Raw genomic sequence first — 57,671 nt, forward strand, 5'->3', positions numbered from 1 at the left:
CGAAGTCAAAAGACGGTAAAACGCCCGAAGACGCGTGATACCGCTGCCTCTAATGGCTTGAAACTTAAAAGGGCGCATCCAACCGGTGCGCCCTTTGTCCTTTGTTATCCTGAACGGAAATATCGAACCGCTTCGTCGCGTTCAAACAGATACAACAGAAGACGCAACGCATCGCCGCGCGCCTTCTGCAGGTCGGGGTCGCGATCGACGATCAGGCGGGCATCATCGCGCGCAATCGCCAGCAAATCACCATGCAGCTCAAGATTGGCCAGCCGGTATTCCTGAAGGCCGCTTTGGCGCGTGCCAAGAACCTCGCCTGCACCGCGGAGTTTCAGGTCTTCTTCGGCGATGATGAACCCGTCCTCGGTTTCACGCATAATCTTGAGGCGCGCCTTGGAAACCTGTCCAAGCGGGCTACCATACAGCAGCAAACAGGTCGATGCCGCATCCCCACGGCCAATCCGCCCGCGAAGCTGATGAAGCTGGGCAAGGCCAAAGCGTTCAGCATGTTCAATCACCATGATCGTTGCTTCGGGCACATTCACGCCGACCTCGATTACCGTGGTGGCGACAAGGATGGACGTATCGCCATGGGCGAACTTTTCCATCACTTCATCCTTTTCCTTGCCTTTCATCTTGCCATGGACAAGGCCGACATGATCCTGACCAAACAGCTCGGACAGCACCCGGTACCGTTCATCGGCAGCTTGCAGGTCCAGAACCTCGGAATCCTCGACCAGTGGACACACCCAGTAAATCTTGGTGCCGCTGCGCATCGCACGTCCAATACCGGAAATGACATCATCCACCTTGTCGCTCGGCAAAACGCGGGTATCAACCGGCTTGCGCCCCGGTGGTTTTTCATCCAGCCTGGAAACTTCCATATCGCCAAAGGCGGTCAGGGTCAGCGTACGTGGAATAGGTGTCGCCGTCATGACCAACACATCAACCGCCTGACCTTTGCCAGCCAGCATAAGGCGTTGGTGCACGCCAAAGCGATGCTGTTCATCGACAACCGCGAAGGCAAGATCGTGGAACATCACGTCATCCTGAAACAAGGCGTGCGTTCCGACCGCAATCTGGACTTCGCCATTGGCAAAGCCTTCAAGCGCAGCCTTGCGTGACTTGCCCTTATCGCGGCCTGTCAGAATGGCGCATTTGATGCCGATTTTCTCCAGAAGCGGCGAAATCGTTTCAAAATGCTGGCGCGCCAGAATTTCAGTCGGCGCCATGAGGGCGGCCTGACGTCCACATTCAACCGCATTCAGCATTGCCATCAAGGCGACCACGGTCTTGCCTGATCCAACGTCGCCTTGCAGCAGGCGGAGCATGCGGCCTTCGCTTGCCATATCGTCATAGATATCGCCAAGTGCGCGTTGCTGCGCACCGGTCATGGCAAAGGGCAGGTGATCACCAAGTGCTGCACGCAGGCGTCCATCACCCTTGGTCACACGCCCGCCAAGCTTGCGCATCTTTGCCCGGATCAATGTCAGGGCCAGTTGATTGGCCAGCAATTCGTCATAGGCAAGCCGCTTGCGGGCTGCATGATCGGGTGACAGGTCGGTTTCGTCCTGCGGATTGTGGATGGTATAGAGTGCGGTTTTCAAATCGGGCCATTTGTGGCGCGCGACCAGTGCCGGGTCATGCCATTCGGGCAAATCAGGAAGCGTTTCAAGTGCACCGCGCACCGCCTTGGTCAGTGTCTTGCCCGTAACACCGGCCGACATCGGATAGATCGGCTCGACCGTCTGGATTTCAGCACGTTCTGCCTCTGTACCAATCCGGTCGGGATGGGTGATCTGATATTCCCCGCGATAATGATCGATCTTGCCCGAAACAATCCGTTTTTCACCAACTGGCAAAACGTCGTTGAGGTATTTGGCCCGCGCATTGAAAAACGCCAGAACAATCGTACCGCTTTGCGTTTTACAGATCACCCGATAGGGGCGGCGACGATTGGGTGCGGGCTCGTGGCGTTCGACCCAGACATCCATGGTGACGACCGACCCGTCGATGGTGTCCGAAAGGTCGGGCGAAAACCGGCGATCAATAATGCCCGATGGCAAATGCCAAAGCAGATCTGCGACATGTTCCCCGCCAATCAGGCGCGCTACCAACGGCTTTAAGCGCGGACCGATACCGGCCAGCGTGTCGATTTCAGCAAAAAGCGGGAACAGAATTTCCGGGCGCATGTCGGTTTTCGTTGAAACTTTCGATGAGAACGTTAATAGAACAATTGTGTTTATGGCACGGGTATACAACAAAACTATCCCGCCACAACCATCAAGTCATCATTTGATACAAAATGACCCGATCACGGCATGGACCCGTAGGAGATTTTGCCGTACAAACCATGCCACAGAACAGGCTGCAGTGGCCGCCCGCGAGGCGCTGCACAGGAAGTCAGGAGATCGAAGAATGACCGACACCGTATCGGACCTTGAAATGCGCCGTAAAAAGCTGCTGTTCCGTGGAAGCCACCGTGGCACCAAGGAGAACGATATCCTGATGGGGCGTTTCATGGACAAGCATCTGGCGTCCCTGACGGCAGAACAACTTGATAGATTTGAAATCCTGATCAACGAAGTACCGGATGCCGATTTCTTCAAATGGGCAACCGGCAAGGAAGCGGCACCTGCACAGTATGACACGGATGTCCTGCGCATGATCCGGGACCTGAGCAACGCCTGACAAGACATTGAACAAACTCAAAGAAATCATATCGACCAATGGTCGCAAACGGGTAGGCGGTGTGCCGGAAGGCGCAGACGCCCTGATCCTGCGTGAACTGCTTGATAGTGCGGGCAAGAACAAGACCGTTCTTCACGTCGCACGCGATGACAAGCGCATGGCCCAACTGGCCGAAGCATTGCAATTCTTCGCCGGTGAAATCGAAGTCCTGACGCTGCCGGCGTGGGATTGCCTGCCTTATGACCGTGTTTCACCGATTTCGGAAGTCACCGCACGGCGCGTCGAAACGCTGACAACCCTTGCCGACAGCAAGGAATCCGCAGCTGGCAACGGCCGCATCGTCCTGACAACCGCCGCCGCGGTAATGCAGCGTGTCCCGACCGTCGATGTCATGCGCAAGGGAAAGCTGGCGTTCAAGGCTGGTAGTGAATACGACCGCGCCGAGCTGACCGCCTATTTCGAGCGCATGGGCTATAACCGCGCAGAACAGGTGATGGAACCGGGCGACTACGCCGTCCGTGGTGATATTGTTGATATCTTTGCCCCGGGCATGAAGGAACCGGTTCGGCTTGATTTCTTTGGTGACGAGATCGAAAGCATCCGTCGCTTTGATGTCGAAACCCAGCGCACCGTCGGCAAGGTTAAGGAAATTTCCCTGTTACCCGTCGGCGAGGTCTATCTAGACCCGGATAGCATTTCGCGGTTCCGAAGCAGCTACCGCGAGCTGTTTGGCGCGGTATCGCAGACCGATCCGCTCTATGAATCGATTTCCAATGGCCTGAAATATGGCGGGATGGAACATTGGCTGCCGCTGTTTCATGACGGGTTGGATACGATATTCGCCTATGTGCCCGAAACCATCATCAGCCTTGATTATCAGTACGGCGAGGTCATCGAAAACCGCCTTGAGATGATCGATGATTATTATCAGGCACGTCTCAATATCAAGGGCGGCGGGCTATCAGGCGACAATGTCTATAAACCGGTGCCGCCAGAACGGCTGTATCTTGACCAGGCAGAGTTTGACCGCATGCTGTCAGACCGTCCGGTCTTGGAGTTCTCGCCCTATTACGATGATGAAAATCCCGAACGCGGCATTTACGATCTTGGCGCACGGGCAGGGCGTGATTTTGGTGATGTGCGTGCGCGTGCGGACGTCAATCTGTATGACGAACTGCGTGATTTCATAACCACACAGCGCGGCAAGGAAAATCAGGTTGTTATCGCGGCCTATTCCGATGGATCGCGTGATCGCATCGTGTCATTGCTGCGTGAACATGGCGTGGGCAAAGTCGTTACCTGCGAATGCTGGGAAGACGTTACTGACGATCTGACCTTTGAGCATGTCGGCGTCGTCATTCTTGATATCGAACGTGGTTTCCGGCGCAAAGGCCTTTGGTTTGTTACCGAACAGGATATCCTCGGCGACCGCATGAGCCGCCCGGGTGGACGCCGTCGCAAGGCAGACAACTTCCTGCGCGAAGCGTCCGAGATTTCCGAAGGCGACCTTGTTGTCCACCTTGAACACGGTATCGGACGTTACCTGGGCCTGAAAACCGTGACGGCAGGTGGCGCTCCGCATGACTGTCTTGAACTTGAATATGACGGCGGCGACAAACTCTTTGTGCCGGTCGAAAATATCGAGGTCCTGTCGCGATATGGTTCGGACGAGGGCATCTCGATCCTTGATAAGCTGGGCGGTGTTGCCTGGCAGGCCCGTAAGGCCAAGCTGCGCGAACGCATCCATGACATGGCAGGCAAGCTGATCAAGGTTGCCGCCGAACGTCATCTGCGCAAGGGCGCCATGCTTCAGGCACCTGAAGGCGCCTATGACGAATTCTGCGCCGGCTTCCCGTTTGCCGAGACCGAGGATCAGGCACGCGCGATCCGCGATACCCTTGATGACCTGTCGGCTGGCAAGCCGATGGATCGTCTTGTCTGCGGCGATGTTGGCTTTGGCAAGACAGAAGTCGCCATGCGTGCGGCCTTTGCTGCCGTGATGTCGGGCAAACAGGTGGCTGTGGTGGCGCCGACGACCCTTTTGTGTCGTCAGCATTACCTGAATTTCAAGGAACGCTTTGAAGGCCTGCCAGTGCGGGTGGAACAGCTGTCGCGCCTTGTCACCGGCAAGAACGCCAAACTGGTCAAGGAGAACCTAGAAAGCGGCCATGTCGATATCGTCTGTGGCACCCATGCGCTTTTGGGGACGGGTGTGCATTTCAAGGACCTTGGCCTTCTGATCGTTGACGAGGAACAGCATTTCGGCGTCAAGCACAAGGAACGCCTCAAGGAACTGAAATCCGATGTACATGTCCTGACCCTGACCGCCACACCGATCCCGCGCACCTTGCAACTGGCCCTGACCGGGGTGAAGGAACTTTCGATCATTGCCACACCGCCGGTAGACCGTTTGGCGGTGCGCACCTATATCACCCCTTATGACCCGGTTGTCGTGCGCGAGGCCATCTTGCGCGAACGCCACCGTGGCGGTCAGATTTTCTATGTTTGCCCACGGGTCAATGAACTCGACCGGGTAGCCAAGGAACTTCAAAACCTTGTGCCGGAAATCAAGTTTGACGTGGCGCACGGCCAGATGGGTGCGCGTGACCTTGAACAGGTCATGACCGATTTCACCGACCGCAAGTTTGACCTGTTACTCGCGACCAACATTATTGAGTCGGGCATTGATGTTCCGAACGCCAACACGATGATCATTCACCGATCTGATATGTTCGGCTTGGCGCAGCTTTATCAGTTGCGTGGTCGTATTGGTCGCTCCAAGCAGCGTGCCTATGCCTATCTGACCTTGCCCAATGGCAAGAAACTGACGGCAACAGCACTCAAGCGTCTCGAAGTCATGCAGACACTTGACAGTTTGGGTGCCGGGTTCAATCTGGCGAGCCACGATCTTGATATTCGCGGGGCAGGGAACCTGCTTGGTGAAGAGCAATCCGGCCATATCAAGGAAGTCGGGATCGAGCTTTATCAGCAGATGATCGAAGAAGCCGTGGCAGAAGCCAAGGGCGAGATCGATGCATCCGAAGAGGCAAGCTTCGTTCCGCAGATCAATATCGGTATGCCGGTTCTGATCCCGGATCGTTATGTGCCGGATCTTGGTGTGCGGCTTGGTCTTTATCGCCGTATTTCTGAACTGCGATCGCGTGAAGAGGTCGACCAGTTTGCCGCCGAAATGATTGACCGGTTTGGCAAATTGCCCAAGGAAGTCGAAAACCTTCTGGATGTGGTGACCATCAAACAATGGTGTCGGGTTGCCAATATCGAGAAGCTTGATGCGGGCCCGAAAGGGGCACTCATCACGCTACGAAACAACGAGTTTCCGAACCCGGCCGGTTTGATCGGCTTTATCCAGCAACAGGTTGGCGTCGCCCGCCTGCGCCCGGATCACAAGATCGTCTATTCCGCTGGCTGGGATGGCCCAACTGACCGGCTTGAAGGCCTCAAACGATTGATGAAACGGCTTTCGGATATTGCAGGAAACGCATAAAGAAAAGGCGGGTAAAAGATTGTTATCCCGCCTTTTTAATTCTCAATGGGCTCTTGTTTAGACCGGAATTTCTTCCTGTCGCGCTAGTCGGATCATACGTTGAAGGATATCGGGTTCCTGTGCGCCGGACAGGGCATGGCGGCTGTTAAACAGGAAGCACGGTACACCGGTCACGCCCATCTGATGCGCGACCCGGTTTTCCTGACTGACAAATTCCCGGTCCATATCGCCGGCAAGATATTCAAGAATTTCGTTTCTGTCTTCGCCATGGCGAACTGCAATATCGGCCAGGAGTTCATGATTGCCGATATCCTGACCTTGAAGAAAATAGGCCACAAACAGATCTTCGACCAAATCATTACCAACCGCTGGCCGTTCTGCACACACCTTGTAGATCAGGCGATGAGAGTCCGTTGAATCCGGCGTTACGTTGATCAGATCAAACCTGAAAGGGATACCGACCGCAGCCCCGGCATCCTCGATCGCCTTGTAAACCCGTTCGGCACTTTCGCTTCCGCCGAACTTTGCGGATAGATAAAGTTTGCGGTCAATGCCGCCGCTCGGCATATCCGGGTTAAGCAGGAAAGGGCGCCAATGAATGATCAGGTTATCAAGCTTTTCGCGTGACAACGCTTTTTCAAGGCGCTTCTTGCCGATATAGCACCACGGACAAATCGTATCGACAATCGCCTCGATCCTGATCGGCGAATTTGATGCTTCACTTTGTCCGAACTGCCAATTCATTCCACTTTATCCATTCAAGAAAGACGTTCCCGTCGCCAGCGGCGCAATCCCAAGATGGTCGGCAACCGTTTGCCCGATATCGGCAAAGGTTTCGCGCATCCCGAACGGCCCGGGGGCAATTGCCGGTCCAAAGGCAAGGATCGGGACAAATTCGCGTGTATGGTCATTGCCGCGCCAGGTCGGGTCACACCCGTGATCGGCCGTAATGATCACCAGATCACCGGGCTTTAACGCGGCGCGCAGTTCCGGAATTCGTTGATCAAATTCCTCAAGCGCGTTTGCATACCCGGCGACATCACGACGGTGACCGAATTCCATGTCGAAGTCCACCAGGTTGGTGAACACAATGCTGTTATCCGGGGCTTCGTCGATTTCTTTCATCATGGCATCAAACAGCGCCATGTTCCCCGACGCCTTGACCTTTTTGGCAATCCCACGGTGGGCATAGATATCGGCGATTTTACCAACCGAAATCACCGTGCCACCCGATTTGCTGAACAGATCAAGCAGGGTTGGTTTATGAGGCGGAACGGCAAGATCACGACGGTTTGACGTCCGCTTGAAATCAGCAGGCGTTTCACCAACAAACGGGCGGGCGATCACACGGCCGATATTGTATGGTTCAACCAGTTTGAAGGCGATTTCACAGACTTCATACAGGCGTTCCAGACCAAAATGTTCCTCGTGGGCGGCAATCTGAAACACGCTGTCGGCCGAGGTATAACAAATCGGCTTGCCGGTTTTGATATGCTCTTCACCAAGCTCTGCGATGATGGTCGTGCCCGATGCATGGCAGTTGCCAAGAATGCCTGGCAATTTGGCCTGTTCAATCAGGGCGTCGGTCAGTTCCGCCGGGAAGGTCGGGACGGTCAGGGGAAAATAACCCCAATCAAAATCCACCGGCACACCGGCAATTTCCCAATGGCCGCTTGGCGTATCCTTGCCGCGTGATAGTTCCTTGGCATGGCCGAATGCGCCGATCATTGCACCGCCATGATCAAGCCCGGGTGGGACACGACCAGTCGCATCCTTGGCGGCCTCGCCAAGACCGAGTGCGACCATGTTCGGCACATTCAGTGGGCCACTGCGCTTGTCGCTATCGGCAAGACCTTTGGCGCATTGTTCTGCGATGTGGCCAAGGGTATCAGAACCCTGATCACCGAATTTTGCCGCGTCTGGTGCCGAACCGATCCCGAAGCTATCCGCCACGATAATGATGGCACGTGCCATTGATGTCTTCCTTCAAACCTTATCCGGGCAATGCGATGCCCAGCAGATAGTCATAAATTCTAGTAGTTGCCAGTCGCAGCCGGTGCATCACCCGGTTTCGTGCCACAGGTTTCAAGCAACGCGGTCAAAACGCCACTTGCCCCGAAACGGAAGGTTTCCGGCTTTGCCCAGCCTTCGCCCATGATGTGATCGGCAATCGCAAGATAAAGGGCGGCGTCCTCGGTGGACTTAACTCCGCCCGATGCCTTGAAGCCGGCATCAATACCATCCTCGTCGCGGGCATCGCGAATGGCCGTAAGCATTGCAACCGCGGCTTCGGGCGTTGCGCCGGCAGACACCTTGCCGGTCGATGTCTTGACGAAATTCGCACCATGCTTGATGGCAAGCCGTGCGGCGTCGTAAAGCTTGCCAAGGTCGTCAAACTCGCCGCTTTCAAGGATCACCTTCATGGTGGTCATCGTTCCGCAGGCCGTGCGCGTGGCATCGACAACGTCCGTTGCGGTCGCGACATCGCCCTCAAGAAACGCTTTGTAGGGGAAGACAAGATCGATCTCGTCTGCGCCCTTGGAAACGCAATTTGCGGTCTCGTCGGCGACACGCTGGGCATTGGTGCCGCCTTCGGGGAAGTTCACCACGGTTGCGGTTTTCACACCTGACTGGCCCAGTGCCCGCCACGAGGTTTCAATAAACGGGGCATAGACGCAAACAGCTGCTGTGTTTCCCTCAGGCGTTTGCGCGCGTTTGCACAGGGCTTCGATGACCTGTTCATTGTCATCATCATTCAGGCTGGTCAAATCCAGAACAGAAATCGCACGGCGTGCCGTCTCGGCATCTGGCACGGCCTTGTTCTTGGCTACTGAAATGACTTCTGAAACAGTTTTCGGATCGAACATCAAACATTCCTTGCAACGCGCACTGCGCGGTTCGTCAATATCGGCAAAATCGGTGACCATCTGGCCCGAATGAGAAAGACGGATCAACGAGGGCCTGAAGGGTATCCAACCTTCATTCGGCAATCAATCGATCCGTCTCAAAATACAGTTTCAACCAGAACGCAGAAACGTCAAAGGCGCGCTATTTCGACAGCAGAAGCTGACCTTCACGTCCCTCAAGCGGTTTCTCACCCGCGACCGAGCACAGATATCCGCCCGGAACGACAAGCCGAATACCAATACGGGAATACAGCACCCCGTCGGTTCGGCTGGTGAACGGGGTTTTCTCGCCGGTTTCACAATCAAGAACATAGCCCAGCTCCTGACCGGCTTTGACTTTTGCGCCAGCCTCAACCGCGAAAACAACCATGCCACCATGTGACGCCATTACGCGATCCACACCGGCAAGCGGGGTAGCATCACATTTGGCGTCCGGCAGCTGTCCTGGGTCGCCGGCAATCAGACCACGGCGCTGCAGGAACTTGAACAGATTGGCGGCGTCTGCGATTGCGTACTCATCATAGACATCGCGATCACCGCGCAGCTCGATCGTGGTGGCCAGTGTCGCCATCGGGATCGGGAATTTGTCGCCATAGGCACGGCGAAGTTCGACCCAAGGGCGGCTGAATGCCTCGTCAAACGGGTTGTCGCCACTGATTTCTGCGATCAGGCTGCATTCTGATCCAATCTGTGCCGAAAGATCCGCGGCATCCGGCCAATTATGGTCGCTGATGTAAAGATGCATCGGCGCTTCCCAGTCGCAATGCAGATCCATGACGTAATCAGCATCAATCGCAAGCTCCGCCAAGGTCAGACGCAAATCCTGCAGATCTGTCAGTGGGCTGACACCCTTGCGGTGTTCCTTGATAAGGCGGCGCAACTCGGTCCGGATCAATGCGACGTTGGCCTCCGCAACCTGGCCAAGTTTGCCGGCAACAGCATCAATAAGTGCTGCACTCAGATCCGGATAGTGACGGTTAAAGTTCTGACCACTGCGCATTTCAAACCGGCCAAGAGGCTTCATATCAACATACTGGGTAAAACCGATCGGATTGGCGAAGGGAACAACAACGATTTCACCGGTGATGTCGCCCTTGGCGTCGGCTTCCTTCAGAAGTGCCTCAAGATGGTGCAGCGTAATGACGCCGGGCAATTCATCAGCATGCAAGGCAGCCTGAAAATAGGCCTTTGGACCTTGGCCCGGTTTGCCAAAGCGCCGCACGGTCAAAGCGCGTGAGGTGCCCATTTGCGGGCGGACGAGTTCAATGCGTTCTTCTTGCATTTCGATATCCTGAAAGGTGGTGGCGTGGGGCAAATCAACCCGGCCGGATCAAGGCACCTTCGACGCCATGCCGACAGGTACCTGCCTCCGAATACCGGGTTTGATCGGGTATTTGTTTAGGCCGAGGTTGCTGCTTTTGCTCTGCCTGTTTTGGGTTCGTTGCGCTGCTCACTGCGACGCAGATAGCGTTCGATCCCCTTGAAACCAAAAGTCAGCGAGTAAACGATAATCAAATAGATCACACCGGCCGATATGAACGCCTCATAGGGAAGGGCGGTACGCGCAACGATTTTACGCGCAGCACCGGTCAATTCCATCATGGTCACAGTCGATGCCAGCGACGTCGCCTTGAGGGTAAAGATCACATCGTTGGTGTAGGCAGGCCAGATCATCTGCCACATGCGGGGAAAGATAATGCGCCGATAGGTAATCCACGGCGACATGCCGCATGCACGGGCGGCTTCGAGTTCACCATTGGGCACGTTCTGGATGCCACCGCGCATGATTTCGGCAACATAGGCCGCCGTGTTCAGAACGAAGGTCAGCAGACAATACCAATACGGGTCGCGCAGATAAGTCCAGGTCCAGTGATCCTGAATGCCGTCGATGTTGGCAATCAGCTGCCCGACGCCATAATACATCATGAACAACTGCCCGATCAGCGGCGTTCCACGGAACACATAGATGAAGGCAAAGGGCAGGGCCTGTATCCAGACCTTTTTCGAAACACGCGCCACAGCCAACGGAATGGCCAAAAGCGTGCCAAGCGTCACCGAAATCACCAGCAGCTCGATGGTCAGCAAAAAGCCGCGCCATAACCAGGTGTCGTATTTGCCAAGAACGTATATGAAATCTTCAAACATCTGCTACGCCCTCGCCACACCGCGGGCAGCCCGCTTTTCAAGATAGTTGAAGACCAGCAGCGAAACCGTTGTAAATGAAAGGAACATAAGCATCGCCACCAGATAGAAAGTGAACGGTGCCTTCTCTGTTCCGGCGCCAATGGCGGCCTTTCGCATGATTTCCTCGACACCGACAACCGAAATAAGCGCGGTGTCCTTGATCAGGACCTGAAACAGGTTGTTAAGCCCGGGCAGGGCGAAACGCCAAAGTTGCGGTAGCTTGATGCGCATGAAAATCTGCATCGGCGTCATGCCGCACGCTGTCGCGGCCTCGATCTGACCAATGGGGATCGATTGCATGGCTGCACGGAAAACTTCGGATGCGAATGCGCCCTGAACCAGGGCCAAGGCAGCAACACCTGACCAGAATGCAGGGATATCCACGCGGGTTTCCTCGCCGGAAATCGCTTCGGCAAGGCTTTGGACAGCGATGGTGCCGCCGAAATAAATCAACAAAATAACAAGCAGCTCGGGAATGCCGCGAATAAGAACGGTATAGCTTTCCCCGATCACACGTAGCGTGCGATAGCGCGACAGCTTTGCTGAGGCGCCCAATAAACCAATAACAATCATGAATGGCAAAACGGTTAGGCAAAGCTGAACTGTGACCAGTCCCCCTTCAAGCATCTGCCAGCCGCGACCGTATAAATCAAGCATGGTATCTCCAGCTTTCCTTGATGCTGAACGTGCTTTTCACCCCTGATTAAAAGCAACAACCAACAATAAGGGAGGGGCGGCGAACAATTCGCCGCCCCGGATAGATCAGGCAGATCAATTCGGATGCAGATCGATCGCCGGGAAGTATTTCTTGTTCAGTTCTTCGTAAGAACCGTTTTCAAGCATTTCAGCCAGGGCTTTGTTGAAGATTTCCTTCAGGTCCTGGTCTTCCTTGCGAATACCGATACCGGCACCTTCGCCGAACCATTCGCTCGGTGCGAACTGGTTGGATACGAAGCCGTAACCGTTGCCTTCTTCGGAGCTTACCCAAGCGTCAAGCGTGCCCGAGTCAGCAAGGGTCGCGTCGACACGGCCTGCGGTCAGGTCAAGCAGGGCTTCGTCCTGGGTGCCGTACATGCGGATTTCGATACCCGGGAAGTTGTCTTCAAGGAAGTTTGCGTGCGTGGTCGAACGCTGAACACCGATCACCATGCCATCAAGCGCGTCTTCAATGACTTCGCCGTCTTTGTACGCGGTGATGCTCATGCCGTCCTTACCAACGAACACTGCCGGAGTGTTGCTATAATAGTCGGAGAAATCGATGGAACGCTTGCGTTCTTCGGTGATCGACATCTGAGCGATGATCGCGTCATATTTCTTGGCCAAAAGACCCGGGATCATGCCGTCCCAGTCCTGAGCAACGATTTCGCATTCGATCTTTGCGGTTTCGCAAAGCTTGTTGGCGAAATCAACGTCGAAACCGATGAGGTTGCCATTGTCGTCCATCATGTTGAACGGAGGGTAGGCACCCTCGGTCGCGATAACGACTTTTTCCCAGGCAGCACTTGCTGCCGAAGCACTCAGTGCAATGCCAATTGCTGCGGCAGATGCAACCTTGATCCAGTTTTTCATTCATAGTCTCCCTTGTTGATTGGAATGGCGCGCAACGACGTGCTCCCATTCTCGCGGCCAGAGCCAACCAGGCCCTGGTCTGCCCAAATCAGAAATCGCGCTGAAGAAACTGCTTCATGCGTTCCGATTTTGGATTCTCGAATACTTCGGTCGGATTGCCGAATTCCTCAACCCGTCCCTGATGCAAATACATCACATGACTTGATACACCGCGCGCAAAGCCCATCTCGTGGGTCACGACAAGCATCGTGCGGCCTTCTTCGGCAAGATCGGTCATTACCCTGAGAACTTCACCGACGAGTTCCGGATCAAGTGCCGATGTCGGCTCGTCAAACAGCAAGACGTCAGGTGAAATCGCAAGCGCGCGCGCAATGGCTGCACGTTGTTGCTGGCCGCCAGAGACATGACCGGGATAATAATCCCGACGTTCATACATCCCGACCTTTTGCAGCAACGCGTCTGCGTTTTCGATTGCTTCTTTTCTCGGAACTCCAAGCACGTGGATAGGTGCTTCGATGACATTCTCGAGAATGGTCAGGTGGCTCCAAAGATTGAAGCTTTGAAAAACCATCGCAAGCTTGGTACGAATACGCTGAAGCTGCTTCTTATCGGCTGCTTCCTGTGAGCCATCCTTGAGCCTCTTCATGCGGATCAGTTCACCTTTGACGTGAACAGCGCCAGCATTGGGCGTTTCAAGCAGGTTGATACATCTCAGAAACGTACTTTTGCCCGAACCGGACGAGCCAATAATCGAAATCACGTCCCCGGTATTGGCCGTAAGATCAATTCCTTTAAGAACTTCATGGTCCCCAAAGCTTTTGAACATCCCTTCGACCTGTAGGGCGGGTATGTCTTTGCTCATAACGAGTTTAAATTATCCCTGTTGAGAGTCTTCATTCTTCGTTCGTCTTAGCATCCCAAATCGGATGCTCCCCCACAAGACACGCCAAAGCGCCTCTCATTCCGTCAATAATTGCCTGTCCAACGAGAGCATTTCCACTGATATTTTGCAGTTTTATGAAGAAAACTGCGGTTTCAGACGGTTACACATCACCATTAACGACCGCATTGCACAAATCGTGCAGCAGTAAGGGATTTTACGCAATAAAAAACTACATGGATTTTAGGGAGAAGATGCACCCAAGACGGAATCCGGCCGGTGGTTGGCAAAGACCACGGTCTCAAACCATGCAAACCAGTGACCGTTTATAACCTAGTCGTTGTCGCGCACAGATTTCAGGAAGCCGATAACTTCTTCCCTGAGACGCTGGGCGAGTTTTCGCAATTCCTGGGAAGACGAGAGGAGCGAGTTGGCTTCCTCACTTACCATGTTGGCGGTATCAGAGACGGCCGACACATTTTGCGAGACTTCCTGTGTGCCCGATGCTGCACGTTGAACGCTGTCTGCAATCTCTTGTGTCGCAGCCCCTTGCTGCTCAACCGCGGCTGCAATGGCATTGCAGAATTCGTTGATCCGCTCGATGGTTCCGGAAATAGACCTGATCTCCGACACCGAACGGTTCGACGACCCCTGAATACCATCTACCTGAACCTGAATATCGCCAGTAGCCTTGTCCGTCTGATTGGCAAGCGATTTTACCTCACCGGCAACGACGGCAAAGCCCTTGCCAGCATCACCTGCACGAGCTGCTTCGATGGTTGCGTTTAGCGCCAGAAGGTTTGTTTGCCCGGCAATATCTTGAATGAGACCAACGACTTTGCCGATCCGCTCAGCGGCCTCGGCAAGCTCCGTGACTGTTGCAGAAGTACTGTTGACACCAGAAACTGCCTCGGTCGCAACTTCGATTGATTGCGTAACCTGTGCACCAATTTCGCGAATGGCAGCCGAAAGCTCTTCGGTTGCGGACGCCACGGCCTGCACGTTTTCTGTTGTTATGTTTGCAGCACTCGAAACAGCAGCCGCACGGGCCGTCGATTCCTCTGCATTGGCAGATAACTGAGTTGCGACCGACTGCGTTTTTTCGGCCGCGTCAGCCACTGTTTCCACTATGGAAAGAACACTCTTCTCAAAATTGTCCGCCATTTGTTCCATGGCGCGCCTGCGCGCCTCAGCCGCGTGTCTCGTCGCGGCCTCGTTCTCGCTCGCCAGACGGTCCACTTCTGCAGCGTTGTTTTTAAACACCAGAACAGCTGCGGCCATTGCGCCAATTTCGTCCTTGAGTTCCGTTCCCGGAACATCGACATCCCTCTGACCATTGGCGAGGCGGGTCATGGCCGACGTCATACTCATAACCGGCCGCGAAACCCAAATACGTACCAGCAGCCCCATCAGGCCCATTATGGCCAGAATGGCGATGATCGCGGTAATAATCGCGGTATATCGAAACTCGGTAAGCGACGCATATGCGGCATCGCGATCAAGTGCAAAGCCGAGATACCAGTTCACAGAAGGCAAGCCATTGACGCGGAAAAAGGTGAACAACTGATCGCCTGTGCCATCAATGATGTTCTCCATGCCTTCCTTTACCGTTGGTGTGTCGTCAGGAAACACTTCAGGCAGGGGTTTAAGGGTGAATTCCGCACCCGGGTGGATCAGCACCGTTCCCTGATCATTAACCAGAAAGCCATATCCGATCCCGCCCAAATCGATGCTGCGAACCAGATCACCAAGAATACCAATATCGATATCGCCGCCAACAACGCCAAGAAGATCTGATCCATCAAAAACAGGTGTGGTTGCCGTAACAATGAGCTGACCGGTGGATGCATCGGTGTAGGGTTCGGTAAGCGTACTGTCACCGACAGAAACTGCATCTGCATACCATGGGCGTTGGCGCGGGTCGTAGTCGGGCGGCAGATCATCGGGTGGATACATTGTCATCACACCATCAGCACTGCCGAAATAGGAATAGATAAATGACTCGGCAAATGCCTCACCGCTTGCGACTTCAGAGACATTGGCGGGGGAACTGTCACGGGCAATATTGTTAGCAAGGCTCTCAACCAACAGGCGCCGGCCATCAAGCCAGTTTGAAATGCCGGCAGTGGCCAACGAACCACTCTCGGTCAATTTAGCCACAAGCGCATTCTGGATGTATGTTCGTTGCTGATAGTCAAAATAAAGGATGAATGCCGTGAACGTCGCTACAACGATCATTGCCGCAGCAAGCAATATCCGGCTACCAATATTGAGCGACATGCAGCAATCCTCCGGAAGAAGTACATTACATTAAACAAATGTGGTTGCGTAACGCGATTACAAGCACTTGGCGCCGCGAACATTCAGGCTTTTGAAAAGCTGATACATCAGAACGTCTTCTCATTGCGGGATGCAACTAAAGTAGCACCCGACAAGAGATCGACATCACTATGAAATCTCTTTGTTTTCGGTATTGATTAATAACCACATTGCTATCAACTTTGAGTTTCCCCATATGAGGAAATGACTTGTAGCGAACTCTCACAAAATACCGATAAACGGAGGAAATTAATGAAACGCGCATTATTTGCAGGGATGGCGGTCGCGTTCGCGTTCGGGAGCACTGCTGCCGTTGCTCAGGATCGTTCTGACTGGCCGGAAAGCTTTACCGTCGGCACAGCTTCACAGGGCGGGACCTATTTCGCGTATGGTTCTGGCTGGGCGAACCTTGTCGCGGAAGAACTCGGCATCTCGGGTGGCGGTGAAGTCACCGGCGGCCCGATGCAGAACATGGCACTTGTCCATACCGGCGAAGCCGCCTTTGGTATGACAACGATGGGTCCGGCAGCGGAATCACTCGCAGGTACCAACCCGATTGCACCGGGTCTTCAGATGACCAATGCCTGTGCAATGTTCCCGATGTATCAGACACCGTTCTCGATCACGGCTCTCTCTTCTTCGGGAATTACCTCGGTTGCGGAAATTCCGGCGGGTGCCAAAATCGGCTTTGGTCCGGCAGGTTCAACCTCGGATACATATTTCCCGCGTATGCTAGAAGAACTCGGTGTTGACTTCGAACGTCGTAATGGCGGCTGGGCCGACCTTGGTGGCCAGCTGCAGGATGGCCTGCTTGACGTTATTGCGTTTGCCGCAGGTGTTCCGGTTCCGGCTGTCAGCCAGCTTGAAGTCCAGACTGACGTGAATATCATCGAATTCACCGAAGCTGAACAGAAACAGATCATGGATGCCTTCCCGGTATCCGAGTTCGACATCGCAGCCGACACCTACACCACACTGACGGAACCGGCGCGTTCGGTTTCGATGTGGAACTTCGCGATCGCCAACTGCGAGCTTCCGGAAAGCTTTGTTTACGCCGCCACCGACGTTGTGATGTCTGACAACGAGCGGATGGTATCAATCCACCGTGCGGCCCGTTCGACTGTTGCGGCAAACTGGGACAAGAACAAGGTCATGAAGTGGCACCCGGGTGCTGCCAAGTGGTTCAATGAGAATGGTGCATCCATTCCGGCAGACATGATCCACTAATTTTTGTCTGTTAAACATCTTGAAGGCGGACTGTCCGGGCGGACGGTCCGCCATCTTTCAATTATCAGCTTGCCTGTGGCCAAAAACAAACTTGCGTGAGAGCGGGGGAACAGATGACAAACAAAAGCCAGGTGGAAGACGAACACCTTATTGCCGATGGTGTTGACGAAGAGCCGGTCGAACATAATCGACGTCTTTTCGAAGGCACTGGCCTGACCTTTATCACGATTTCCGCTGCAATCTATGCAGCCTTCCACATGCTTGCACTGAATGGTGTTTCGCTCTCGGGTATGACGGGCGGGATTGTTAATTTGCCATTTCTTCCTGACTTTCCGCTTGAGACATGGAACTTCCGTATCGTTCACGTTGCGGGCGCACTTGCGCTTGGTTTTCTATGGTACTCGGCCAACAGTTTTAATGACAGCCCGGGCACAGGCACACCGCTTTTGGGGTATCTGTCATATGTTCTTCTCGTGCCGGCATTCATGGCCACCGGTATGGCGTTTAGCTTCGCGCTCGACATCCAGAACGGCGTGATGTGGAACGGCATTGATGCGACAATCAAGTTTAATGAAACTTGGCTTTTCGGAACACCGCTTCTGGTGGCGACGGTCGGCGGTATTGTTTTGTCTTGGTTCCACAAAACATCGCGCGAAAAATATTCGGCCCCCGACTTTGTGCTCTGCGTCTGTGCCTTCGCAGTCGCTGTTTATCTGATCACGATTTATGGCACATTGATGCGCAACTCGACGGGGACACCCTTTGCGCCAATCGGGATTTCAATCGCTGCTGTTGCTGGCACATTGCTGATCATGGAATTGACCCGAAGGGTTGCCGGTTTGGCACTGGTGGTCATCGCGACCATCTTCCTGATATACGTTTTCGTTGGTGAATTCCTGCCAGGGTTCCTGCAGTCGCCATCTGTTACATGGCAGCGTTTCTTTAGCCAAGTTTACACTGACGCAGGGATCCTCGGCCCGACGACGGCCGTTTCGTCGACCTACATCATTCTCTTCATCATTTTTGCAGCCTTCCTGCAGGCGTCCAAGGTTGGCGACTATTTCGTGAACTTTGCCTTCTCGGTCGCAGGTCGTGCCCGTGGTGGCCCGGCAAAGGTTGCGATCTTTGCATCCGGTTTGATGGGCATGATTAATGGTACGTCTGCCGGGAACGTTGTGGCGACCGGTTCGCTCACCATTCCGCTGATGAAAAAGGTCGGCTATCACAAAAAGACCGCTGGCGCGATTGAGGCTGCAGCCTCAACCGGTGGTCAGATCATGCCGCCGATTATGGGGGCAGGTGCCTTCATCATGGCCGAGATCACTGGCATTCCATATACCGAGATCGCGATTGCAGCCGTCATTCCGGCCATCCTTTACTTCGTATCGATCTATTTCATGGTCGATTTTGAGGCCGCGAAACTTGGTATGCGCGGCATGCGCGAAGATGAATTGCCGCGCTTTGATGTAATGATCAAAAAGGTATTCCTGTTCCTTCCGATCGTCATTCTGATCATTGCACTGTTCCTAGGCTATTCCGTGATCAGGGCAGGGACCCTTGCCACCGTTGCGGCTGTCGTTGTCAGTTGGTTAACGCCAAATCGCGTGGGGGCACGGTCAGTGGCCAAGGCCTTTGAGCTGGCAGGTGGCATGTCGATCCAGATCATCGCGGTCTGTGCCTGCGCAGGTATCATCGTCGGTGTGATTGCACTTACCGGGGTTGGTGCACGCTTCTCCAATCTGCTGCTGGGTTTGGCCGAAGCCTCCCAGCTTCTGGCACTGGTCTTTGCCATGCTGATTGCCATTTTGCTTGGTATGGGAATGCCGACAACGGCGGCCTATGCGGTTGCCGCATCTGTGGTGGCGCCAGGCCTGATTGAGCTTGGAATTGAACCACTTACGGCACACTTCTTCGTGTTTTACTTTGCTGTGGTTTCGGCGATCACACCGCCGGTGGCGCTGGCATCCTATGCTGCGGCCGGGATATCGGGGGCCAACCCGATGGAAACATCGGTTGCGTCATTCAAGATCGGTATTGCCGCCTTCATCGTACCGTTCATGTTCTTCTATAACTCTGCCGTCCTCATGGACGGAACCTATCTTCAGATAGGTCAGGCGCTGATTACGGCCGTTGTGGGCGTATTCCTTCTATCGTCTGGCGTTCAGGGCTGGTTCCTTGGCCGTTCGGCGGTTTGGTTCTTGCGCGTTCTGCTCGTTATCGCAGCGTTGTTCATGATCTCCGGCGGTCTGATTACGGATCTGATCGGGGTGGGGATGGCAATCGGGACGCTCTTCATCCAGCGAATTTTGAAGCCGAAACCAGGAACGACATTCCGGACTGGCGGGGCTGACTAAGCCCTACGACGCAAATACATATAAAAAGAAAAAGCGCACCACATTTGGTGCGCTTTTTCGCTTTTGGTTGAACTCGTATTCAGTTGCCTAGTCAACAACCTTCTTTACGAACTCCGATTTCAGCCCCATCTGACCGATCCCCGGGATTTTGCAATCGATATCGTGATCACCGTCAACAAGGCGAATGCCCTTAACCTTGGTCCCGACTTTAACAACAGCTGACGAACCTTTGACCTTAAGGTCCTTGATTACTGAAACCGTATCGCCATCGGCAAGTGGGGTGCCATTGGAATCGCGAACAACATTTGCATCCGCCTGACCTGTCGCAAGCGACCATTCATGGGCGCATTCAGGACAGATCAACAAGTCACCGTCTTCGTAGGTGTAGGGGGATTCACATTTGGGGCAGGGTGGCAGTTCGCTCATATCAGTGACCTTTCGACGATTATGACGTCCTGACAGATACGGCTTGGCAGCACGCAGAGAACATCACCGTGCGATTACTGTACTGGCTTTTGCACTGTCTTGGAGTAAGTGGCGGAGAGGGTGGGATTCGAACCCACGGTACCCGTAAAGGCACGGCGGTTTTCAAGACCGCTGCATTCAACCGCTCTGCCACCTCTCCGCAAAACTGGTTGGAGCGTTTCGCTCTGGGCGCTTTCAATAAATTGGGGAGAATGACCTGTCAATAGGGCAATCCAATATTGCAGCGAAAGCTGGTGATTTATCCTGATTTCAGTATGGTAATGGAAGCCAACAAACCAATTCTTTTTGGAATTCTCTAACGTGTTCTACTTCCTGTCCAAAACGGTAAGCATCCTGAGCGACGCTGTATTCATGCACGGTTTCCTCCTCACGGTTTTGTTGGGGTTCATGCTCCTCAAAAGAACACGCAAATTTGCAGTTGTTGGATTGATTATTGTGAGCGGAGCCTCGTTGCTAATCACGGTTATCCCGGTTGGAGATATGCTCTCACATCCTCTTGAAACCCGGTTCGAGAAACCAAAACTCTCACAGATCGAGTTTGCTGGAACCGTCACATTGGCTGGGAGCCTTGACCCAGACAGTTACCTTGAGCGCGGCGAAATGAACGTAGGGCAGTCCGCAGACCGGATATTCGCGATGCTGCGGGTTGCCGGCTTGTATCCTGACAAACCTGTCTTGTTTACTGGTGGGGATGGCAATCTGACAGAACGTGGATTTAGCGAAGCATTCGTCCTTGAAAACTGGTTGGACGAATCGGGCCTCAAGACGTCGAACATGTATTTTGAAAAAAAATCTCGGAACACGCACGAGAACGCGACGAAATCTCTGGAGATGGTTTATCGCGATTGGCCAGAACTTGCCAAAAAGCCTTGGGTGCTAATCACTTCGGCGCAACATATGCCAAGGGCGGCAGGTGTATTCCGTCAGGCCGGCTGGAATGTGATCCCGTATCCGGTCGACAGATTCACCTCAGATGACATCCATTTAGCAAGTCTTAACGTCTCTGGCGGTATCAAATCGTTGGGCCGTGCTTTGCGGGAATGGGTTGGTTTGACCGCCTATTACTGGACCGGCCGCACAGATGCATGGTTCCCTGGGCCGCAAAATCCTGGGGCGGAAAACTGATTACATGATTGGATGAGGCTTAGATGAAATTCTGGAAACTACTGACTGCCGCCTCCGTCGTTGCTGTAATGGCGGCAAATGCACCGGCCTTTGCACAGACCGATGAGAAACTTCCAGAATTCACCACCGAGGGATTTGACGAATGGCTCGTTGAATTCAAAAAGGAAGCTGCAAGCAAAGGCATTTCCGATGCCACACTTAACGTTGCCTTTGCCAATACCAAACCGATCCCCAAAGTGATCGAATATGATCGCAGCCAGCCAGAATTCAAACTGACCTTTGAACAATATCTTGATCGGGTTGTGCCGCAATCCCGCATCAATGAAGGTCGCAAGAAGTACGCCGAAAACCGCGACATCATTGACGCCGCGGCCAAGAAATACGGTGTGCCAGGCCACTATCTGACAGCGTTCTGGGGCATTGAAACCGGATTTGGCCGTTTCACCGGCGGTTATTCAGTTGTTGATTCACTTGCGACCTTGGCATTTGAGGGACGACGCGCCGAATATTTCCGCAAAGAATTGATGAACGCGTTGACCATCATTGATGCCGGCCATATCGCGCCGGAAAAGATGTCGGGCTCTTGGGCCGGGGCCATGGGGCAGGCGCAGTTTATGCCATCTACTTTCCTGAATTACGCACGCGACGGCAACGGTGATGGCAAGATTGATCTTTGGGGAGCCAAGGAAGACGTCTTTGCCTCTGCAGCAAACTATCTGTCTTCTGTCGGATGGCACGCAGACGAGCGCTGGGGCCGCAAGATTTCGCTGCCGGAAAACTTCAACACCGAGTTTGAAGGTCGCGATATCCGCAAACCAATTTCTGAATGGCAGGAGCTTGGCGTTCGCATGCCAAACGGCGCAGATTTGCCTGCGGCTGACATGGAAGCATCAATTGTCATCGTAAATGACGGTGAAGGTCCCGCATATATGGTTTATAACAACTTCCATACCATCATGCATTGGAACCGTTCGACTTACTTTGCGATTGCGGTTGGCACATTGGCCGATGCGATTGCCGGTCGTTAAAAACAACGTCCGGAAAAAAACGGACACCTTGTCTGAACGAGCATGGACAGAGCATCTACAAGCGGGGACACCTTGATGCCCAAACCACGAAAAAGTGCCTTCGCACATCTGCGAACCAAATGCCGCATTACCCTGACGGTTGCAGCATTTGGCGTATTGCTGGCGGGCTGTGCTGAAACGCAACTGGCCGTCCATGGCGTCAAACGGCTTGGCGGTCAGTCACAACAACCTTCCCAAATCGGCAACTACAAGATCGGCAATCCATATGAGATTGCCGGACAGTGGTATTATCCGGCCGTAGATTACGAATACACAGAAACCGGTATTGCATCCTGGTATGGCCCCAAATTCCATGGCAAGAAGACCGCCAACGGCGAGATTTTTGATCAGTATGAAGTTTCGGCCGCCCATCGAACCTTGCCACTGCCGAGCATCGTTCGGGTGACAAACCTTGAAAACGGCAAGTCGATCAAGGTACGGGTCAATGACCGTGGACCATTCGCGCATGGGCGGATCATCGATATGTCGCGCCGCGCAGCCCAGCTCCTCGGGTTTGAGCGAAAAGGTACGGCGAAGGTTCTCGTTGAAGTGGTTGAAGCCGAAAGCCGTCAAATCGCAGCAATCGCGCAAGGCAAAGCTGCCCCGCAAGTTACCTCGGCCGAACAAAGCACCGTTACGGCAGCACCGCGCGATGTTGTTGAAACAGTCCGTCTCGATGACGGGCCGATTACCGATGCAGGCGAACCGACGACATCGAGTATCAAACTGACACCGCCGTCTTCCAGCGCCAGTGTTCAATCTGCACCGCTTGATGGCGTGGTCGAAGAGGCCGCCGTGGTTGAAGTTGCACCTGTTGCATCGTCTTCGATCTATGTCCAGGCGGGTGCCTTTTCCATTTATGACAATGCCTTAAACCTGCGCAATCGCCTTTATGATCTTGCCCCCAGCAAGATTGAGTCAATCGATGTCAAGGGCACGACCTTTTACCGCGTGCGGCTTGGTCCGTTGGAAACAGTCCCGGAAGCGGACATCCTGCTTGAACGGGTGATTGCAACCGGCCAAAACGGGGCAAAAGTTGTCGTTGAGTGTGCTGATGGCGGCTCGGCGACATCAGTCTGTTGATTGAAAAAAGCCGGTTATGCTACCGCTTTAAAATGCCGGGTTTGTTGGTGTTGCACAATTCTGCCGAATTTGCGACATAAGCAAATCAGCGGATACACCGTTTCCCGGTGCATAGAGAAATTATTTTACAGGGTTAGAATGCCATGACTTTGATGCCGCCAGTTCCGTTCAAAAACACTCTGAACCGGGTAGTGGCCGGAGCCTTTATTTTTGGCTCAGTCATGGCAATGTCGATGAGCTTTGCAAGCGCGCAGGCAATAGAGACCAGCGCACGTGAAGCTTTCATGATGGACTTCGATACCGGCGCTGTGCTGCTTGATAAAGAAGGGGACACCCTGACTGAGCCGGCTTCGATGACCAAAATGATGACCGTTCATATGCTGTTCAAGTATATCAAGGACGGTCGCGTTTCGATGGACGACACCTTCCACGTAAGTGAGAAAGCCTGGCGCAAGGGCGGATCGAAAATGTTTGTAGAGGTGAACTCCAACGTTTCGGTCTCGGATCTGCTGCACGGCATTATCGTTCAGTCGGGAAATGACGCGGCAATCGTCGTCGCAGAGGGAATTGGTGGATCCGAAGAAGCCTTTGCCGAGGCAATGACCGAGGAAGCCCGCGCAATCGGCATGACCAAGTCTGTCTTTAAGAACGCCACTGGCTGGCCAGCGGACGGCCACCTTGTGACGGTTCATGATCTTGCCATTCTTGCGCGCGACACCATTCGCAATTTCCCGGACCTTTACGAGCTCTATTCCGTCAAGGAATTCACCTATAACGGTATCCGTCAACCCAACCGTAACCCGCTATTGGGCACGAGTGCCGGTGTTGACGGCCTTAAAACCGGTCACACCGAAGCGGCCGGATACGGTCTTACGGCGTCAGCCGAGCGTGACGGGCGTCGGTTGATCCTTGTGGTTAACGGTTTGGATTCTGTACGTGAACGTCGCACGGAGTCCCAAAAGCTTCTGGATTGGGGCTTCCGCGAATTTGACAACTACGATTTGTTTGCCGAGGGCGAAACCGTGAGTTCCGCCAATGTTTGGTTGGGTTCCGAAACCAAGGTTGATCTTGTCGCTGACAAAGAAATCCTTTTGACACTGCCGCGCAGTGCGAGCCGCGATATGAAGGTCACCGTCGTCTATGATGGCCCGGTGCCGGCCCCGATCAGCCAAGGCGATCAGATCGCAACACTTAAGGTCGAAGTCCCGGACCGGGACATCATCGAGTTCCCGCTTTATGCCGCCCATGATGTCGGACGCCTTGGATTTGTTGGCCGTATTGGCGCAGCCTTCAAATATCTTCTCTGGGGGGCAAACGGGTGAAGTCGAAGCCCGGTTTGTTCATCAGTTTCGAAGGCGGTGAAGGCAGCGGAAAGTCCACCCAGATCCACCATTTGGCAACCTGGTTCCGCGAGCAGGGCCGGGATGTTCTGGTCACGCGTGAACCTGGCGGCTCGCCGGGTGCCGAGGAAATCCGCAACCTTATTCTGACGGGCGATCCCGGTCGCTGGGACGCCGTAACCGAAGCGCTTCTGATGTTTGCTTCGCGTCGCGATCATGTTGAACGCACAATTCGTCCGGCCCTTGCCGAGGGAAAAGTCGTTCTTTGTGACCGGTTCGCGGACTCATCAGTTGTCTATCAGGGCTACGGCCATGGCCTTGGTGCAGACTATATCCGCAATCTTTGGAAACTGGCGATCGGCGATTTCAAACCTGATCTGACCGTAATTTTTGATCTGCCGCTTGAAGTTGGTCTTGACCGAGCTGGAGCACGCTTTGCCAATGTCAGTGCCGCTGAGGACCGCTATGAACGCATGGGACTTGCATTTCACGAGCGCATACGTGACGGTTACCGTGAAATTGCAGCAACTGAAAAAGACCGGTGTGTCGTCATTGACGCCAGTGGAGACATCGAAACCGTAGGTGAACGTGTCATCGCCGCTGTTCAGGGGCGCATTGCCGGGCAGGGGATCTGATCATGGCCAAGGACGACCTTCCCGAAGAAGAAAACCCCTTTGACCCACGACGCAATGATGCCCTTCTTGGCCACGAAGAGGCCGAGAAAGTTATTCTTGATGCATGGAACAGCAAACGCATGCATCACGCTTGGCTGCTCTGTGGCCCCAAGGGCGTCGGCAAGGCAACGCTTGCCTATCGTATGGCACGTTTTATCCTTTCTGGCGGCGGAAACAATGCCGGTGCAGGGCTGTTTGGCGACCAGAATGACGGTCTTTACGTCGATCCGGAAGACCCGGTAGCGCGACGAATTGCCGGCGGCGGTCATGGTGATCTTAAGGTTATCGAGCGTCAGTACGACGACAAGAAGAAGCGCCTGCAGGGCGAAATCACCGTAGCCAGCGTGCGCACGGTTGGCAATTTCATGTCGAAGACATCGGCAGAGGGCGGATGGCGGATCGTTATTGTTGATGCCGCCGATGAACTGAACCGCAATGCTGCCAACGCGATCCTCAAGGTTCTCGAAGAACCGCCAGCCAACGCTATGATGATCCTGGTTGCCCATCATCCGGGACGGTTGCTACCGACCATTCGGTCGCGCTGTCGTCGTCTCAATCTTGGCCCGCTGCAAGATCATCAGGTTGTCGATCTTCTGGGGCGTTATTGCCCGGATATGGATCTTGGCGCACGTGACGCACTTTCGGGTCTCGCAGAAGGCAGCATCGGTCGTGCACTTCAACTCCATGAAGTGGGCGGGCTTGAGCTTTATACCGAACTTGTCGATATCATCGCCGCACTCCCCAATGCCGATGTCGCAACCCAACACAAGTTTGCAGAGCGATTTTCACCGGCAGACAAGGACGCGGCCTTTGCAACAATCACCGAATTGATGCATTGGTGGCTTGCGCGAATGATCCGGTTTGCCGCCACAGGGCAGGCGCCCCGCGAAGTCGTAGACGGTGAATTGCCCGCCATGCAGCGCATGGCAGCCGCGCAACCGCTTGATCAATGGCTGGAGGTATGGGAAAAGATCAACGAATTGATGGGCGCGACCCGCGGTTTGCATCTTGATCGCAAGCAAGCCTTGCTGAATGCATTCTTCATGCTTGAAGAAACCATGCGAACCTGACATCACTGCCCACATACCGAAATTTTGACCATCACGGCCCATTTCGGGCCGTTTTGTTTCACGACTTGCGCGAAGGATTTGCGACCATGACCGGGCACAAACAGCCCTATTACATCACGACACCGATCTATTACGTCAACGACAAGCCCCATATCGGCCATGCCTATACCACGCTTGCCTGTGACGTTCTGGCCCGCTTCAAGCGCCTGGACGGTTATGACGTGATGTTCCTGACCGGAACCGATGAACACGGTCAAAAGGTCGACAAGTCGGCCGCGGCCAAGGGCATTGCTCCGCAGGCGTTTACAGACCAGGTATCGCAGAACTTCCGCGATCTTGCCGTTCACATGAACTATTCCAACGATGACTTCATCCGCACCACTGAAGAACGTCACATAAAGGCGTGTCAGGCGCTTTGGAATACGTTGCTTGAAAAGGGCGAGATTTATCTGGGCTCCTATGATGGCTGGTATTCGGTCCGTGACGAGGCGTTCTACGGCGAGAAGGAACTGATCGAAAAAGACGGCGAAAAACTTGCTCCAACCGGCGCACCGGTGGAGTGGGTGTCTGAGCCAAGTTATTTTTTCAAGTTGTCTGCTTGGGGCGACCGCCTGCTGGAATTCTACGAACAGAACCCGGACTTCATCGCACCCCAGTCACGCCGTAACGAAGTGATCAGCTTTGTGAAGGGTGGCATGCATGATCTTTCCGTATCGCGCACCAGCTTCAAATGGGGTGTTCCGGTGCCAGGTGACGAAGACCACGTCATGTATGTCTGGCTCGATGCCCTGACCAACTATCTGACCGCGATCGGTTACCCGGATGCAGATCCGGCCAAACTTGAAAAATATTGGCCTGCTGACCTACATATGGTCGGTAAGGACATCCTGCGTTTCCATGCGGTTTACTGGCCTGCCTTCCTTCTGGCGGCCGGTATCACACCGCCCAAGCGCGTCTTTGCCCACGGCTGGTGGACCAACGAAGGCCAGAAGATCTCCAAATCGATCGGTAATGTGATTGATCCGTATGACCTGACCGATAAATACGGTCTGGATCAGACGCGTTACTTCCTGATGCGTGAAGTGCCGTTTGGCAATGATGGTGACTTTTCTCATCGTTCCATGGTCAACCGCATGAACAGCGAACTGGCCAACGATCTGGGCAATATGTGCCAGCGTGTTCTGTCGATGATCCACAAGAACTGCAACGCTGCGATCCCGACCCCGGGCGAGTTCACCGACGCAGACAAGGAAATCCTCACCAAGGCGCACGGCATGCTTGATACCGTGCGTCCGCTCTTTGACGAGCAGGCGTTCAACAAGGGGCTGGAAGCGATCTGGAGCCTTGTGGGTGATGCCAACCGGTATGTCGATGAAATGGCGCCTTGGGGCCTGAAAAAGACGGATCCGGCACGTATGGAGACGGTTTTGTATGTGCTGGCCGAGGTCATTCGCCACGTCGGTATCCTTGTTCAACCAATCATGCCGGACTCAGCGGCCAAAATCCTTGATCAGCTGGTGCTGGCCGATGATCAGCGCGGGTTTGATGCGCTTGGTCCGAACAATGCCCTGAAACCGGGGTCGGGCATTCCGAAACCGGCTGGCGTTTTCCCGCGCTATGTCGAGACCGAGGATGAAGGAGAGAAGGCATGAATGTCGCCCTTGTCGACAGCCACTGCCATCTGGACTACCCGCAGTTTTCCGACGATCTGAGCGGAACCCTTGCGCGGGCCAAAAACGCCGGCGTTGGCATGATGGTCAGCATCGGCGTTAAACTGACGACCTTTGACAAGGTCCGCGCGGTTGCCGAACAATCTGATCATATCTATTGCACGATTGGCGTTCATCCACACGAAGCCGGCGAGGAGGGGCTTTCAAGCCCCGATGCCCTGATCGAAAAGGCATCCGACCCGAAAGTCATCGGCATCGGCGAAAGTGGTCTTGATTATTTCTATGACAATGCCCCGCGTGATGCGCAGCAGCAAAGCTTTCGTGCCCATATCGCGGCTTGCCGCGAAACGGGTTTACCCTTGATCGTCCATACCCGTGATGCCGATGACGACACCATGGATATTCTGGAAGAAGAATATGAAAAGGGGCGGTTTACCGGCGTTATTCATTGCTTTTCCAGTTCGGCAACGCTGGCACAGCGTGCGTTGAAGATCGGATTTTATATTTCTTGTTCGGGCATCATCACCTTTAATTCCGCCAAGGAAATTCGTGCCGCTGTTGAAGACGTACCGCTAGATCGACTGTTGGTGGAAACCGACGCGCCGTATCTCGCACCAGTGCCCAAGCGCGGCAAACCAAACGAACCGAGCTACGTTGCCCATACGGCGGCGAAGCTAGCCGAAATCAAGGGTGTTACAATTGAAGAAATCACGCAAATAACGACGGATAACTTCTTCAAACTGTTCACAAAAGCTGATCGGAACAACCTGCTTGCGCTGGGAGCAGAATAACAGTGACGAAGGTAACCATCCTTGGCTGCGGCTCCTCAAATGGTGTGCCATCGGTTGGCCTTGGATGGGGAAAGTGCGACCCGAACAATCCGAAAAACCAACGTTTACGCAGCTCGATCCTGATCGAAGAAGCTGGGAAAAAGATCCTTGTCGACGTGACACCGGATTTTCGCCAGCAGGCGCTGACGCACGGTATCGACCATGTCGATGCGATCCTGTTTACCCATTCGCATGCCGATCATGTGCATGGCATTGATGATGTTCGCTGGTTGAATGTCGCCATGGAACGTCCGATTGATATATATGCGAATGCACAGACCATCTCGGACATCGATCATCGTTTCAATTATGTCTTCACGCCGCTGCCAGAAGGCGTTGAGTTCTATTTCAAACCGGTATTGATCCCGCATGTCATCACAGGGCCGATCACGCCAGCAGGGGTCCCAATCACGGTTTTCAGCCAAGACCACGGCTATGGCGAGACCCTGGGTTTCAAAATAGGGAAGTTTGCCTATTCAACGGATGTGGTTGAGTTCCCCGAAGAATCCAAACAACATCTCTATGATCTGGATGTCTGGGTCGTGGATTGCTTGCGGCATCGTCCGCACAACACGCACGCACATCTAGAGAAACTTCTTGGTTGGGTCGAGGAATTCAAACCCAAGCAAGTCTATATGACGCACATGAGCATCCAGTTTGACTACGCACAGGCGATGGCAGACACGCCAGACCATGTTGAACCAGCTTATGATGGCTTGGTTATTGAGGTGAACTAAGGACAAAAGACTTCAGAGGTGAGGTCGAAATGTCCTAACTCGACACCACACCGAATAGTTCTATAATAGTTCTATAATATATATTATGACAAATTACGGCCAGTGCTTTTCCGGACTATCGAACTAATGCTTCGCTGTTGACATGTATGGCATAGACGCTAGTCGTTGCCGTAATCAAAAGCTCGTTCCCCCGTGCACCGCCGAACGTTATATTCGATACCGTTTCGGGCACCAGTATCTTGCCAAGCAGAACACCTGTCGGATCAAAGCAATGCACGCCGTCCGCCGCAGAACTCCAGACATTGCCATAGCAATCAACTCTGATCCCGTCAGGCAATCCGTTGTCGATCTCGGCAAAGTCACGACCGTTTTCAAGTCTGTTTCCGTCAACAATGTCGTAAACCCGAATGACCGCCGGTATAGCCTCGTCGTGGCTGCTGCCTGATTCCGCGATATAAAGCAGCGTCTCATCATTCGAGAATGCCAAATCGTTTGGTTTATGAAACTCGGGTGTCACGCTGGCTAAAGTGCCCGTTTCGGGATCAAGGCGAAATACATTGTTGTATTTCTGCTCCGGTGCGGCCTTGTAGCCCTCATAATTCGACAATATTCCGTAGGTCGGGTCGGTAAACCAGATAGACCCATCGGATTTGACGACAACGTCGTTTGGCGAATTAAGCCGCCTGCCCTCAAATCCATCGGCAAGTATCGTGATTGCGCCATTATGTTCGGTTCGTGTTACAGATCGCGTGCCGTGCTGACAGGTAATTAGACGACCGTTCACGTCCATCGTATTGCCGTTGGCAAAGTCGGAATTCCCCCGGAACACGTTGACCGAACCATCACACATCCAGCGGAAAATCTTCTGATTTGGAATGTCAGAAAACAACAGGCACTGATGTGCTGGAAACCAAACAGGTCCCTCTGTCCACAAATGCCCGCCAGAAATTTTTCTCAGCCTGACATTTGGCAATACAAGGTCGCGGAACCGACGGTCAAGAACCTGATAGGGTTCCACCATTCCGAATGCATCTTGATGCTTGTCTGCGGCACAGTTTGCCAATTGAACGTCCTTTGCTAAATGTATCTGATGTCCGAATGCTTACGCGCATAGGCGCAAAGGCCCTTAACGCGCCAACTGTTGCCGTCCATAAATCAACAACATCCCGATGATCACGACCCCGAACACAACCTGTGGGAAGGTATCGGCAGGAATATCAACACCAAGTTGGGTAAAATACCGCTGGACTAGGTTCTTGTTCGGCACCACCAATCAGCAGGACTGGGCAATCAGTGTTCTTTGCGCTCGTCCAAAGGCGCCATATCGAAACTGATACTGAAGATGCACCCACTATGCTCTTTGGGTTGCGTCAGTTTTACCTTGGTTTCATGCCGGGCGGCGATTTCCTTGACGATGGAAAGTCCCAGGCCGCATCCCTCGTCATATCCGGCATCATTGATCCGATAGAACCGCTTGAAGACATCCTTGCGATGTTCGACCGGAATACCCGGGCCGTTATCTTCGACGGTCAATGTCACCTTGTTTTTGCCAGTATTCTGTTCAAGCCGAACGGTCACTGCACTGCCACTTGGGCAGTAAGTCAGTGCGTTATGGACAAGGTTTTTAAGCAACTCTTCAATCAAGGTCGCATCACCCATAATCCACGTAGGCTCAGTGATCCCTTCATATCCAAGATCAATACCACGCTCGATCGCGACCGGCACTTTTGATCCGGTTACCGCACGGGTAATCTCACACAGATCGATCTTGTCAAATGGTCGGCCGGCAAGGCCTTCGGGTGCGGCACGTGCGGATGCCAGCAACTGATTGGCCAGATGTGATGTCTGCCGGGTCGAGGCCGCGATGGTATCCATGATCTGGTGGATTTTCTCAGGATCCTTTTCACGCTGACCAAGTTCGGCCTGGGTTCGAAGGGCGGCCAAGGGTGTTCTAAGCTGATGCGCAGCATCTGCGGTAAAGCGTTGCATGGTCTTCAGGCTGTTTTCCAGCCGCCCGAAAAGCTGGTTGATGGCGCCCACCAGATGGCGCACCTCGATTGGCACATCGTGCAAAATCGGTCTGAGATCACTCGGAGAACGGCGATTAAGCGCCTCCTCCAAGCGGGCCAGCGGTTTGAGGCCCTGACCAATCCCGAACCAGACGATCATGGCGGCAATGACAATCAGCAAGATCTGGCGCGCCGCGGCACTGGCAAGAATATCCTCGCTAAGCCTTGTGCGGGTTCCCATGGTTTCGGCAACCAGCACATGAAAACGGGTCGCTTTGCGAACACTGGCCACATAGCGTGAAAGCGCGCCAATCCGCACCGTTTCGCCGTTATAAACCGCATCATAGAAAACCGGTTCTTCGCGTAATGGCAGGAACTTTTCGGGCACCGGTGGCAGATCTTCGTAGCCCGTAATGAATTCGCCCTGTGCGGTACTAACCTGATAGAAAACCCTGTCTTCCGCCGCACTTGTCAGCATCTCAAGCGCGACATAGGGCACGTCCACCTCGATCTTGCCACCGATCAGGACAACACGGTCCGCAATGGCTAGTGCAGAACTTAAAAGTGCACGGTCAAATGCTTGGTTTGTCGAATTAACTGCGTTACTGCGGACTTCAAGCAGCATCAGGGAACTGACCACCAAAAGCGGGATCAGCAGCGATATGACAAGCCTGCGCCGAAGCGATCGATTACGCCATTTCATGTTTTTTTCAACAGATAGCCAAGACCGCGAACGGTCTGGATTTTTACATCGGCCGCCTCGACCCGTTTGCGCAATCGACTGATATAAAGCTCGACCGCGTTGGCACTGATATCGTCTTCAAACCCGGCCAACTGATCAACGATTTGTTCCTTGCTCAGAACATGGCCGACACGCATCAACAAGATTTCAAGGATATTAAGCTCACGCTTTGGAATATCGACATCCGTGCCATCAACCGTTACCCGTCGCGCCACAGTATCGAAACTGAGTTTCCCGCATTTAAGCTGGGTGTTATGCGTCCCGGCATTGCGCCGCATAAGCGCCCTCACCCGTGCTTCAAGCTCGACCAGCTCGAACGGTTTGGCCAGATAGTCATCCGCACCAAGATCAAGTCCCTTGACCCTGTCTTCGATGTCACCGCGCGCGGTCAGGATCAGGACGGCACTTTCGGCTCCGCGATGACGCAGGCGTTTCAATATCTCGAGCCCGTCAAGTTTCGGAAGGTTCAGATCCAGTACCACCAGGCCATATTCCTGGGTGCGCAAAACGTCGTCAGCTTCCTCGCCATCGGCAATCACATCGACCGCATAGCCAGATTGTCGCAGGGATCCTGCAATTCCATCTGCCAGTGCTGCATGATCTTCGACAACAAGGACTCTCATTGTTTGCGTGACTTTTCCCTGATAAACCTCGACAGAGGTAATTTCTGTTCTGCCATTTTCCCGGCAAAGGCATTCAAGAACAAGCGATATCCTCGCCCCGGCACCATATGCCAATGACCATCCGCGACACAGAGTATTGCAGCATGATTTCGGGCCGTATCTGTATTGGTTTATGTTTCATCGCCCTCGCGATGCAAGTTTCTTCTGCGATGGCCGAAGTTTTCACCTATCCAGCATTGCGTTCGTCCCAGGCGTCCGATCCAGAACAATCATTGCTGACCAGCACACAACCAATGGCCGTTATCTATGGCTCTGCCGATATCGGTGCCTTTGTCCCGGTGATCGAAGCGTTTCAGCAAGACAACCCGTTTATTGGCGTTGAATACCATCAGCTGCAAACGCTTGAGATGTATGACATCACCCAAAGCCAGCGCGCTAACGGTGAACCAACGGCGGACCTGATCATCAGCTCCTCGATGGATCTCCAGATGAAACTGGCCAATGACGGATATGCCACCTCCTATCAAAGCAGTGAAACAGACGCTTTGCCCCATTGGGCACGCTGGCGCAACGAAGCCTTTGCCGTAACGCAAGAACCGGCCGTCATCGCCTATAATCGCGAGTTTTTCCGCGAAAACGAACTTGAACCGCCCAGAACCCGTGAAGACTTTATCGGGCTGCTTGTCAAACATGACGAGTTGCTGAGTGAAAAAGTCACGACCTATGACATTGAACGCAGCGGTGTCGGCTTCCTGTTTCTGGCGCGCGATGAACGATTTTTCCCCGGTATATGGGACTTTGTCCGCATTCTGGGTCAGGCAAAGGTAAAGCTTTATTCCAATACCTCTCCGATGCTTGAAAAAATCGCATCCGGTCAGGTTGTGCTGGGCTATAACCTGCTGGGATCGTATGCGGAAACCTTTACCCAACGAAACCCGAACCTTGGCGTCATCCTGCCTGACGACTTTATTGTCGTTTATTCGAGGATCGCCATCATCCCGCGTGGTGCACGCAACCCCGACCTTGGCGGTCGGTTCCTTGATTTCATGTTGTCGATCAAGGGACAAAGCGTTCTGCAAAATGAAGGAAACTTCAACCCGGTGCGCGCCGACGTTCCGCCCAGCACATTCTCGTCGCTGATCTTTGACCGGTATGGCGAACGCGTACGTTCCTTCCCGGTTGGGCCGGGATTGCTGGTTTACCTTGATCAGGCCAAGCGTCAGCGCTTCCTGCGCCGCTGGCAGGATGCGCTACTGAACCGCAGATAAAGCAACCTGCCAATCAAGTGCCTTTTAAGACTTCGCACTATCGGGTACTGGACGACGATCCGGACCGGTATAGTTCCATATCATCCGGCGCGGGATCGGTCCCTTGTTGCGGCCACCCTGTTGGGTTTGTTCCCATGCATGGGCAAGAATGCCCACCGACCGCGAAAGACAAAACAGCCCACGCGCCAGTTCCGGCGCAAATCCAAGTTCGGCATAAATAACTGCCGTTGCACCATCGATATTCATCGGGATCCGCTTGCCTTTACGCGCCAAAAGCTCTGCCTCGATCGCGCTGGCAATTTCGCCATACCGCCCCGACACATGACCGTCCTGTGCTGCAGCGCTTACGAGTACCAAAAGCCGTGGTGCACGCGGGTCAACCGGGTGGAACCGATGGCCAAAGCCCGGCACATGTTTGCCATGCTCAGCGATTTGATGATCAAGGCCGTCTGAAACTGCCGCTGTCATGTCCTGTCCGGCATCCATGCGTGCTGCGATATCATGATAAAGGGCAACTGCCTGCTCGCCCGCCCCGCCATGCACATCACCCAGGACATTAACCGCACTGGCCATGGCATTGTTCAGACCAACGCCACACGTTGCCGCCATACGGGCAATGGCGATGCTGGGGGCTTGCGGCCCATGATCGATGGCCGAAACAAGCGCTGCCTCAAGCAGCTTGGCCTGCGGTGCTGATGGCAATTCGCCGCGTGTCATCAACCAGATCATGGTCGGAAAGCTGATATTGCCAATCAGATCCTCAATCGCGTAACCACCATAATGGATTTTGCCCGGCTCCATATCGATGATGCCGGTCTGCCACCAGTCGCGTACTTCGTTTTCAACGTCTTCAACAGTTTTCGAGCTCACAGCACGCCCTCCTTGGCAAAGTTATCGATTTCATCATTGGAAAAGCCCAGCGACGACAGAATATCCTGATTGTCTTGTCCAAGTTCCGGCGGCGGTGCACTCACCGACGGTGCATCACCATCCATTTTGATTCCGGTCCGAAGGATGCGGATATCCCGATCAGCACCCGGCACATTCTCAAACGACGCCAGCATCCCGCGATCAGCAATCTGTGGCAGCGAAAGCGCCTGTGGCACGGTCAGGACCGCACCGGCCGGAACACCAACGGTGTTAAGCTTTTCAACCCAGTAATCGGTTTGTTGTGTGACCAGCACGTCTTCAAGCAGATCGGTCAAAGCCGATCTGTTTTCGAGCCGTTCCTTGCGCGACACAAACCGCGGATCCTTGATAAGCGCCTCAAGACCAAGAACACCGCACAGGGCTTCGAATTGTTCCTGCTTGTTTGCGGCGATATTGATCTGGCCATCGGCCGTGGCAAAGGCGCCAGACGGTGATGACGTGAAGTTGTCATTGCCATTGGCGGTCGGCTCCTTGCCGGCAATCAGATAGTTCGAGACCACCCAACCCATCGTGGCAATCACCGATTCCAGCATCGAAATATCAATGAAGCTGCCCTTGGCATCCTTGTTGCCCATGGCCCGCCCCGCCAACGCTGAACTGATGGCAAAGGCCGCAGTCATGCCGCCAATGGTATCGGCCATCGGATAACCGACGCGATAGGTCCCTTTATCCTGCTCGCCGGTGATGGTCATGATGCCCGACAGGCCCTGAACAATCTGGTCATAGGCGGGAAGTTTCTTCATCGGGCCACTCTGGCCAAAGCCGGAAATCGCACAATAAACAAGCCCCGGATTAACCTTTGAAAGCACATCATAGCCAAGCTCAAGACGGTCCATCACGCCCGGACGGAAGTTCTCGACCAGAACATCGGCCTTGGCCACGAGCTTTTTGAGGATTTCCTTCCCGCGCTGATCCTTAAGGTTCAGCGTGATCGAACGTTTACCGGCGTTCTGTGCCATGAATGAAACGCCCATAAGCTTTTCATTGAGCTCCATGTCGGCGCCAAGCTGGCGGGCAAGATCGCCACGCCCCGGCGCTTCAACCTTGATGACATCCGCCCCCATATGGGCCAGCTGGTGACAGCAAAACGGTCCGGCCAACACATTCGTCAGGTCAAGAACCGTGATTCCGGAAAGAGATTTTGGTCCGCTCATGGATATTTCCTAAATTCTGTCTGGTAGAATTATGTTCTATTATATAGAATTTTGAGCTTGGACAAAATGATCTTGGCGCTCTCACTGCGCCAAATCAGAGCACGAAACGGATTTAACCATGTCAGAACAGAACGTTACGGCAGTCGAACGGGCTTTGGGAATTCTTGATGCCTTCACCGATCAGGACCATGACCTGTCGCTCAAGGACCTGTCCGAGCGTACCGGAATGTATAAAAGCACCATCTCGAGACTGGCGGGAACGTTGGAGTCTTGTGGTTTTTTGATGATTTCCGGCCGTGGCCGCTATCGCCTTGGCCCGGCACTTTGGCGTCTTGGCTCCATTTACCGGCGATCATACGGCATGGACGATATCGTTCGCCCACACCTTTCGATCCTTGTTTCGGAAAGCGGTGAAACCGCATCCTTTTACGTGCCGGAAGGTACCAATCGCCTGTGCCTGTTTCGCGAAAACTCCCCAAGCAGCCTGCGACACCATCTTGAAGAAGGCGCTATTCTTCCTTGTGAATTCGGGGCCGCTGGCCACGTCATCCGTGCATGGGGCGATGGCGTCGATGACCGTTCGTTACAGGTTCTCGAGGACAGATTTGCCCTGAGCGAAGGTGAACGTGATCCGGATATTTCGGCGATTGCCGTACCGGTACTGGATCGGCAGAACCACCTGCTTGGTGCTCTTGCCCTTTCTGGTCCGATCAGTCGGTTCACCCCGGAAAAGCGACTTAAATGCCTGGCTTCGCTGCAATCACGTGCAGCGGATTGCGGTAAACGCATGTCTTCATGATCACAAACGGCCGCCTATCTTTGCCGTTAACGCATAAATCATGTGAACTTTTTTCACCCATTTTTTGCCAATGACAGGTTGGTGACAGGTTTGGCTGTTACCGTCCCGCCACTGCCGATCCGTGAGTCATAAATTGGCCCCGGAACAAACAAGAAGAAAATTCGGCAAGGGAGGTCAGGTCAATTTCCGGGGTCAGGTGGGCATTCATGCCTCTGAAAGCGGTGTTCGGACTCCCCTTGCTGGCGCTTTGTTCCATTGATCGGCTTGCCACTATTCGGGTGGCTGGGAAATTGCTTTAGTGTCTGGAGGAGACCCTGATGAACAAACTGTCGATGTTCTCGCGTCGCGGATTTATCGCAGCAGCCACGGCTGTTGCTGTTTCGACTGCTGCATTTGGTGCAATGGATGCCAAAGCTGCAGAAATGGACGAAATTCACTTCGTCATTCCGGGCGGCGCAGGCGGCGGCTGGGATGGTACGGCACGTGGTACCGGTGAAGCCCTGACCAAATCGGGTCTTGTTGGCACCGCGTCCTACGAAAACATGTCTGGCGGCGGCGGCGGTAAAGCCATTGCCTACATGATCGAAGCTGCTGATCGTCTTGATAACACCCTGATGGTCAACTCCACCCCGATCATCGTGCGTTCGCTGACCGGCGTCTTCCCGCAGTCGTTCCGCGACCTGACCCCGATCGCAGCCGTTGTTGCCGAATATGCAGCATTCGCTGTTCCGGCCGACAGCCCGTATCAGTCCTTCACCGACGTTGTTGACGCGGTCAAAGCTGATCCGTCTTCGGTCAAGTTCGGTGGCGGTTCGGTCCGTGGCGGTATGGACCACATCGTTGCAGCCTATGCCGTTCAGCAGGGCGGCGGCGATGCCAAACAGGTAAAATACATTCCGTATGACGCAGGCGGCAAAGCAATTGCTGGCCTTCTGTCGGGTGAAACCGAAGTTCTGTCGACCGGTCTGGGTGAGCTGCTTGAACTTGCCAAGGCAGGTCAGGTTCGCATTCTGGCTGTAACCTCGAAAGAACGCGTTGAAGCTGCTCCGGACGTTCCGTCGCTCGGTGAACTCGGCATTGATGCTGAATTCGTCAACTGGCGCGGTTACTTCGGTTCGCCGTCTCTGTCGGCTGAAAAAGCGGATGCCTATGCCGCGATCCTCAAGGACGTTCAGGCAACCCCGGAATGGGAAACCGTTCGTACCCGCAATGGCTGGGAAAAAATCTACAAGCCGCGTGCTGAGTTTTCTGCCTTCATGGAAAACCAGGAAAAGGTCGTTGGCGACCTGATGCGCGACCTTGGCTTCCTGAAATAAGCCGTTAATACACAAGTAAAAAGACCTCCGAAGGAAACCTCGCCATGTCCATCAATCGCGACAAATTCGGCGCGCTGCTATTTCTTTGCCTTGCGCTGATATATGGCTTCTATGTCGATGACATCCCGCTGCTGTTTGGCGACGAGGATGCCCCGTTCAATGCCAGAACCCTCCCTAACGCCCTTGCATGGTTGCTTGGTGTGGTTTCCTTCATCCAACTGGTGCTGCCGACCAACAAAGAGGCCGGCAGCCTCGAACACGCTTTCCGAGGTCTTAAGTGGAAACGCGTTGTTATCCTGGCGGCACTGATGGTCTTCTATGGCCTGACCATCCGCCAGTTGGGCTTCCCGATTTCAACATCGCTCTTCCTGATGGGCGGTTTTTATACGCTTGGCGAACGACGTCCGCTGGTTCTGATTCTGACGGCTGTCGGTGTCACGCTTGCTTTCTGGGGTTTGCTCTATGCCATGGGCATCTACCTGACCCCGGGCGATTTCTTCTATTATCTCGGTTGGATGTCAAACGATGCTTGAGGGAATTTTCTCCGGTCTTTCGACCGCTGTCATGCCGATCAACCTGTTGATGGTTGCGGTCGGCTGTTTCGCAGGCACCTTTATCGGGATGCTTCCCGGTCTTGGCCCAATCACTGCCATTGCCCTGATGATCCCGATCACCTACGGGTTTGATCCGTCCACCGGCCTTATTCTGATGGCGGGCGTGTATTACGGGGCAATCTTTGGTGGCTCGACCTCTTCTATTCTGATCAACGCACCGGGTGTTGCCGGAACGGTTGCGACCGCCTTTGACGGTTACCCGATGGCCCAAAAGGGTCAGGCTGGCAAGGCACTGGCCATTGCCGCCTACTCGTCTTTCTCTGGTGGTACGATTGCTGCGATCTTCCTGCTGGTTGCCGCACCGGCACTGGCGTCAGTATCGTTGTCGTTCCAGTCGGGTGACTATTTCGCACTGATGGTGCTTGGCCTGACGGCTGTGTCTGCCTTTGCCGGCAAGGGACAGGTTCTCAAGGCGATTACCATGACCCTGTTCGGGATCATGCTTTCGACCATCGGTACCGACCCGGCCGCTGGCGTCGCCCGCTTTACCTTTGGCAGCATGGACCTTGTCGATGGCATCAGCTTCCTTTTGCTCGCCATGTCGACCTTTGCCCTTTCAGAGGCCCTGCTCTCGATCCTGCGTCCGACCAAGGACACCCGTTCCGAGGAAGAAAAGGCGCTTAAAAGCCTGGGCTCGATGAAGCTGTCGAAGGAAGAAGTCAAGATCATGATCCCGGTCATCGGCCGTTCGTCGGTTCTTGGCTTCTTTACCGGCGTTCTGCCGGGTGCCGGTGCAACGATTGCATCCTTCCTTGCATACGGCATGGAACGCAATATTGCCTCGGCCAAGGAAAAACTCGGCTTTGGCAAGGGTTCTATCCGTGGTCTTGCGGCGCCTGAAACCGCAAACAACGCTGCGTGTTCTGGTTCCTTCGTACCGCTTCTGACCCTTGGTATTCCGGGTTCGGGCACCACGGCTGTGATGATGGGTGCTCTGATTTCCTATGGTGTTCAGCCAGGTCCGCGTCTGTTTGTTGAACAGCCTGACGTGTTCTGGTCGGTGATCATTTCGATGTATATCGGCAATATCGTGTTGCTGGTTCTGAACCTGCCGCTGATCCCGTATATCTCGCGTCTTCTGGCCCTGCCCCAGCAGCTTCTTGTTCCGTTCGTTCTGTTCTTCTCGCTGGTTGGTGTCTATCTGGTGACCTTTAACACCATGGACATCCACATGATGGTGATTGCAGCTGCAATCGCGATCGGCCTGCGTCTTTTGAACTATCCGATGGCGCCGATGCTGCTTGGCTTCATTCTGGGCAAGATGATGGAGGAAAACCTCCGTCGTGCACTGGCCATTAGCGACGGTTCCATTTCGTTCCTTTGGGAACGCCCGATCACGCTTGTGATCCTGTTGATCAGCATTCTGTTCCTTGCAGCCCCGTTGATCGGCAATCTGCGCAGCTGGTTGGCAAACCGCAAGTCAGCGCTTCCCAATGATGGTGAACTCTAAGATCTGCCTCTGAGCGACGTGAAGGATATTTGGTAATGCGGTTTCTTGATAATCTGTCGATTGGTCCCAAAACCCTTTTGGTTCCGGTCTTCCTGATGATCGTCATTGTCGCGATGGGGATTGCCACGGTGGCAACCCTTGAAAGCGAGAAAGACACCCTTACCAGCCTTCGCGTTGAAGCCTATGAACGGCGATCCGATGCGTTGACACTCAGCAACGCCCTGAACGAGGCGCACGGATCGCTGTTTCGTATCCTGACCTGGGACTCCAACGGCATTAATGCTGCTGTTGTCCCGGATCTTCGCGAACAGGTCGCCAAACTCGAAGAAGAACTCGCCCCCCTTGCCCAGCGTCTTGCCGCTGTGGGTGGTGATGCCTTTACCGAGAACTATGCGAAATACATGGAACAGGTGAACCAGTTCCTTGTTGAAAGCGAAATGAACATCTATGGCGCGCTGGAAGTCATTGCCCAGGCGGATGAAACCTTCCAGGCCCTTCAGGCGCCGCTTAACGATATCCTTGCCCAATCGCATGAAATTGCCACCACGTCGTTTGCCGATGCCTATGCGCAGGCCGAAGCCCTGCAGCGTGTCTTTGTCATCGTCGCACTGATTGTTGTGGTTGTTGCGGTTGTTGTGTCGGTCTTTGTCTCCCGGCGCATTTCACGACCAATGACCGACCTTGCCGAATTGATCGAACAAATTTCAAATGGCGATCTTGATGTGAGTGTTCGCGGCGGACAACGCGCTGACGAGATCGGCAAGGTCGCGCGCTCTGTCATGGTGCTGCGTGATCAGTCGAAGGAAGCAGAAGTCCTGCGTCAGGAACGCGAACGCGTGCGTGGCCTTGAAAGACAGCGCCAGCAAAACCTGATCGACGCCACCAATCATTTCCAGCGCGTCGTTCAGGAAGCCCTTTCCGGCTTTGATCAGGAATTCAGCTCGCTCAACGGATCTGCCAGCGACATGGAACAGATCGCAACCCTTGCCAGCGCGCGGTCCGCCGATGCGAACCAGCATTCAGAACAAGTTCTTCATCACATCGAAGCTGTTTCCCAGACGACCGCAAGCTTGTCTGAAGCCATTGCTGAAATCGGCCAACAGGCCCAGAACTCGGCCGAGGTTGCCGGACGTGCACGTTCCGAAAGTGAACAGTCTCGCGCCCTGTTTGAACAGTTGACCAACGCCACCCAGCGGATCGGTGATATCGTCAGCCTGATCGAAGACATCGCAAACCAGACCAACCTGCTTGCCCTGAACGCCACCATCGAGGCAGCACGCGCCGGTGACGCCGGCAAGGGGTTTGCGGTTGTTGCGGGGGAAGTTAAAAACCTCGCCTCCCAGACTGCACGCGCGACCGAAGATATCGCAAGTCAGGTCGAAGAAATCCGCGGCCTTACCGACAACGTGGTCAATGCCTTGCACGGTGTTGCCGATGTTATAGGCGAGGTTGATCAGTCGGCCGCTGCCATCGCCGCCGCCGTTGAAGAACAGCAGGCCTCAACGGCCGGTATTTCCGACAGCATTCAGGATGCCAATGGTGGTATGCGGACCGTGGCCGAGGCGGTTGGTGCGTTGGATAACGAAACAGCCCGCGTACATAACGGTTCTGCAAACGTAACGCGCGCCACCAGCACATTGAATGACGAAGCGACCAAACTGCGCAACGCAATCGATGGCTTCCTTGAACAAATCGAGAAAAACAAGGCCGAAGCATAATGACGAAAACACCGGATGGTCGCTCCGGCGCCCATTGGATCAACCGACTTTCCGGTGTTTTGACACCCCAGTTTTTCAAAAAACTGTCGATTGCTTTGGGGATTGGCCTTATTGGCGGCTTGATCGCCCATTTCATCAATATGCCTCTGGCATGGATGATGGGCCCGATGCTGGCCACGTTTGTCGCTAGCCTGCTGCGCGTGCCAATGGGTGTCCCGATGCAGTTTCGCTCTGGCATCCTTGGCGTTATTGGTATTTTCCTCGGCGCATCCTTTACCCCCGATACGCTTGATCAGGCCGCAAAGTGGCCGATCAGCATGATCGCGGTTCTGCTGTATGTTCCGATCATCACATTCGTGATCACCTGGTTCTATTCGCGCATTGCCCGTCTGGATCCGGCTACAGCGCTGTTTTCCGCAACCCCGGGTGGCCTGACACCAATGGTCGTTCTTGGGGCCGCGGCTGGTGGCAATGAACAGGAAATCGCCCTGACGCAGGGTTTGCGTGTTTTGCTGCTGGTGATGTCCGCACCACTGATTGTTTTGATGATCACGGGCGTTGTGGCAAATGGCCATGGCGATAGCCAATCGGTTCAAATGACACTCAACGAAGGCCTTTTGACCGCCGGTTGCGCGATCATCACAGTGCTGGTCTTTCGCAAGCTGCGCATCCCGGCGGCCTATATGACCGGTGCGATGGCGGCCAGCATGGTGTTGCACGTATCGGGCATCGTCGAGGGTAACCTGCCCGATTGGTTGCTTGCTGGAAGCCTGTTGATCCTTGGCTCCGCCATCGGCAGTCGGTTCTCGGGCGTCAAGATCGCTGTCCTTGTCCGTCTTGCGGGCTATTCGGTGCTGGCAACCTTCGTTGTCCTGGCCTTTACAGGCGGGGTTGCGTGGTTCGTATCGCAATGGCTGGATCTTGATTTCATTGCCGTATTGCTGGCCTTTGCACCGGGTGGCGTTGCGGAGATGTCATTGATTGCGCTCGCACTCAATGTCGAACCGAGCTTTGTCGCCTTTCACCATATCGTGCGCATTTTCGAAATCGTGTTGCTGGCGCCACTCCTTGCCAAGTGGTTTCAGCGCCACATGCAAAAGAAAGCCGCACGGCAAGATTAATCTGTTTCTGCCACTGCGTACGTGTGATTAGCCAAACATGTCCTTGGTGATCCCGTCATACCAGGCAACAGATTCCTCAAATGTATGCCGGCGAACATCGGCACTCTCATCGGGTTGGCTGATAAAGGATGACGTGCTGGCGATCGCGCCATCAACATTGCCATATTGCGCCCCGACCTTGATCCCGTCATTGGTTTCGACAAGGCTCCAGCACGTATTGAGATAACGCGCCGGAAAGACCCGCGCATCCATCAGATCCGCCATCAGATGCATCACCACCACTTTCGCCTGACTGTTGGCAGCGGATCCTGACTTTGGCATGGCGCCTGCGATGGACGCATCACCGATGACAAAGATGTTCTGATCGCGTTTGGACCGCATGCTTTCGGCATCCACCGGGCAGAAGCCGCTGTCATCCGACAGCCCCGTACTGATGGCAATACTCCCGGCCTGCTGTGCTGGAATGATGTTGAGCAACGCACCGCTAAACGTATCAAAGTCGGTCTCAACCGATCCGGCTTCTACATCGACACCTTTGATACCCCCATGGATATTGGGTCCATACCATTCCACCATGCCCGGATAGTATTTCTCCCACCCTTCCGCAAACAGTCCCTGTTTGGAGAATTTCTCCTTCGGATCAAGAACTACAATCGTGCAGTCAGTGAGCCCGCGTGCCTTAATCGTATGGGCAATCATGGAAACACGTTCATACGGGCCCGGCGGACAGCGATACGGATTGGGTGGCGCTACCATCACCACCTGATCACCGTTTTTAAGGCCATCAATTTTTGATTTAAGCAACTGTGTCTGTGGCCCCGCCTGCCATGCATGGGGGGCAATTTCCGCCAGCTCCGCCGAATATCCCGGAACACTATCAAATATCAGATCAATACCCGGTGACAGGACCAGCCGGTCATAGGGGATGGTTTCCCCGGTCGATGTGCGCACCTGCTGGGCTGTGCGATCAATTTCCTCTGCCCGGGCTGTCACTTTGCGAATGCCGTAATCATTGACCAACCGATCATATCCATGTGTGATCGACGCAAAATCGCGATAGCCACCCAGATACAGGTTGGAAAAGAAGCAGGTCGTGTATTTCTCGGAATCCTCAATCAGGGTGATGTTGATTGCCCCACCGGCCTTTTCCGCCAAATGACGGGCCACCGTCGCCCCACCGGCACCGCCGCCAACAATCACGACATTCTTGCGGCCTTGCGCGCGCAAAATGCCCGGCATTGCCATGACACCTGCACCGGCACCGAGAAACTTGTTGAACGTTCGCCTTGTGACATTGCTCATTTTCTTGTTCCTGATCCGTTGATTAACGACGTTTCACAAACTCCAACCTTTAGTCCTTCGTCGAGAAATAAATCGCCAGTGCCGCCAATTCTTCCATACCAAGGCTTACCATGATTGCCTGCATCACTGAATTGTCGCGCAGGCGGTATTTGTATTCCAGCATCGCCTCGACAAAATACTCGCGCGGCAAGCCGTCGATCACCGGGATCGCATGATTGGCAGCTTGTCGCTGATGACACATCACACATTCTGTCGCGAGATAAGCGCCGTAATCCGCATCACCGGGCATTGCCAATACCTGCCCGATGGCCTCACCCAATGGCATAGACGGTATCGGTTTTTCCGCACCGGCCTCAGCAAACGAAAAGTTCGGGATCAAGAAGATCCCGAACGCAACACACAACCAGATCCTATCAATGCCCAACACCCGAAACACGCGCGCTGTCAAAACCCTGCCACCATCCGCTTCATGATGTTTCCGGTGACAGTCACGCATTAATCGATCCCCCCGGCACCGTTTTCTTCATCGCCGTCCGGCGTAACATCAAGAATACGCGCGCGCATCACGATCTCAGCCGGACCGTCACCACAGTTTTCCATGCAGGGTTCAACATTGGTCGCGAAATTTGGCTCTTCCAGACGATCATCGGGATAGAAGTTCTCTTTGTTAGGCAACGAAATCTCGCTAAAGGTTTCATTGGATAACTCAAAGTCTTCTTCTGTGACAATGTCGTTCAAATACAACAGGTAAGCTGTAATTGCGTAGGTCTGATCCGCACTCAACGACCGGGCATTACCAAACGGCATTGCCCGATGGACATAGTCAAAAATCGTCGAAGCGAACGGCCAATAAGACCCGATGGTTTTAACCGGACGATCCGCCGTCAGGGTATCAAAGCCCCCCGATAATACCGGCCAGCGTCCCTCACCTTCACCAAACACGCCGTGACACACCGCGCAGTTTTCATCATAGAGCACGCCACCATCGGCAACAGTACCGCTGCCAACAGGTAGCCCGACACCGTCCGGACGAACATCAATATCCCATGCTGCGATTTCTTCGGGCAGTGCTTCGCGGCCAAGATGATGAACACCATGCTCAGGGATCACTGCATCCGCTGCATTCACAGCAGGTTCCGCCGTAGATGCGGTTTCAACAGCTGCTGCTGCCGGTGCAGACTCAGGTTCCGCTGCGGCTTGCTCTGCACTTTCCGAGAAGGTTGCCAGATAGGCGATCACATTGGCGATCTCGTCGTCCTTTTTCAGGCCGGTAAAGGCCATCTTCGTACCTTTGACATAGTCGCGCGGTTTCGCCAGATATTCGGTCAGACTGTCGTGGTCCCAGACCAAACCTTCTTCACCGGCCTTGGTCATCGCCTTGGAATATTTGAAATCCTCAAGCGATCCTGCGACACGTCCAAAGATTTCATTGAGTTCCGGTCCGACCTTGTTTTTGGCTCCTTCACCCACGGCGTGACAGGCAGCACATTTGTGGAAAACCTTTTCGCCGGCATCTGCATCTTGCGCGTTGGCATTGGTTGCCCATGCTGCGCCAAGCAGAACGATGCTTGCGGTAAACTTAAGAAACTTCGACATTTTCCGCCTCTCCGTTCGACTTCAGATACCAGGTCTGGATGCCATTATTGTGATAGATGGAGTTATCGCCACGCGCCGCGCGCAGGGCGTCCTTGGTCGGCTGGACGTACCCCTGTTCGTCAATGGCACGCGATTGCAGATAAAGCGGCGATCCGTCCCAGTTGAACTCGTAATAGAAGCGATGCAGCGACCGGCTAAGGCTCGGCCCGTCAATCCGGGCATGCTGCCAGTTGCGGCCACCGTCAATCGACACATCAACGCGCTTGATCTTACCATGGCCAGACCATGCAACGCCGGTAATGATCGTATGGCCGCGGCCATGGGTGATCGGCGCCTGCGGGCTTGGATTGGTGATGACGGATTTGACATCCATCGCCCAGGTAAAGCGCCGGGCACGGCCATCCGGCATAAGATCGGTATATTTCGACGTCTCTTCGCGGAGCTGCCATGGCTTATCGCCGACCTCGATCCGGCGCAGCCATTTCACCCACATATTGCCTTCCCATCCCGGAACGCACAGGCGGACCGGATATCCTTGTTCGGGGCGCAGGGCCTCACCATTCATTTTGAAAGCAACAAGGCAGTCATCAAGCGCCTTTTCAATCGGGATCGAACGCCCCATACCCGATGCATCGGCACCTTCGGCCAGGATCCATTTCCCGGCTGGTTTAACGCCGGCTTCTTCCAGAAGTGTCCGCAGGCGGACACCGGTATACATCACATTGTGCAGCATACCGTGGGTAAACTGGCAGCCGTTAAGCTGCGCGCCACGCCACTCCATGCCAGAGTTCGCCGCACATTCAAGGAAGTAGACCCGGTTTTCACGCGGAAAACGCATCAGATCCTGCATGGTAAAGACAAGCGGCTTGTCGACCAGACCATTGATCATCAGGCGATGCTCGGCCGGGTCCACTTCGGCGACCCCGCTGTGATGACGCTCAAAGCAAAGACCATTGGGCGTGATGATGCCGTCAAGTTCATGCAACGGTGTGAAGTTGATCGACGATATCGGATCGGCGGTCAGCCATGGCACATCGCGACGTACGACATGTGCTTCAAACGGTGACGGCACACCATAAGGTGCGGCATCCACGCCCGGACCGGAATACTGGTTCCAGTCCTTGAGTTCCGTAATCGCCGGATCCGGGGTTCCGGCCGCCAACGCAGCACCGCCACCAATTGCGGCAACCGCCGCCCCACCGGCGGCTGTTAGACCACCCTGAAGAAAGCTGCGCCGACTTGGCACAAAATTCTTATCTTTCTGAGGTTGTTTGGACATGGCTCTTGGTGCCCTCCCTACACATTCGATATTTTATATATATTGAGGCGAAAAATGCCCTGCCCGGTGATTGGAACCGGCAAGGTGATTTCGCCTAGTTCATTCCAATCACTTTCACGGTGTCATTGCGTGGAATATCAATGACCTTGTGGCGGGTGATGTAGTTTTCCATCAGATCGTAGACAGCGGGTCCTTCAACGCCTTCGTTGACGGATGCCCAACCGGCGACGACATAACTGCGATCCGCTTCAATCGGCTCGCCAGTCTTGATCATTGTCATGTTCGAGATGCGGTTGCCGATGCTTTCCTTGGGTGCGCAGCTATAGGCCATGCCACCGACACGGACCATGTCCCCCCCCTGTTGGAAGAACGGATCCTTATTAAACAGGTTGTCACAAACGTCCTCGAGGATTTCCTTGATCTGCGTGCCTGTGAATTCCAGACGATAAACCGACGGGTAATTCATACTGGTCTGGTTATAAAGATCATCGATAGTGATATCGTCACCCGGAAGCAATGTCGTGCCCCAACGGAAGCCCGGGCTGAATGCCAGTTCGGCATCCCGTTCTTCCATGATGCCCTGACAAATCAGGTCATCCCAGGTGCCGTTGAAATTACCGCGGCGGTACAGCAAACCAGATGTCTTGCCGATGACGCGATTGCACTCCGCCTCATAAGGTGCACGGACCTCGTCAATCTTGGCGGCCATTTCTGGATCCGGATCGATTACATCCGAGAACACCGGAATAAGTGCGGAATGATAATCGGTTACGCGCCCATCTTTAACTTCCAGATCAACGCGCCCCAGATATTTGCCGTGTGAACCCGATGACAAAAGCAATGTATTGCCGATCTTGATCGCCTCTGGCACGGCATCATGGGTGTGGCCTGTCAGGATGACATCAATGCCATTCACAACGGTCGCCAGTTTCTGGTCCACGTCAAATCCGTTATGCGATAACAAGACGACAACAGCGGCCCCGGCCTCGCGCGCAGCATCGACATTGGCCTGAATGACTTCCGGGCGAATACCAAACGACCAGTTCGGGATCATCCAGCGCGGATTGGCAATCGGGGTATATGGCATGGCCTGCCCGATCACCGCGACCTTATGTCCGCCGGCTTCATAGAACGCGGTATGCTCGAAAACCGGTTCATCCCATTCTGTGTCAAAAACGTTGCTAGCCAAAAATGGATAACCGAGATCATCAACGATCTCCTTGACCCGGTCTTCGCCAAAGGTGAATTCCCAGTGACCGACCATCGCATCCGGCTTGAGCAGCTTCATGCAATCAACCATGTCCTGCCCATTGGTCTTGAGTGACGTATAGGACCCCTGCCAGGTGTCACCACCATCAAGGAACAGAACGTTGTTATCCCCGCGTTCCGCACGGATCGCCTTGACCAGCGTCGCGGTGCGATCAAGGCCGCCAAGGCGTCCATAAGTCCGCGCCATATCGACATAATCGACCATGGTGTGAGCATAGGCGAGCGGACTGCCGCGTTTAATCCCGAAGTGGGACAGGAATTCCTCACCGACCAGATGTGGCGGAATGCCTTCAAATGCTCCGACGCCATAATTTTCTGATGGCGGGCGGAAATAGACAGGCTTTAGCTGGGCATGAACATCAGTGAAGTGCAAAAGCGTAATGCTGCCTTTGCTGTCAAACTTCAAAAGGTCGTCCTGGGTCAGACGCTGTTGGGCAGCCACACGGGTCAAACTGCCCATATAGCCTGTCGCTGCGGTGGTCACAGCAGCCCATTGCAAAAATTCACGGCGCGAAAACATTTATTGGTGGCCTCCGGGCAATATTCACCTGTTCGGCAACGCGGCCGAGGCATTTAAAGGAAGAAAGGCGGGGCAACCGGGAGGATAATCCAATCACCCCTGTAGTAACTTTTGAGTCTTATTGACGAACTGCCGGTGTCTCGACGGACAAGCCAGTCCCACGCCAGGTCACATAGACCTCAAGCGCCATCAGTTCGTCAGAAAATGCAGCCGGGAATTCCGCACGGGTATCACGGATGCAACCGCGGAAACGGTTGTGCAGTGACACCAGACTGGCCTGCTTCAGGCGATAGGTCGGGAACCCGTTCACATTGCCCTGACTAAGATGGTCGGCGCGAATGTAGTTGCCATTGTTCTGCTCATGACAGGATGCACAGGAAAGATTGAGCTGCCCGGTCCGGGTGTAATAAAGCTCGTTGCCCTTCTCCCACCAGCTCTGCATGTGCCCTTCGGCAAGATCGATGGCAACAGGCGTACCCAAAGACTGATGTTTGACATAGGCGGTCAACGCCTTCTGTTCAGGGGCATCAAACTTATAGGCCTCTGCCCCCATCTCTTCGGTGCGGCACTTGTTGATCTGAAGTTCCACATTGATCGGGCGGTTGGATGCTTCATCCCACTTCGGGAAGCTTGCCCCGACACCAGCCATGCTTTCCTCGGCATCGCCATGACAGGATGCGCAGGATTTACCGGCACTTCCGTCAACCGTATTCCAAAGATCCGCACCGTCCTGCACTTCAAGCATTCCGGGGTTTTCAAAGGTATCGGTTTCCAAAAGACGCGTTTCTTCGGTTCGATACAGCCAACCTGACAGCACCTCGTCAAGCGGGTGCCCCTCTGGCGGTGCCGCCCGGGTGATCATCTGGATTTCGCCGTCAATGACGAGTTCATCGTCAACCGGCCCACCGGCAAACGCAATCCCCGGGACAAGTGCGGTCATGGCAACCGCAGCAGCTTTGGCTATGATTTGGTTTCTCAAGACATTCCCTCCCGATACAGTGGCGGGCCCGTGATCACCTGGATCAAGGACCCGTCCCGAATCATTTTATGGCGATCTTGTTTTCAGTCTCGTAGACAGAACCGTCATCATCCAACCAGCTGAACTTGAATGTTCCAGCCTCGGTAACCTTGGCGGAAAACTCGATATAGGGGTTGGCGGAAATTGCCGGCTCGAGTTCACAGGAAAACACAGACTTGCCGTTGAATTCACAGGTGAACTTGTTGATGATCTGGCGCGGGATGAGATTGCCATCCTTGCCCTTGCGCAACCCTGATTCCATCGGATGGTTGATCAGGGTCTTGATGGTGATGATCTCACCAGCCGATGCGGATTTCGGCACTTTTACACGCGGCTTGATATTGTCCATTTGACTTTCTCCCGATCCGATCAGCCGCCGCAACCACCGATGGTCACTTTGACTTCTTTTTTATCCATGAAAACCTGCCCCTTGCTGGTCTTTGCAACCGCAACCACATTCTGGGTTTTCGCTAGACGCATGCGGGTTTTCGCTTCGGCTGCACCGCTCATCGGCGTGAAGTGGAATACAGCGACATCCGGATTTGGGTTGCCTTCGGCATAGATGACAACCGACTCAACGTAATCGTCATCCGTCATCGGGCTTGCCACAGACACTTCGATCGGCACGGTGTTGCCGTTTTCGGCAATTTCCGGCGTCGTCAGGGTCAGGTCACCACCCATCGCAGGCTCTTTACCACCGGCAAAGTTTTTGATGCTTTCGGCTGTGGCTTCCGGCGTGGCAGAGGCGGACAGCGAGAAGCCGAACACTCCGGCTGCAGCTGCACCGACCGATGCACAAAGCATTTGGCGTCGTGTGAGATTCATCTTGGTTCCTCGGTGGTTGTTATTCTTTGAGCGTCGCCAAATAGGCCACGACATCTTCAACTTCCTGCGCGGTCAGGATTGTTTTGCCGACCAGATCTTCACGGACATTGATGCCGACATTCAGCGAATAGAAACCCGGCATAACCGTCTGCTCGGAGAAAACTTCTTTGGCATCAGCCACGATGGCGCGAAGTTCGCCCTCGCTCCAGCGGTCGGCAGCACCGTCAAGCGGCGGCCCGACTTCGCCGTGGAACAGCTGGTCGCTTTGATCTTTGACAGCGTGACATGCCAGACAGTTGCCAAGGCTGCGATTGGCAAAGACCTTACGCCCGTTTTCCGGGTCTCCCGGCTGGCTGGTCAATGACTGGGATACGGACATGTCATCGAATTTGACATCGGCAGGTGCAAGTGCATCAGCTGCGGCAAGGGCCGGAAGGCCAACGATCAGGCACGCAAGAAAGGTTCTTGGTTTCCAAGACATGGCGTTGTGGTTCCTCCTGTGACGATGCCCCTGCCCTCTGTGTGGCATATGAACATCCCCGGTCTGACATCTGGCGGCTCTGACGGCGCCTTTAGTTGAAGTTATTCAAACTCAACTTTTAATTCAACACATAAATATGATATTTTTAATGTTTCATGTGCTGAACTATCAATTATGCATGCATTGCAAGGGGTTGCTACTGCCCCAAACGACCCTCTTCCTGAAGCTTCTGAATGATGCGGGCATGATATTTCTGGAAGTGCTCGTCGGTTTCGTAGCCCTTCTCGTTCACCCAGCGAAACATATTCAGGAACGTCCATTTGCCAAACGCGCCCGGCATGGTCGCAACCGCGGCCTCGGCGGCATTCTTGCCGTCTTCCGGTGCTTCTTCAGGCAAAAAAACGATGGTCGGGGTAAAGACATAGCCCCACTTGCGGGCGGCGGTTTTCTCGCTCAGCACGTCGCCATCGAGATCAATCACCTCTTCGTCGCCAAACATGTTGTACTGGACGACCTTGAAGTTCTCCTTGATGTAGTCGGATACCTCTGGATCGCTCAGCAGTTCGGTATGCATCTTGGCGCAATAGATGCAGCCGCGCTGTTCAAAGATCATCACCAGACGCTTGTTTTCATCCCGGGCAGCCGCAATATCGTCGGCAATATCGCGAAATGTGATGGAAAACCAGTCTTGCTTGTGAAGACCATCTTCGCCCACGGTTTCCGCGTGCGATCCGTGTGACCAACTCATTACCAGCAAACCGGCGACCAGATATTTCGCCAAAGGCACTCCACGCAGCAGATGACGCATATTCATGACGCAACTCCTATCCGAGGGTCGAAAGCGAGGGGAAAGTCTCAAGCAACCATTGGGCGATGGCCGACATTTGCCCGGTCATAAACAAGATACCGGTCAACACCAACAAGATCCCCATCGCCCGCTCAACAGTGTGCATGTGTCGTTTGAATTTTCGGGACCAGCCAACGAATTGCCCGGCGAAAAGCCCCGCCAGCGCAAAGGGCAAACCGATTCCCAGCGAATAAACCGCAAGCAACCCTGCCCCGCGCAATGCCGTGCTTTCCGCCCCGGCAACAAACAGGATCGCGGCCAGTGCGGGGCCCACACACGGTGTCCAGCCAAAGGCAAAGGCAAGCCCCATCACATAGGCCCCGACAAGACCCGCCGGCTTTTTCGGCACATTGACCCGCGCATCGCGATACAAAAGCGATATCCGGAAAACCCCCATGAAATGGAGGCCCATGATCGCAATCATGATCCCGGCAATGATCGATAAAATGTCGAAATAACTCGCCAGTGACTGGCCAATGACGCTCGCCGTCGCACCGAGTGCGATGAAAATTGTGCTGAAACCAGCGACAAAGGCCAATGCCGTAAAGAACACCTGGCGTGACTTCGCACTTGCGACCGCGCGATCATCAAGATCCGTAACACTGACCCCTGCCAGATAGGCAAGGTATGGCGGCACAATCGGCAAAACACATGGCGTAAAGAACGACAACACCCCCGCAAGGAAGGCTGCGCCGAAACCAATATCGAGCAATTCATGTTCCTCCCGGCGCTGTGGGTATCTGATTTTGGAATTTGTTTATCAGCGCCTCTTCAAAGAATAGTATTTTTCATATATAATTCAATCATAACTTTATGTAGAATTCAGACATATGAAAAAACCGCACATTTCCCGGGTTTTCCGGCTCACTCTGGCCATGATTTTCGCATCACAGATGTGGATTGGCTCTGCATTGGCGACCGAATTGCTGATGCTTGAACAGAAGGGATGCGCATGGTGTGTGCGCTGGCATCAGGAAATCGGCGAAGCCTACCCCAACACCGATCAGGGCAAACTGGCCCCTCTTCGCCGTGTTGATATTCATAAATGGCCCGAAGACCTTGATCACATCGCGCGTGAACGTGTTACACCGACATTCGTGTTAATCAAAAACAACCGGGAAGTCGCCCGTCTGCGCGGTTATCCCGGCGATCATTTTTTCTGGCCGATGCTTGACGAGATGCTCTCGCAATTGCCGAACGATTAGGAAAACTGTATATTCGGTTTGAAGCACAGTATCCAATCGTGTATTGACCTTGATGTCTGGTATAATCGGACATCTAATGGCTTTGGCCCTTTAACCGACGAGCACAGCAAACGATGGCCCTACCACGTTTCAAGCAAAACATGGACTCGACCGAAGCCGAAGCTCTCCTCAAGCAGGCGCGCAAGGCCAGCGAGATGCTCAAGGCGCTGTCGCATGAGACACGCTTGCTGATCCTTTGCATCCTGCAGGAAGGCGAAAAGTCGGTATCCGATCTCGAAGAAATTCTGTCCATGCCCCAGGCCGTTGTATCCCAGCAACTGGCACGGCTTCGCATTGATGGCCTGGTCTCGGCCCGCCGCGAAGGCCGCATGATCTATTACCGCATTGTCGATACGGAAATGGCGACCATCATTGGTACGCTTTATGACCTGTTCTGTGCCCCGGTCCGCGATGAAGAAAAAGCCGCTGCCGAATAGGCGACAACTGCTGATCGAAAAAGCTTCCTTGAATTAGAACAGAAAAAACGTCACGATTCCGCCGACGCCTTGGCAAAAAATTACAATCAACAAGGCGGGAGGAAAACGTCATGCTGGGTTTGGATAATCCCTGGGCCCTGCCGCTTGTCGGTGTTTTGACCGGCATCGTGGTGGGAATTGTCGCACGTCGACAACATTTCTGCACGATGGCAGCCCTCGAACGCTATTGGTTTGCTGCCAACAGCATCGGTCTGCGCGCCTGGGTGCTGGCGGCCATCACTGCACTATTCTGCACCCAAACGTTGGTCGCGCTTGGCGTTATTGATCTTTCAAACAGTTTCTACATCACCCCGACCCTGCCGATTGCAGGCAGCATTCTGGGCGGGCTGATGTTTGGCTTTGGCATGGCCTTTGTCGGCACCTGCGGATTTGGTGCCATCATTCGCTTGGGCGGTGGCAATCTGCGTGCGCTGGTTGTCCTGACCGGTATCGGACTGGCGGCCATTGCTGCCCTTCGCGGCGTAACGGGCCATTTTCGCGTCTGGTTTCTTGATCCGCTGTCGATTGAATTCACCTCAGCCGGATCGCAATCGATTGGCGCGATAGCATCAAACGCCAGCGGATTTGATCTGCACTTTCCGATTGCCCTGCTGATCAGCGCCATCGGGCTTTGGTGGGTCTTTCGCAGTTCTGAGTTCCGTGCGGAGCGCGCCAAGGCGCTTGGCGCCATCACAATTGGTGCCTGCATTTCGCTCGGTTGGGTATGGACGACAAGCTTTGCACAATATCGCTTTGTTGAAACCCAGATCGAGGCAGGATCCTTTGTCACCCCGGTGGGCGACACGATCATGCAGATCATCACCGTTACCGGGGCCCTGCCCGATTACGGGGTTGGATTGGTGATCGGGGTGTTTCTGGGCGCTGCACTGGCAGCTTGGAAAAGCAACGACATGCGCTGGGAAGCCTGCGATGATGCCCGCGAACTTGGTCGCCACCTGCTGGGTGCATTCTTGATGGGAACTGGCGGCGTTTTTGCCCTTGGCTGCACCATCGGCCAAGGTGTCAGCGCGTTCTCCACGCTGGCAATCTCTTCGCCGATTGTGATGATCTCGATTGCCATTGGGGCGCGGGTGGGTCTTGGCGTCCTTCTTGAAGGATCACCGTTCGGGTTCCTGCGCGCAATATCGCTGCGCAAGCACGGTTAAACCAAGCCCCAAGCAGCGATTATTGCGCCACAACAAACCGATATGCCGGACCGGCCCGCTCGATCACGCCAAGGCCTGGATGCGGCATGTGGAAGCCGATAATCCGCGATCCATCAACAGCAAGCCGATCCAGCAACATCTTGCGCGTGGCAATGCCCTTTTCGGCATCCTGATCAGATCCGCTTGGCCATTCTGGATGGATCAGGGATACCGCAATATTGGTAATGGCATCACCCACCACAAGCGCACTGTTTGATCCGTCATGGATCATAAACGACGTATGCCCGGGTGTGTGACCGGCGGTATCGACCGCCTCGACACCGGGTACCACCTCTGCACCATAATCGAACAACTCGATACGGTCCTCAAGGAAGGCCATACGGTTGCGCGCCCCAACCACGAAGCTTTTGCGCGCGTCGGGCGTTTTTTCAAGCGTATCCTCGACCTGCCAGTATTCCCACTCGATCCGGTTCATGTGATAGCGCGCGTCGGCAAAGATCAATTCGTCGAAATCATCAATCAGCCCCCACAGATGGTCAGGATGCGCGTGGGTGAACACAATATCGGTCACCTGATCGGGACTGACACCAGCTTCTTCAAGGTTGTCCATAAGCTTGCCGGCTGACGGCATGAAATTCGGGCCTGCGCCGACATCAAACATCACCACCCGATCACCACGGCGCAAAACGGTGATGTTGCAATCGGGCAGCAGCGCATCCGTTGGCTGCCCCTCAGCCTTAAGCAACGCTACCAGTTCATCCTGTGAAACGTCGGGAAAGGCAAAAGATAACGGCAACATCAGATTACCATCCGATATGACCGCGATGTCTGACGCACCAAGTTTCAAGGAACCAAGCGCTGACGCAGCCCCGGGAAACAAACCGGCCGCCCCCATACCCGCCAGTGCCAACGACGATTTCAGAACATCACGACGAGACCAGGAATTGTTTCCAGCCATTGCATCCTCCACATATATGTTTTTTTGAATGAATGCACTCATGGTTGATTTGGTCAACCTAAAAACATACCACGCGGAGTTTTCCACGCGCCAATAGCCCAGGATACCGCACCAAACCGCGGGTACGATACCTAGCCAACGCCATGTGATTTGTTCTTTATTTGCAAGGAACTAAAGAAAACATTGATCTCACTGCATTCAGTGACGATCTACCGCCCTTTCGACAATCTCGTCGTGGTCCAGAACGGGTGCGACGTCGATGTCACTGGCATCCATCATCCCTGAAACACGTTGCAGGGCTGCGATGAGAAACGTCTGTTCCCATTCCTCTAGATTGTTGAACTTGTCCGAAAAACGGTCATGAAGCGCCATCGGCGCGCGGTCCAGAATAGCCCTGCCCTGATCGGTAAGCCTGACGAACACCTTGCGCTTGTCGGTGTCTCCGCGCTCGCGTGTCACAAGCCGCATCGCCTGCAACTTATCGACAAGCGCCGTGGTCGATGCCTGGGCCAGATTAACCTTGGCCGCGATCTGGCCAACCGTCATCTCGCCGAATTCCTCAAGCGATTGCAAAACAAGAAGCTGGGATGTTTTAAGCCCGGTCACCTTACCAAGCTTTTTGGCGTGGATATCACTCGCCCGCAAAATGCGGCGGATGGAGATCAACGCTTCATGCAATTTATCCATTGTTATTTTCCGGACGTTTTTCGTTTCTATAGCAAGCGTTGTTTTAGCCCCGGACCCGCGGCTGCGCAACGCTTTAAGACACTTTTATATCGAATTTCGATCATTTATTCCATCGATTATCGCTCTATTCAGGAAACAATATTTCATCGAAAGAATATTATCCTTATCGAAGGGCGATACATCAATGTTTGGCTTATTATCAGAAACTTACGGAGTTTCACAGGAAAGTCACAGAGAAGGGGTTGATCAATTTGTATCGTTGTTCTATACATCTCTCGCGACATAAATGATCGTGTATCGAAATAACAGAGCAGGCAGACCGATGAAAATTGCCAACACAAACGGCAATACCGGCCAGAAAGCCAACCTGATTATCCGTAAACCCAAGGCCACAGACGGCGCTGCGGTGAATAACCTCATTGCCGACTGCAAGCCGCTGGATGAAAACTCGATGTATTGCAATCTGCTGCAGTGCTCGCACTTCTCAGGCACGTGCGCGATTGCCGAACTGAACGGCGAAGCCGTCGGTTTCGTTTCGGGCT

Annotated in this window: 54 protein-coding genes and 1 tRNA gene (2 of these 55 cut by a window edge); 25 read left to right on the top strand and 30 right to left on the bottom strand. The window is 54.1% G+C overall.

Going from position 1 to position 57,671, the window contains the following annotated elements:
- A protein-coding gene (locus TH2_RS13655) for a DUF502 domain-containing protein (protein ID WP_008891021.1) crosses the window boundary here: on the top strand, nt 1-38 show its end. It extends 835 nt beyond the left edge of the window; only the last 38 of its 873 coding nucleotides appear in the window; the start codon falls outside the window, past its left edge; it ends in the stop codon at nt 36-38.
- Between the two features lie 66 nt (nt 39-104).
- On the opposite strand, the gene recG is transcribed toward TH2_RS13655, so the two are convergent.
- Complete coding sequence (recG, locus tag TH2_RS13660; RefSeq protein ID WP_008891022.1) at nt 105-2,192, bottom strand: ATP-dependent DNA helicase RecG; 2,088 nt, start codon at nt 2,190-2,192, stop codon at nt 105-107.
- Nucleotides 2,193-2,418: 226 nt separating this feature from the next.
- On the opposite strand from recG, the gene TH2_RS13665 reads away from it, so the two are divergent.
- Together TH2_RS13665 and mfd are read left to right on the top strand one after the other, a co-directional pair.
- Nucleotides 2,419-2,691 carry an FAD assembly factor SdhE gene (locus TH2_RS13665; RefSeq protein WP_008891023.1) on the top strand — a complete coding sequence of 91 codons (273 nt, stop codon included), beginning with the start codon at nt 2,419-2,421 and terminating at the stop codon, nt 2,689-2,691.
- 7 nt (nt 2,692-2,698) lie between these two features.
- Complete coding sequence (gene mfd, locus TH2_RS13670; protein ID WP_008891024.1) at nt 2,699-6,196, top strand: transcription-repair coupling factor; 3,498 nt, start codon at nt 2,699-2,701, stop codon at nt 6,194-6,196.
- A gap of 57 nt (nt 6,197-6,253) precedes the next feature.
- Here the strand turns inward: mfd and TH2_RS13675 are convergent, their stop codons facing one another.
- The 9 genes from TH2_RS13675 to TH2_RS13715 form a co-directional block, all read right to left on the bottom strand.
- A complete protein-coding gene (locus TH2_RS13675) occupies nt 6,254-6,940 on the bottom strand; it encodes a DsbA family oxidoreductase (RefSeq protein WP_008891025.1) in 687 nt (228 codons plus the stop codon).
- 6 nt (nt 6,941-6,946) lie between these two features.
- Nucleotides 6,947-8,170 carry a phosphopentomutase gene (locus TH2_RS13680; RefSeq protein ID WP_008891026.1) on the bottom strand — a complete coding sequence of 408 codons (1,224 nt, stop codon included), beginning with the start codon at nt 8,168-8,170 and terminating at the stop codon, nt 6,947-6,949.
- Between the two features lie 59 nt (nt 8,171-8,229).
- Nucleotides 8,230-9,063, bottom strand: a complete 834-nt coding sequence (gene deoC, locus TH2_RS13685) for a deoxyribose-phosphate aldolase (protein WP_157194113.1) — start codon at nt 9,061-9,063, stop codon at nt 8,230-8,232.
- 181 nt (nt 9,064-9,244) lie between these two features.
- Nucleotides 9,245-10,384 carry a succinylglutamate desuccinylase/aspartoacylase family protein gene (locus TH2_RS13690; RefSeq protein WP_008891028.1) on the bottom strand — a complete coding sequence of 380 codons (1,140 nt, stop codon included), beginning with the start codon at nt 10,382-10,384 and terminating at the stop codon, nt 9,245-9,247.
- Between the two features lie 116 nt (nt 10,385-10,500).
- Entirely contained in the window at nt 10,501-11,247 is a 747-nt protein-coding gene (locus TH2_RS13695) for an ABC transporter permease (RefSeq protein ID WP_008891029.1), read from the bottom strand.
- Between the two features lie 3 nt (nt 11,248-11,250).
- Complete coding sequence (locus TH2_RS13700; protein ID WP_008891030.1) at nt 11,251-11,943, bottom strand: ABC transporter permease; 693 nt, start codon at nt 11,941-11,943, stop codon at nt 11,251-11,253.
- A 114-nt stretch (nt 11,944-12,057) separates the two neighbouring features.
- Nucleotides 12,058-12,855, bottom strand: coding sequence for a transporter substrate-binding domain-containing protein (locus TH2_RS13705; RefSeq protein ID WP_008891031.1), 798 nt, complete (start codon nt 12,853-12,855; stop codon nt 12,058-12,060).
- A gap of 88 nt (nt 12,856-12,943) precedes the next feature.
- Nucleotides 12,944-13,717 carry an ABC transporter ATP-binding protein gene (locus TH2_RS13710; protein ID WP_008891032.1) on the bottom strand — a complete coding sequence of 258 codons (774 nt, stop codon included), beginning with the start codon at nt 13,715-13,717 and terminating at the stop codon, nt 12,944-12,946.
- Nucleotides 13,718-14,068: 351 nt separating this feature from the next.
- Nucleotides 14,069-16,015 carry a methyl-accepting chemotaxis protein gene (locus TH2_RS13715; RefSeq protein WP_008891033.1) on the bottom strand — a complete coding sequence of 649 codons (1,947 nt, stop codon included), beginning with the start codon at nt 16,013-16,015 and terminating at the stop codon, nt 14,069-14,071.
- A 291-nt stretch (nt 16,016-16,306) separates the two neighbouring features.
- Between TH2_RS13715 and TH2_RS13720 the strand changes: the two genes are divergently transcribed.
- Together TH2_RS13720 and TH2_RS13725 are read left to right on the top strand one after the other, a co-directional pair.
- Nucleotides 16,307-17,281, top strand: a complete 975-nt coding sequence (locus TH2_RS13720) for a TAXI family TRAP transporter solute-binding subunit (protein ID WP_008891034.1) — start codon at nt 16,307-16,309, stop codon at nt 17,279-17,281.
- Between the two features lie 113 nt (nt 17,282-17,394).
- Complete coding sequence (locus TH2_RS13725; protein ID WP_008891035.1) at nt 17,395-19,635, top strand: TRAP transporter permease; 2,241 nt, start codon at nt 17,395-17,397, stop codon at nt 19,633-19,635.
- Between the two features lie 87 nt (nt 19,636-19,722).
- Here the strand turns inward: TH2_RS13725 and TH2_RS13730 are convergent, their stop codons facing one another.
- Both TH2_RS13730 and TH2_RS13735 read right to left on the bottom strand, forming a co-directional pair.
- On the bottom strand, nt 19,723-20,061 hold the full coding sequence (locus TH2_RS13730) for a zinc ribbon domain-containing protein YjdM (protein WP_008891036.1): 339 nt from the start codon (nt 20,059-20,061) through the stop codon (nt 19,723-19,725).
- 109 nt (nt 20,062-20,170) lie between these two features.
- Nucleotides 20,171-20,260: transfer RNA gene (locus TH2_RS13735), tRNA-Ser, on the bottom strand.
- Between the two features lie 161 nt (nt 20,261-20,421).
- On the opposite strand from TH2_RS13735, the gene TH2_RS13740 reads away from it, so the two are divergent.
- From TH2_RS13740 to TH2_RS13780, 9 genes are all read left to right on the top strand, one after another.
- On the top strand, nt 20,422-21,246 hold the full coding sequence (locus TH2_RS13740) for a YdcF family protein (protein ID WP_157194115.1): 825 nt from the start codon (nt 20,422-20,424) through the stop codon (nt 21,244-21,246).
- 23 nt (nt 21,247-21,269) lie between these two features.
- Nucleotides 21,270-22,274: a lytic murein transglycosylase gene (locus TH2_RS13745; protein WP_008891038.1), complete on the top strand. Its 1,005-nt coding sequence runs from the start codon at nt 21,270-21,272 to the stop codon at nt 22,272-22,274.
- Nucleotides 22,275-22,349: 75 nt separating this feature from the next.
- Nucleotides 22,350-23,396, top strand: coding sequence for a septal ring lytic transglycosylase RlpA family protein (locus TH2_RS21895; protein WP_008891039.1), 1,047 nt, complete (start codon nt 22,350-22,352; stop codon nt 23,394-23,396).
- Nucleotides 23,397-23,539: 143 nt separating this feature from the next.
- Nucleotides 23,540-24,718 carry a D-alanyl-D-alanine carboxypeptidase family protein gene (locus tag TH2_RS13755; protein ID WP_051007642.1) on the top strand — a complete coding sequence of 393 codons (1,179 nt, stop codon included), beginning with the start codon at nt 23,540-23,542 and terminating at the stop codon, nt 24,716-24,718.
- Nucleotides 24,715-25,371, top strand: a complete 657-nt coding sequence (gene tmk, locus TH2_RS13760) for a dTMP kinase (protein ID WP_008891041.1) — start codon at nt 24,715-24,717, stop codon at nt 25,369-25,371. Before TH2_RS13755 ends, tmk begins: the two co-directional genes overlap by 4 nt.
- A gap of 2 nt (nt 25,372-25,373) precedes the next feature.
- Nucleotides 25,374-26,480 carry a DNA polymerase III subunit delta' gene (locus TH2_RS13765; RefSeq protein WP_008891042.1) on the top strand — a complete coding sequence of 369 codons (1,107 nt, stop codon included), beginning with the start codon at nt 25,374-25,376 and terminating at the stop codon, nt 26,478-26,480.
- Between the two features lie 86 nt (nt 26,481-26,566).
- Nucleotides 26,567-28,132, top strand: coding sequence for a methionine--tRNA ligase (gene metG, locus TH2_RS13770; protein WP_008891043.1), 1,566 nt, complete (start codon nt 26,567-26,569; stop codon nt 28,130-28,132).
- On the top strand, nt 28,129-28,941 hold the full coding sequence (locus TH2_RS13775; protein WP_008891044.1) for a TatD family hydrolase: 813 nt from the start codon (nt 28,129-28,131) through the stop codon (nt 28,939-28,941). The genes metG and TH2_RS13775 overlap by 4 nt, the downstream gene beginning before the upstream one ends.
- 2 nt (nt 28,942-28,943) lie before the next feature.
- The gene (locus TH2_RS13780) at nt 28,944-29,717 is read left to right on the top strand and encodes an MBL fold metallo-hydrolase (RefSeq protein WP_008891045.1); all 774 of its coding nucleotides are present in this window, start codon (nt 28,944-28,946) and stop codon (nt 29,715-29,717) included.
- Nucleotides 29,718-29,832: 115 nt separating this feature from the next.
- Here TH2_RS13780 and TH2_RS13785 read toward each other — a convergent pair whose 3' ends face one another.
- The 3 genes from TH2_RS13785 to TH2_RS13795 form a co-directional block, all read right to left on the bottom strand.
- Entirely contained in the window at nt 29,833-30,780 is a 948-nt protein-coding gene (locus TH2_RS13785; RefSeq protein WP_238538705.1) for an SMP-30/gluconolactonase/LRE family protein, read from the bottom strand.
- Nucleotides 30,781-31,007: 227 nt separating this feature from the next.
- Nucleotides 31,008-32,429, bottom strand: coding sequence for a sensor histidine kinase (locus TH2_RS13790; protein ID WP_008891047.1), 1,422 nt, complete (start codon nt 32,427-32,429; stop codon nt 31,008-31,010).
- The gene (locus tag TH2_RS13795; protein WP_008891048.1) at nt 32,426-33,091 is read right to left on the bottom strand and encodes a response regulator transcription factor; all 666 of its coding nucleotides are present in this window, start codon (nt 33,089-33,091) and stop codon (nt 32,426-32,428) included. The genes TH2_RS13790 and TH2_RS13795 overlap by 4 nt, the downstream gene beginning before the upstream one ends.
- 209 nt (nt 33,092-33,300) lie before the next feature.
- On the opposite strand from TH2_RS13795, the gene TH2_RS13800 reads away from it, so the two are divergent.
- Nucleotides 33,301-34,359, top strand: coding sequence for an ABC transporter substrate-binding protein (locus TH2_RS13800; RefSeq protein WP_238538706.1), 1,059 nt, complete (start codon nt 33,301-33,303; stop codon nt 34,357-34,359).
- Nucleotides 34,360-34,383: 24 nt separating this feature from the next.
- On the opposite strand, the gene TH2_RS13805 is transcribed toward TH2_RS13800, so the two are convergent.
- Entirely contained in the window at nt 34,384-35,229 is an 846-nt protein-coding gene (locus TH2_RS13805) for a citryl-CoA lyase (protein WP_008891050.1), read from the bottom strand.
- A complete protein-coding gene (locus TH2_RS13810; RefSeq protein WP_008891051.1) occupies nt 35,226-36,443 on the bottom strand; it encodes a CaiB/BaiF CoA transferase family protein in 1,218 nt (405 codons plus the stop codon). Before TH2_RS13810 ends, TH2_RS13805 begins: the two co-directional genes overlap by 4 nt.
- Nucleotides 36,444-36,561: 118 nt before the next feature.
- Here TH2_RS13810 and TH2_RS13815 point away from each other — a divergent pair, with 118 nt between their 5' ends.
- The 6 genes from TH2_RS13815 to TH2_RS13840 all read left to right on the top strand — a co-directional run bounded on the left by TH2_RS13815 (nt 36,562) and on the right by TH2_RS13840 (nt 43,461).
- Nucleotides 36,562-37,242, top strand: a complete 681-nt coding sequence (locus tag TH2_RS13815) for an IclR family transcriptional regulator (RefSeq protein WP_008891052.1) — start codon at nt 36,562-36,564, stop codon at nt 37,240-37,242.
- A 317-nt stretch (nt 37,243-37,559) separates the two neighbouring features.
- Nucleotides 37,560-38,558, top strand: coding sequence for a tripartite tricarboxylate transporter substrate binding protein (locus tag TH2_RS13820; protein WP_008891053.1), 999 nt, complete (start codon nt 37,560-37,562; stop codon nt 38,556-38,558).
- A gap of 44 nt (nt 38,559-38,602) precedes the next feature.
- Nucleotides 38,603-39,091, top strand: coding sequence for a tripartite tricarboxylate transporter TctB family protein (locus TH2_RS13825; protein WP_008891054.1), 489 nt, complete (start codon nt 38,603-38,605; stop codon nt 39,089-39,091).
- Entirely contained in the window at nt 39,084-40,622 is a 1,539-nt protein-coding gene (locus TH2_RS13830) for a tripartite tricarboxylate transporter permease (protein WP_008891055.1), read from the top strand. The genes TH2_RS13825 and TH2_RS13830 overlap by 8 nt, the downstream gene beginning before the upstream one ends.
- 35 nt (nt 40,623-40,657) lie before the next feature.
- Nucleotides 40,658-42,340 carry a methyl-accepting chemotaxis protein gene (locus TH2_RS13835; protein WP_008891056.1) on the top strand — a complete coding sequence of 561 codons (1,683 nt, stop codon included), beginning with the start codon at nt 40,658-40,660 and terminating at the stop codon, nt 42,338-42,340.
- Nucleotides 42,340-43,461 carry an AbrB family transcriptional regulator gene (locus tag TH2_RS13840; protein ID WP_008891057.1) on the top strand — a complete coding sequence of 374 codons (1,122 nt, stop codon included), beginning with the start codon at nt 42,340-42,342 and terminating at the stop codon, nt 43,459-43,461. Before TH2_RS13835 ends, TH2_RS13840 begins: the two co-directional genes overlap by 1 nt.
- 27 nt (nt 43,462-43,488) lie before the next feature.
- On the opposite strand, the gene TH2_RS13845 is transcribed toward TH2_RS13840, so the two are convergent.
- The 11 genes from TH2_RS13845 to TH2_RS13895 all read right to left on the bottom strand — a co-directional run bounded on the left by TH2_RS13845 (nt 43,489) and on the right by TH2_RS13895 (nt 53,310).
- A complete protein-coding gene (locus TH2_RS13845; protein ID WP_008891058.1) occupies nt 43,489-44,763 on the bottom strand; it encodes an NAD(P)/FAD-dependent oxidoreductase in 1,275 nt (424 codons plus the stop codon).
- Nucleotides 44,764-44,812: 49 nt separating this feature from the next.
- Nucleotides 44,813-45,088: a c-type cytochrome gene (locus TH2_RS21290; protein ID WP_157194117.1), complete on the bottom strand. Its 276-nt coding sequence runs from the start codon at nt 45,086-45,088 to the stop codon at nt 44,813-44,815.
- Nucleotides 45,089-45,258: 170 nt separating this feature from the next.
- Nucleotides 45,259-46,359: a c-type cytochrome gene (locus tag TH2_RS13855; RefSeq protein ID WP_008891060.1), complete on the bottom strand. Its 1,101-nt coding sequence runs from the start codon at nt 46,357-46,359 to the stop codon at nt 45,259-45,261.
- Entirely contained in the window at nt 46,343-47,638 is a 1,296-nt protein-coding gene (gene soxC / locus TH2_RS13860) for a sulfite dehydrogenase (protein WP_008891061.1), read from the bottom strand. Before soxC ends, TH2_RS13855 begins: the two co-directional genes overlap by 17 nt.
- Nucleotides 47,639-47,732: 94 nt before the next feature.
- A complete protein-coding gene (soxB, locus tag TH2_RS13865; RefSeq protein ID WP_008891062.1) occupies nt 47,733-49,427 on the bottom strand; it encodes a thiosulfohydrolase SoxB in 1,695 nt (564 codons plus the stop codon).
- A gap of 118 nt (nt 49,428-49,545) precedes the next feature.
- Nucleotides 49,546-50,406, bottom strand: a complete 861-nt coding sequence (gene soxA / locus TH2_RS13870; protein ID WP_008891063.1) for a sulfur oxidation c-type cytochrome SoxA — start codon at nt 50,404-50,406, stop codon at nt 49,546-49,548.
- A gap of 61 nt (nt 50,407-50,467) precedes the next feature.
- Nucleotides 50,468-50,794: a thiosulfate oxidation carrier complex protein SoxZ gene (soxZ, locus tag TH2_RS13875; protein WP_008891064.1), complete on the bottom strand. Its 327-nt coding sequence runs from the start codon at nt 50,792-50,794 to the stop codon at nt 50,468-50,470.
- Between the two features lie 20 nt (nt 50,795-50,814).
- Nucleotides 50,815-51,270: a thiosulfate oxidation carrier protein SoxY gene (gene soxY / locus TH2_RS13880; RefSeq protein ID WP_008891065.1), complete on the bottom strand. Its 456-nt coding sequence runs from the start codon at nt 51,268-51,270 to the stop codon at nt 50,815-50,817.
- Nucleotides 51,271-51,289: 19 nt separating this feature from the next.
- The gene (gene soxX, locus TH2_RS13885; RefSeq protein ID WP_008891066.1) at nt 51,290-51,751 is read right to left on the bottom strand and encodes a sulfur oxidation c-type cytochrome SoxX; all 462 of its coding nucleotides are present in this window, start codon (nt 51,749-51,751) and stop codon (nt 51,290-51,292) included.
- A 196-nt stretch (nt 51,752-51,947) separates the two neighbouring features.
- Nucleotides 51,948-52,565, bottom strand: a complete 618-nt coding sequence (locus TH2_RS13890) for a SoxW family protein (protein WP_008891067.1) — start codon at nt 52,563-52,565, stop codon at nt 51,948-51,950.
- Nucleotides 52,566-52,575: 10 nt separating this feature from the next.
- Complete coding sequence (locus TH2_RS13895; RefSeq protein WP_008891068.1) at nt 52,576-53,310, bottom strand: cytochrome c biogenesis CcdA family protein; 735 nt, start codon at nt 53,308-53,310, stop codon at nt 52,576-52,578.
- 118 nt (nt 53,311-53,428) lie between these two features.
- Here TH2_RS13895 and TH2_RS13900 point away from each other — a divergent pair, with 118 nt between their 5' ends.
- From TH2_RS13900 to TH2_RS13910, 3 genes are all read left to right on the top strand, one after another.
- Nucleotides 53,429-53,803, top strand: coding sequence for a thioredoxin domain-containing protein (locus TH2_RS13900; RefSeq protein ID WP_008891069.1), 375 nt, complete (start codon nt 53,429-53,431; stop codon nt 53,801-53,803).
- A 113-nt stretch (nt 53,804-53,916) separates the two neighbouring features.
- On the top strand, nt 53,917-54,279 hold the full coding sequence (locus tag TH2_RS13905; RefSeq protein ID WP_040823953.1) for an ArsR/SmtB family transcription factor: 363 nt from the start codon (nt 53,917-53,919) through the stop codon (nt 54,277-54,279).
- A 110-nt stretch (nt 54,280-54,389) separates the two neighbouring features.
- On the top strand, nt 54,390-55,484 hold the full coding sequence (locus tag TH2_RS13910; RefSeq protein ID WP_008891071.1) for a YeeE/YedE family protein: 1,095 nt from the start codon (nt 54,390-54,392) through the stop codon (nt 55,482-55,484).
- Nucleotides 55,485-55,503: 19 nt separating this feature from the next.
- Here the strand turns inward: TH2_RS13910 and TH2_RS13915 are convergent, their stop codons facing one another.
- Nucleotides 55,504-56,442 carry an MBL fold metallo-hydrolase gene (locus TH2_RS13915; protein ID WP_040824050.1) on the bottom strand — a complete coding sequence of 313 codons (939 nt, stop codon included), beginning with the start codon at nt 56,440-56,442 and terminating at the stop codon, nt 55,504-55,506.
- A gap of 198 nt (nt 56,443-56,640) precedes the next feature.
- Nucleotides 56,641-57,129, bottom strand: a complete 489-nt coding sequence (locus TH2_RS13920) for a MarR family winged helix-turn-helix transcriptional regulator (protein ID WP_008891073.1) — start codon at nt 57,127-57,129, stop codon at nt 56,641-56,643.
- A 322-nt stretch (nt 57,130-57,451) separates the two neighbouring features.
- Between TH2_RS13920 and ectA the strand changes: the two genes are divergently transcribed.
- A protein-coding gene (ectA, locus tag TH2_RS13925; RefSeq protein WP_008891074.1) for a diaminobutyrate acetyltransferase crosses the window boundary here: on the top strand, nt 57,452-57,671 show its 5' portion. 329 nt of this gene lie beyond the right edge of the window; the window shows 220 of its 549 coding nt (coding positions 1-220); its start codon is at nt 57,452-57,454; its stop codon lies beyond the right edge, outside the window.

It is taken from the genome of Thalassospira profundimaris WP0211 (genome assembly GCF_000300275.1).
In the GTDB taxonomy this organism is placed as follows: domain Bacteria; phylum Pseudomonadota; class Alphaproteobacteria; order Rhodospirillales; family Thalassospiraceae; genus Thalassospira; species Thalassospira profundimaris.

What these genes read in the sequence shown, in the direction of transcription:
- TH2_RS21290 (WP_157194117.1), bottom strand. Translation starts at nt 45,088, where the DNA reads ATGCCATTGGGTGAGGCCATCGGGCAGGTATTGGCAATGCCCGGTGAT.
- TH2_RS13710 (WP_008891032.1), bottom strand. Translation starts at nt 13,717, where the DNA reads ATGAGCAAAGACATACCCGCCCTACAGGTCGAAGGGATGTTCAAAAGC.
- TH2_RS13830 (WP_008891055.1), top strand. Translation starts at nt 39,084, where the DNA reads ATGCTTGAGGGAATTTTCTCCGGTCTTTCGACCGCTGTCATGCCGATC.
- TH2_RS13855 (WP_008891060.1), bottom strand. Translation starts at nt 46,359, where the DNA reads ATGTCGAAGTTTCTTAAGTTTACCGCAAGCATCGTTCTGCTTGGCGCA.
- TH2_RS13695 (WP_008891029.1), bottom strand. Translation starts at nt 11,247, where the DNA reads ATGTTTGAAGATTTCATATACGTTCTTGGCAAATACGACACCTGGTTA.
- TH2_RS13790 (WP_008891047.1), bottom strand. Translation starts at nt 32,429, where the DNA reads ATGAAATGGCGTAATCGATCGCTTCGGCGCAGGCTTGTCATATCGCTG.
- TH2_RS13815 (WP_008891052.1), top strand. Translation starts at nt 36,562, where the DNA reads ATGTCAGAACAGAACGTTACGGCAGTCGAACGGGCTTTGGGAATTCTT.
- TH2_RS13680 (WP_008891026.1), bottom strand. Translation starts at nt 8,170, where the DNA reads ATGGCACGTGCCATCATTATCGTGGCGGATAGCTTCGGGATCGGTTCG.
- TH2_RS13765 (WP_008891042.1), top strand. Translation starts at nt 25,374, where the DNA reads ATGGCCAAGGACGACCTTCCCGAAGAAGAAAACCCCTTTGACCCACGA.
- TH2_RS13810 (WP_008891051.1), bottom strand. Translation starts at nt 36,443, where the DNA reads ATGAGCGGACCAAAATCTCTTTCCGGAATCACGGTTCTTGACCTGACG.
- TH2_RS13755 (WP_051007642.1), top strand. Translation starts at nt 23,540, where the DNA reads ATGACTTTGATGCCGCCAGTTCCGTTCAAAAACACTCTGAACCGGGTA.
- TH2_RS13900 (WP_008891069.1), top strand. Translation starts at nt 53,429, where the DNA reads ATGAAAAAACCGCACATTTCCCGGGTTTTCCGGCTCACTCTGGCCATG.
- TH2_RS13920 (WP_008891073.1), bottom strand. Translation starts at nt 57,129, where the DNA reads ATGGATAAATTGCATGAAGCGTTGATCTCCATCCGCCGCATTTTGCGG.
- TH2_RS13745 (WP_008891038.1), top strand. Translation starts at nt 21,270, where the DNA reads ATGAAATTCTGGAAACTACTGACTGCCGCCTCCGTCGTTGCTGTAATG.
- soxZ (WP_008891064.1), bottom strand. Translation starts at nt 50,794, where the DNA reads ATGGACAATATCAAGCCGCGTGTAAAAGTGCCGAAATCCGCATCGGCT.
- TH2_RS13725 (WP_008891035.1), top strand. Translation starts at nt 17,395, where the DNA reads ATGACAAACAAAAGCCAGGTGGAAGACGAACACCTTATTGCCGATGGT.
- TH2_RS13675 (WP_008891025.1), bottom strand. Translation starts at nt 6,940, where the DNA reads ATGAATTGGCAGTTCGGACAAAGTGAAGCATCAAATTCGCCGATCAGG.
- TH2_RS21895 (WP_008891039.1), top strand. Translation starts at nt 22,350, where the DNA reads ATGCCCAAACCACGAAAAAGTGCCTTCGCACATCTGCGAACCAAATGC.
- TH2_RS13800 (WP_238538706.1), top strand. Translation starts at nt 33,301, where the DNA reads ATGGCCGAAGTTTTCACCTATCCAGCATTGCGTTCGTCCCAGGCGTCC.
- TH2_RS13840 (WP_008891057.1), top strand. Translation starts at nt 42,340, where the DNA reads ATGACGAAAACACCGGATGGTCGCTCCGGCGCCCATTGGATCAACCGA.
- TH2_RS13915 (WP_040824050.1), bottom strand. Translation starts at nt 56,442, where the DNA reads ATGGCTGGAAACAATTCCTGGTCTCGTCGTGATGTTCTGAAATCGTCG.
- TH2_RS13905 (WP_040823953.1), top strand. Translation starts at nt 53,917, where the DNA reads ATGGCCCTACCACGTTTCAAGCAAAACATGGACTCGACCGAAGCCGAA.
- recG (WP_008891022.1), bottom strand. Translation starts at nt 2,192, where the DNA reads ATGCGCCCGGAAATTCTGTTCCCGCTTTTTGCTGAAATCGACACGCTG.
- TH2_RS13825 (WP_008891054.1), top strand. Translation starts at nt 38,603, where the DNA reads ATGTCCATCAATCGCGACAAATTCGGCGCGCTGCTATTTCTTTGCCTT.
- deoC (WP_157194113.1), bottom strand. Translation starts at nt 9,063, where the DNA reads ATGTTCGATCCGAAAACTGTTTCAGAAGTCATTTCAGTAGCCAAGAAC.
- TH2_RS13700 (WP_008891030.1), bottom strand. Translation starts at nt 11,943, where the DNA reads ATGCTTGATTTATACGGTCGCGGCTGGCAGATGCTTGAAGGGGGACTG.
- soxY (WP_008891065.1), bottom strand. Translation starts at nt 51,270, where the DNA reads ATGAATCTCACACGACGCCAAATGCTTTGTGCATCGGTCGGTGCAGCT.
- TH2_RS13730 (WP_008891036.1), bottom strand. Translation starts at nt 20,061, where the DNA reads ATGAGCGAACTGCCACCCTGCCCCAAATGTGAATCCCCCTACACCTAC.
- soxB (WP_008891062.1), bottom strand. Translation starts at nt 49,427, where the DNA reads ATGTTTTCGCGCCGTGAATTTTTGCAATGGGCTGCTGTGACCACCGCA.
- TH2_RS13715 (WP_008891033.1), bottom strand. Translation starts at nt 16,015, where the DNA reads ATGTCGCTCAATATTGGTAGCCGGATATTGCTTGCTGCGGCAATGATC.
- TH2_RS13835 (WP_008891056.1), top strand. Translation starts at nt 40,658, where the DNA reads ATGCGGTTTCTTGATAATCTGTCGATTGGTCCCAAAACCCTTTTGGTT.
- TH2_RS13820 (WP_008891053.1), top strand. Translation starts at nt 37,560, where the DNA reads ATGAACAAACTGTCGATGTTCTCGCGTCGCGGATTTATCGCAGCAGCC.
- TH2_RS13720 (WP_008891034.1), top strand. Translation starts at nt 16,307, where the DNA reads ATGAAACGCGCATTATTTGCAGGGATGGCGGTCGCGTTCGCGTTCGGG.
- TH2_RS13890 (WP_008891067.1), bottom strand. Translation starts at nt 52,565, where the DNA reads ATGAATATGCGTCATCTGCTGCGTGGAGTGCCTTTGGCGAAATATCTG.
- TH2_RS13705 (WP_008891031.1), bottom strand. Translation starts at nt 12,855, where the DNA reads ATGAAAAACTGGATCAAGGTTGCATCTGCCGCAGCAATTGGCATTGCA.
- soxX (WP_008891066.1), bottom strand. Translation starts at nt 51,751, where the DNA reads ATGTCTTGGAAACCAAGAACCTTTCTTGCGTGCCTGATCGTTGGCCTT.
- TH2_RS13910 (WP_008891071.1), top strand. Translation starts at nt 54,390, where the DNA reads ATGCTGGGTTTGGATAATCCCTGGGCCCTGCCGCTTGTCGGTGTTTTG.
- TH2_RS13845 (WP_008891058.1), bottom strand. Translation starts at nt 44,763, where the DNA reads ATGAGCAATGTCACAAGGCGAACGTTCAACAAGTTTCTCGGTGCCGGT.
- TH2_RS13775 (WP_008891044.1), top strand. Translation starts at nt 28,129, where the DNA reads ATGAATGTCGCCCTTGTCGACAGCCACTGCCATCTGGACTACCCGCAG.
- metG (WP_008891043.1), top strand. Translation starts at nt 26,567, where the DNA reads ATGACCGGGCACAAACAGCCCTATTACATCACGACACCGATCTATTAC.
- soxC (WP_008891061.1), bottom strand. Translation starts at nt 47,638, where the DNA reads ATGTCCAAACAACCTCAGAAAGATAAGAATTTTGTGCCAAGTCGGCGC.
- TH2_RS13795 (WP_008891048.1), bottom strand. Translation starts at nt 33,091, where the DNA reads ATGAGAGTCCTTGTTGTCGAAGATCATGCAGCACTGGCAGATGGAATT.
- TH2_RS13665 (WP_008891023.1), top strand. Translation starts at nt 2,419, where the DNA reads ATGACCGACACCGTATCGGACCTTGAAATGCGCCGTAAAAAGCTGCTG.
- TH2_RS13690 (WP_008891028.1), bottom strand. Translation starts at nt 10,384, where the DNA reads ATGCAAGAAGAACGCATTGAACTCGTCCGCCCGCAAATGGGCACCTCA.